The sequence below is a fragment of the Brevundimonas sp. LM2 genome (genome assembly GCF_002002865.1).
Classification (GTDB): Bacteria; Pseudomonadota; Alphaproteobacteria; order Caulobacterales; family Caulobacteraceae; genus Brevundimonas.
In genome coordinates this window covers 664576-717766 of sequence record NZ_CP019508.1, presented here as the reverse complement: position 1 = coordinate 717766, position 53191 = coordinate 664576, and the positions used below count along the sequence as shown (strand labels likewise).

The following is a 53191-nucleotide window of genomic DNA, read 5'->3' as shown; positions in this document are numbered from 1 at the left end:
CGGCAGGCGTGCTGGCCGTCTCGAAGGCGCGCGCCTCCAGCGAAGCCATCTGCTGGGGAGTCAGTTCGGGAACCACTTCGGCCGCGGCGGGTTGATAGACCTTGCCGGCGAGCATCGCGACCGAGACGGCGGCGACGGCTGTGAGCATGTGCGGTGCAAATCGCATCGGCTGGCGGCGTGGATCGAACTGGGCCATCGGTCCCCGACATACGACGACGCCCAACGGCGCCAGGTCCTGGATAAGCAAGGATCGCGCCGAAGAGCCCCCCGGCACGAAGCAAGCTCTATAACTTGCCGATCCCACATTGGGAAGCAGGTTCGTTACAAACGGTTAAGCCCGGTGATGCCTTTGGGTAAAAACCTTGGCGGTAGGTATTCCGACGTAGGTCCTGACAGTCTATCGCCAAGCTATGGATCGCTTTGCTTCAACGATGAACCCGTGTGAGCCCCCCTTCCGTCGCCCCTGCATTCTACGTGACACTGGCGCCACTTCATGTGGCGTTCGCGCAACGCGCATTGCGGTCATCTGGTCTCGGTTCGTGCTGAAGCTGAGCCTTGCGCTTCCCGCCGTGTCGCGGTCGCGGGCGTGACGGACACGCCCGCCCAGCCCCCGCGCGAAACGCCCCGGGGACCGCGTCGTCGCCTGGCGGCGAGGGTCGCCGCCGGGTTACTGATCCTGCTGATGCTCGTCGCCGGCGTCGCCTGGCTGAACCGACGTGCCGCCGCGCGGGAGGTGCTGGTCGGCTGGCTGGACCGCCGCGGGATCGAGGCCGACGTCACCATCCAGCGGCTGGAGCTGACGGGGTTCGTCGGCAGGGTCCGAATCGGTGACGCCTCCAATCCGGACGTCACTGTGGAGAGGGTCGAGGTGGACTATGCGCTGGGCCTGCCCTGGTCGCGACAGGGGCTGGGGGTCACGCCGTCCCGCATCCGCCTGGTGCGGCCGGTCGTCCGCGCCAGCTGGAAGGCCGGCAAACTGTCGCTGGGTTCGCTGGACCCGCTGGTCGAGGAATTCACCGGGCGCCCCGCCCGCCCCGACAGCCGCGGCCCCCTGATGCTGGTCGAGGGCGGGAGGCTTCGGCTCGACACGGAATACGGTCCCCTGTCGCTGCTGGGCGACGCCCGGATCGACGACGGCCAGCTGATGCGGCTGTCGGCCCGCATGCCCGCCGCCGCCCTGAAGAGCGGAGCGACCGAGGCGAGGGGTCTGGGCGGCCGGCTGGAGCTGACCACGACCGGCGATCGTATGGCCGTGAGCACCGACCTCGCGGCCGAGGGTCTGACCCTGGCCGGGGCGGAGGGCCAGGGTCTGTCGCTGAAGGCGACCGGAAACCTGCCCTACCCCGACCTGAAAACGCGCCGCGGCGACGGTCGGGCCGTCCTCGATCTGGCGCTCAAGGGCCGGCGCATGACGGTCGGCGACGTCAGCACCACCAACGCCGACCTCACGCTCAGGCTGAACGGTGCCGTCACCGGCTGGATCGAGACCTTCGGCTTCACGGGATCGTCGGATGCGCGCCTGACCGCCGGTCACTTCGCCAGCCCCGCCCTGTCGGCGCAAAACGCCACCGTCGTCACGACCGCGGCCCGGCTGAACCTGGCGCGGAGCGGTCAAGGCCTGGACGCGCGGTTCGAAGGTCCGGCGACCCTGACCGCCGCCGCAGGCCGCGCCGCCGATTTCGACCTGACCCGCGTGGCGCTCTCCGCGCCCAAACTGACCGTGGCGACGCGAAACGGTCGCACGACCGCCGGCGGCAGCGTTCAGGCATCGCTGGGGCGCTTCGCCTTCGACACCCTGTCGCTCGACGCCGTGTCGGGGCGGATGGCGTTGGACTATGTCTCGGATCGGACCGAGGCCCTGGTGCTGACCGGCGGGGTCTCGGCGCGCGACGGCCGCTGGCCCCTGTTCGGCCCGGTCGGCCCCGAGGATGTGCCGGAACTGGCCGGGATGAAGCGCGCCCTGGGGGCCTTCACTTTGCAGGCGACGTCGGTCCGCGTCGGGTCGGGCGCGGCCGGTCTGGCCATCGCCCTGACCGCGCCCGCCCGCCTTCTCCCGGCCAATGGAGGCGTTTTAACGCTTAATCCCGTCGCTCGGCCGGTCTTCGCGGCCGCCCCGGGCCAGAGGGGCGGCGGAGCCCTGACCCTGACGGCCACGCGCGGCCAGGGCCTGCCGGACGCGACCTTCGCGGTCCCGGACTGGCGGCTGACGGCCGGGGGCTTCCAGGCCACGCTGGACGGGCGGGCCGCGCTCGACTTCGGCCTGGCGCGCGGCCTGACGGTCCGCACCCGCGGCGTCCTGGCCACGAACGCCGGCCGACTGACCTACACCGCCCAGGGCTGCCTGCCCCTGACCCTGGCGCGGCTGGACCTGGAGGAAAACGACGTCATCGATGTCTCCGGCCGCCTGTGCCCCACCGCAGGACCGCTGGTGGTGTCGCAGGACGGCCGCTGGCGCGCGACGGGCCGGATCGAGGGGATCGCCGCCTCGGCGCCCTTCCTCGCCCTCGCGTTCGCCGAGGCAACCGGCAGCGTCGTCGCCACCGGCGCCGCCTCGGGGCTGGGGCTGGAGGCCACGATCGCCTCGGTGAGCATCGACGACACGACCCGTCCGCGCCGCTTCAACACCCTGACCGGATCCGGATCGGCGCGACTGGCCGACGAGCAGTGGGCCGGGAGTTTCGACCTGGCGCGCAGCGGCAACATCCTGGGACGGATGACCCTGGCCCACGACGGCCTGAGCGGCACGGGCGGTGTCGTCATCGACGCGCCGTCGCTGGTCTTCGCCGAGGGCGGCCTGCAGCCCGCCGACCTCAGCCCGCTGGTCCAGGACATCATCCGCCCGCCCGCCACCGGATCGGCCGCCTTCACCGGCCGGATCGACTGGCGCGAGGACCTGCCCGAGGGCTCGAGTTCGGGCCGCCTGGTCGTCCCAGGCCTGGATTTCGTCAGCCCGGCCGGGCCGGTGAAGGGGCTGAGCGGCACCATCGACTTCACCCGGCTGGACCCGCTGACCACCGCGCCCGGTCAGTCCCTGAAGATCGCGACCCTGGAGTCGATCGCCCCCCTGACCGACATGACTCTGGCCTTCCAGCTGGACGAGGCGGCCGTCGCGATCTCCGGCGGGCGCATCAATGCGGCGGGCGGCACCGTCAGCATCGAGCCGTTCTCGCTGCCGTTGGACGGACGCCCCTTCTCGGGCGTCATCGTGCTTGACCGGGTGCAGCTGGGCGACCTGATCGCCGGCTCAGGCTTCGGCGACAAGGTCAAGCTGGACGCCGTGGTCTCCGGCCGCCTGCCCTTCACCCGCGATCCCCAGACGGGCGTGCGGATCGTCGCCGGCAGTCTGTTCGCCGCCCAGCCCGGCCGGCTGTCGATCCAGCGCACCGCCCTGAGCGACCTGGAGGCGGGCGGCGGCGGCGCGGTGCCGCCCAATACGGTCGAGGACCTGGCCTATCAGGCGATGGAGAACCTGGCCTTTGACGTGCTGACCGCCGACGTGAACAGCCTGGACGAGGGCCGGGTCGGGGTCCTGTTCCGCATCCGGGGTCGCCACGATCCGCCCCAGCGGCAGGAGCTGCGCCTGACCCTGGCCGAGCTGATCAGCCGGGAGTTCCTGAACCGGCCCCTGCCCCTGCCGTCCAACACCGGCATCGACCTGACGCTGGACACGACGCTGAACCTGAACCAGCTTGTTTCCGACCTGCTGGCGATCAATCGGGCGCGATCGGGCGGGGACACCCCCTCGGACGCACCGAACGAAACCCAGCCTTGACCGTTCAGACCCCGTTCACCGCCTGCGGCGCACACCGGTGTCAGCTTATCGAAGACGCCGACGGAGATTCCCGGATGACCCTTCCTTCCCGCCTGACCCGGCCCCTGCTGCTGGCGATGGGCACGGCCGTCCTGCTCGGCGGCTGCACCCCGACGATCCGGCTTCAGGTGGATCCGATCCAGATCTATGCCAAGTTGGACGCCGACGTGCGCGTGCGGCTGGATCAGGAACTGCGCGACCTGCTGACCGAAAACCCCAATCTGTTCTAATGGAAAAGACCCACCCCATGTCTCTTCGCAAGATGTTCGTCGTCGGTGCCGCCGTCGTCGCCCTGGGCGTCGCCGCGGGCGCCGCCATGGCCCAGACTTCGGCGCAGAAGGCCACGATCGATGCCGCCAAGGCCCAGGGCGTCGTCGGCGAGCAGGCTGACGGCTTCCTGGGGATCCGCACCTCGGGCGCCGATCCCGCCCTGCAGGCCGCGGTGACCACCACCAACGCCGCCCGGCGCGAAGCCTATGCCGCCAGCGCCCGGCAGGCCGGCACGACCCCTGACGTCGCCGGAGCGCGGATGTTCGAAAGCCAGTTGATGCCCCGCATCGCCACCGGCCAGTGGTATCGCAACAGCGCCGGACAGTGGGTCCAGCGCTGATTGTGACGCAGGCCGGGCGGCCGCGGATGTGCTAAGGACAAGCGCATGGTCGCCCGCCTTGCCCGTCTATCCCTGATCACCGTGCTCGGCCTGGCCATCTCGGCCGGGGCCACCTGGGGTCTGAGCCTGTTCTGGATCGCGATCGGTGGCGGGGCCCTGCCCTTGCACGGATGGATCGCCATGGGGCTGGGCATCCTCGGCACCGTGGGCCTGACCTATGGCCTGATGGCCCTGGCCTTCAAATCACACCGCGAGGGCTGGGACGACCGGGTGGACAACACCCTGGATCCCGGCCGCGACACCTCGGACGACCGCTAGCTACGTGGCCGGCGGCGCGTTCGGCGTCGAGGATTCAGGCGGGGCCGGACGGAACAGCAGCGCCGCGATCAAGCCGTCTTCGTTGAGACCGATCATCCACTGGGTCGCGGCCTCGTCGAAGACGACCAGAAACTGACCCGTGCCGTCCTCGGAGCCCAGGGCCTCGACGCTCTGGACGGCCCCGAATCCGACCAGGATCGGCTGAAGGGTCGCGATCTGACCCTTCAGCCGACCCGCCAGGTCGGCCGTGTACAGGGTGGTGTCGACCTCACCGGCGCGCAGCTGTTCGATCACGGCCCGCAGCGTGGCCTCCGCCACCGCCACCTCGGTCGGGGCCGCCGCAGGCGCGGCGGGTGCCGCCGGAGCGACCGGCGCGGCAACGGGCGCATCGAAACTATTGGGCAAGGTCGCGGCCGCGCCGCTGGAAGGGGCCAGCGATCGGCTCTGGGCCGACGGCAGGGTCTGGGCCATCGCCGGGGCTGCCAGCGCCGAGAGGGCGGCGGTGAACATCAGGACGGCGCGGGGGGACAGGGTCATGCGAGGGCTCCGGGACATCAGCCCATGATCCGGGTCCAAAGCGACAGAACAAGGGCGGCCCCGGCCATGACGGTCGCGGCGGTGACGCCGACGACCATCCAGATCGGCGTATGGGCACGCTCCACGACCACCGTCTGGGCCGCGGGGGGGTCCTGCACCAGCCGCGACAGGGCCCGGGCCCCGGCCCAGACCTCCCGCAACCCGTCGCGCACCTGGGCCTTGGGCCCCAGCTCGCGCGTGATCCAGCGCTCGACCACCGGCTGGGCCGCCGACCACAGGTCGTGGTCCGGGTTCAGCCGCCGCGCCACGCCCTCGACCGAGACCATGGTCTTCTGCAGCAGGATCAGCTCGGGCCGCAGGTGCATGTCGAACAGGGCGGTGATCTCGAACAGCTGGCCCAGCAGCCGGCCCATCGACACCTGGGACGCGGCCCGGCCGATCACCGGCTCGCCCACCGCCCGCAGGGCCTGGGCGAAGGCCTCGACCGAATGGTGCGGCGGCACATAGCCGGCCTCGAAATGCACCCGGGCGATCCGGGCGTAGTCGCGCGTTAGGAAGCCCCACAGGATCTCGGCCAGGTAGCGCCGCTCGCCTTCCCCCAGCCGGCCGATGATGCCGAAATCGACCGCGGTCAGCTCGGCCGGGGCATAGGCGAACAGATTGCCCTCGTGCAGGTCGGCGTGAAAGGTGCCGTAGTCCAGCGCCTGGACCAGGAAGGCGCGCACGACATTGTCGGCCAGGGCGTCGATGTCCAGGCCCGGCTGAAGGATCGTCTCCGGATCGGTCATGGGCATGCCGACGGCCCATTCCAGCGTCAGGACCCGCTTGCCCACCCCGTCCCAGATCACCTTGGGCGCCGACATATGGGCCCCGTCGGCGCGGGCCTTGTCCATGATGTCGTGCAGCTCGGACGCCGCGGCGGCCTCCAGCCGCATGTCCAGTTCCAGATACATCGACCGGGCCACTGTCTCGACGAAGGCCTCGGGCTCCAGCCGGCGCGAGGCGGGGACGAGGCGGTGCACCATCCGCGCGGCCAGGCGCATGGCGTCCAGCCCGGTGGTGACGCGGCGCTCGACGCCGGGCCGCAGCACCTTGACCGCGACCTTGCGCCCGTCGGCGAGCCAGGCCGGGTGGGCCTGGGCCAGGGACGCCGCCCCGATCGGATCGCCGAAATCGGTGAACAGGCTCTCGACCGGGCGGCCGATCGAGCGCTCGACCTCGCGCCGTGCCTGTTCGGTCGGGAACGGCGGCAGCTTGTCCTTCAGCCGACCCAGATCCCGGGCGAACTCGATGCCGAAGATGTCGGCGCGGGTGGCCATGACCTGGCCCAGCTTGATGGCCACGGGCCCCAGGGTCTCGAACGCCCGGCCCAGCCTCTGGCCCGGACGCCCGTCGCGGCTCTCCTGACCGGCGAACAGGTGGATGAAGCCGGCGATCGGCCGGGCCCAGCCGGGCAGCAGGGGCGTCAGCTCGCGCGGCAGCAGGGCGTCGTGTTTGGCCAGGGCCCCGCCCCAGCGCAGCAGACGCCAGGTCGCCCCCAGGGGATCGCGCACGGGCACCGTGGGCGGGGGGGCGGGCGCGACCCGGTATGCGGCGGACAGGCTCAGACCGCCCACCCGAAATGGATCGCGGCGACTCCGCCGGACAGGTTGGTCACGGCGACGCGGCTGAAGCCGGCGTCCTCGATCATGGCCTTGAACGTCGCCTGGTCTGGAAAGCGGCGGATGCTTTCGACCAGATACTGATAGCTGTCGCGATCCTTGGTCACCCAGCCGCCGATGCGGGGAATGGCGTGGAAGGACCAGGCGTCATAGGCCTTGCGCACCGCCTCGGCCGTCGGCCGCGAGAACTCCAGGCAGAGAAAACGCCCGCCCGGCTTCACCACCCGCCGCGCCTCTTTCAGCGCCCCGGCGATGTCCGACACGTTGCGGATGCCGAAACTGATCGAATAGGCGTCGACCGAGGCGTCCGGGATCGGCAGGGCCATGGCGTCGCCGACGGTCCAGACCATCTCCGGCTCCCCGCCCTTCTCGACCCCCGCCAGGATCATCTCGGCATTGTAGTCCAGCACGATCACCGAGGCGTCGTCGCCGCCGCGCCGCTCCTGGGCCGCCCGCGCCATCTTGGAATAGCGCCGGGCCATGTCGCCGGTGCCGCCCGCGACGTCCAGGATGGTCTCGCCGGGCCGGGGATTCAGCTTGGCGGCGGCCGCGTCCTTCCACAGCCGATGCACGCCGCCGCTCATCAGGTCGTTCATCAGGTCGTAGCTGGAGGCCACGCTGTCGAACACGCCCCGCACCATCCGCACCTTTTCGCGCGCATCGACGTCGCGGAATCCGAACGGCGAGGTCTGGGCGGAGGGGGCTTCGGTGTCGCTCATGCTCGGGGTCTAGCGCGACGCAGGGGCCCCGTCACCGGGCTGCGGCGTCGCGGCTTCAATCTTTGGGAGGCTTGGGCAGGGGCAGGCGCAGATCCTTCATGACCCCACGGATGGAATGATAGCAGCCGCAGGCGGCGGACTCGAGCGCAGGCCGATCCAGCACCTCGACCCAGCCGCGTCCGCGCTTGATCAGTTTCCGGTTCTCCAACGCGCTGCCGACCTCCGACACCGTCGCCCGCCGCACCCCCAGCATGCCGGCGATGTCGGCCTGGGTCAGGTCGAACCGGGCGGCATCGGCGCGGTCGTGCAGGGTCAGCAGCCAGCGCGCCAGACGTTCATCCAGCCGGTGCTGGGCGTTGCAGGCGGCGGTCTGCTGCACCTGGGCGAACAGGCCTTCGGTGAATTTGGCCAAGGCGACACGCATCGACTCGCTTTCCGCCAGGGCGTCGGAAAAGACCTCGGCCGGGCAGCAGAAGGCGGACCCTGCGATCTGGGCGATGGCCCGGCTGGCGGCCCGGGCGTTCAGCGGGCCGCAGGTGACCCCCACCAGGCCTTCGCGGCCGATGGCGGCGGTCTCCACCAGCCGGTCCTCGGGCAGCACGGTCATCAGGCTGACGACGCCGGCGACGGGAAACCAGACCTCGTCCACCGCCTGGCCGACGTCATAGATCAGGTCGCCCTGACGGAACTGGGTTTCGTGCAGATGGGGTTCCAGGCGTTTACGGTCGACCGGCTTCAGCGCTGCGATCCACAGATTGTCCATCGAAACACCCTTCCCGCGGAACCGTGACGCTTTGAAACGCCAAGCGTTACCGTGAGTTCCTATGTCGTTCAGGGAACGGATCCGCTTCCCTCGCGTCATCTTGCCCGCGTCCGACAGCGGGGCTAGGCCTTGGCCATGAGCCGCCCCACCGTTTCCCCCGCCGACGCCATCCGGTCGCTGTCCGGATGGAGCATTGCCCCCGGCGACCGTCCCGCCATCGCGCGATCGCTGACGTTCGCCGACTTCAACACCGCCTTCGCCTTCATGACCCGCGTGGCGCTGAAGGCCGAGACGATGGATCACCATCCCGAGTGGTCGAACGTCTACAACCGCGTCGAGGTCGTGCTGACCACCCACGACGCCGGCGGGGTCACCGAGCTCGACCAGACCCTGGCCGGCTTCATCGATGCGGCCGCCCTGTCCCTGGGAGGGAAATGAGATGACGAGACCTGGACGCGTCGCCGGCAAGGCCGCCCTGATCACCGGCGCGGCCGGGGGCCTGGGCCAGGCCATGGGCTGGATGCTGGCCCGCGAGGGCGCGAAGGTCGCCCTGACGGACGTCAATCTGGCCGGCGTCCGGGCCCTGGCCGACGCCATCAACGCCGAGGTGCCGGGCGCGGCCTTCGCCTATGCCCACGACGTCACCGACGAAGCGGTCTGGATCGACGTGATCGCCGCCGGCGTCGCCGACATGGGGTCCCTGTCCATCCTGGTGAACAACGCCGGCATCGGCGGCGATCTGAAGTTCGTCGAGACCGACACGCTGGAGAACTGGCGCCGGGTCCAGGCGATCAATGTTGAGTCGATCATGCTGGGCTGCAAGCACGCGATGACGCATCTGCGCGACGCCGCCCCGGCCTCGATCGTCAACATCTCCTCGGTGGCGGGCCTGGCCGCCGCCCCCGGCATGGGGGCTTACAACGCCACCAAGGCGGCGGTGTGGATGTACACCAAGACCGTCGCGCTGGAGGCCGCCAAGATGGACTGGAACGTGCGCTGCAACTCGGTCCACCCGGTCTTCATTAAGACGCCGATCCTGGACCCCTTCATCGCCATGGCCGGCGGCGACGAGGCCAAGGCCCACGAACGGCTGACGCGGGGCATCCCCCTGAAGCGAATCGGCGAGCCCGACGACGTGGCCTGGTGCGTGCTCTACCTGGCGTCGGACGAGAGCAAGTTCGTCACCGGCTCCGAGTTCAAGATCGACGGCGGCATGCTGGCGCAGTAGCCAAGGGCGCTAGCGCACGCGACACGGTCGCGCGCTGCTTGAGCGCAGGGGCGCAAGGGCACCATCGCTCGCGACGCGGTCGAGCGAGGCGATCTCGCCCACCTTTCGGGATTGAGGCGCGCGCGGACCTGCTGTAAGGCCCTTCGTCCGGCCGCAAGGCCAGGGCGATGCACCCGTAGCTCAGCTGGATAGAGTACTGCCCTCCGAAGGCAGGGGTCAGAGGTTCGAATCCTCTCGGGTGCGCCAGCCTTTTCAACACCTTACGCACTGCTTCGGCCTTCGGCCGCACCCCTGGTCATCACATGGTCACCACGCCCGCAGGCCGTGCTGCGAACTTCACCAAAGCGTCAGTGAGGCGGGCAATCGAAGCCGTCGAGGCTGCGGGGAAGACGATTGCCGCCGTGGACTTCCCGCGAGAGGGCGGGTTTCGCCTTGTGATCGGTGACCCAGCCGCTCTGGCGCCGTCATCCCTGAACGAATGGGATGAGGTGCTGAACACCGAGCTACGGATCCACGAAGAGAAGTATGCGGCCAGAGAGGAACTGGAGCAGGCCAGAGCGCGACGGGCTGCCAGGAAAGCCCAGCAGCCCACCCGCAAGAGGTAGTTCAGCCTCGACACTGAGCCAGGGTCCAGTCGATCTCGCACTGAAGGGGCCGGGCCCCGATGAGGTCGAGGTTGTGCAGAAGATCATCGATCGCCTCTGCCTGAGCCGGAGTCAGGTTGTCGGGGATCATTGCGGCCCCTCCCCGGTCTCTGGGCTGCTGACGTCGTCCTGATCGGGCTCCCGGCCGTCATGCTCGGCACCCTCGTCCTCGCAGGCCTCGCCCTCCCCTTCGCACTCGTCTTCAAGGTCGACCCATTCCAGGCCGAGGGGCTCCGTCCGGATGGCCATGTCCTGATTGGCGGCCATGGCGAACGACAAGGAAGGTTCGAGGTCGCTGTCGCCGTCTAGCCAGTCCAGCGCCATGATCATGCGATCAATGGCAGCCACGAGCTTGTGACGGAGGCGGGCCCGGCCGACGCTGGGATGCTCGGTGACCGGGGCGTTGACGTAATAGAGGGTCATGCCATGCCCTCCAGATGCCCGACGATCTCAGCGGCCAGGCCGCCGGCGAAGACGTCTCGGTCGGTTTCCAGAAGCCGCAGCAGCAGCCGCGATTTGATCAAGAGGCCGCCGGGGCCGACAGCGGCGTGTTCGGCGATGTGGACCTCATACTGGTGCTTCTCACCCATGATGGCCGCGACCTCAGCATCGGCCTCAGCGGCGTCGGCGCGGGCGTCGCAAGCCTGAGCGGCGGCCCACCATTTGGCGAACCGTTCGTCTGTCGCGTGAGGCCTCGGGATTTTGGGCGTGGGTATGCTAGAGGCGTGTTCAGCCATGACCTGATCTCCTAAGGATCGGTTGCGGTTAGGGCCGTCGGGAAATCTCACCTTCCCGGCGGTCCGCTACTCTGATAACAGGGTAACCATGTCTGGTAAAGATACTCTGATAACAAAGAAACGAAGGGGGCCCGCGCCGACCGGTCAGGGTCAGCTTATTGGTGTGCGGCTCCAGCCTGATGCACTGGCCATGTTAGATCGTTGGATCGGCTCTCGCGGCAAAGACGAGAGCCGCCCAGAGGCAATCAGAAAGTTGCTGACGCTGGCGCTGGCGGCTGAAGGGGTCGGCTAGTGGACATCGCAGCTGGGCTTGCCAGTCTGGACATGGCGATCAAGATCGCCGGTTCCCTGAAGAACGTCGAGAAGGCCTACGACCAAGTTGCGCTGAAGGGTCAGGTCATCGATCTCATGGGCGCTCTTTACGACGCCAAAGGACAGCTTCACGAAGCCGCAGCGGCGCTCGCCGAACGGGACCGGGAAATCGCGCGTCTGGTCGAGGCGCAGAAGGAGAAGGCGACCCTAGTCGAAGGCCGGCACGGCTACCTTTGGAAGGACAAAGGCGACGGAGTGAAGATCGGATATCCGGTCTGTCCATCGTGCCTCGACCGCGAAAATCATCAGGTAGAGCTGAAGCGAGACGGCAACGCGAGGGCCGCTCAATGTCCGCGATGCGACAAGAAGTTTGCGCCCGTCGAGTACTACAGCGAACCGAAGCTCGATGGCAGTCAGACGACTGCCTCTGACGAGGCTGAGGCGAAAAGCCGAGCCGACACTGCGCTAATCCATTCCCAATTTCGCCGTTTGGGTAAGGATCTAGCCTAGCCTAGCCCGCCGGCGGCGGAGGAGGCTCCGAGGATTCCAGCTACCAGGCCTGCCGTTGAACTATCCGAGGCACCTAGGCCCGGTCGTCGCCATCCACGCTATTCTGAAAGAGAAGCTCAATGCCGGACGATGAAATAGCCCAGCGCCTGCGAGACTTCCGCGAGCAGCTGGAGGCCGAGGTTTGGCCAGCCGCGACTGAAGCGGCGGCCGAGTACCACGTCGACCAGGTCACGCACCTGGTTCAGTTAAAGGCGCGGATCGATGCCCTGACCTGGGCCATTGATCACCGACCACGCGAAAGGGCGAAGATCGGCTTCTGACGCCCCGCCGCGGGGCTCCAAGTGGCTCCCTCCGTTTTGAGGGCTCCTCGGCTTTTCCTCAAAGCTGAGGGAAAGCCGGCAGCCACAGCTATGCAATGCCCACCCACTCCAGCTTCCAACGTCCTGAGCCATAGATCGAAAGAAACACCGATGTCTAATCCAATGGCTGTAGATGCCCGCATTGCCTCGATCGAGTTTTCGTTCGAGGGCCACGCCACCGTTACCTATCGCATCGAGCCGATCGAGATCGTCCAGCCCTTCCTCATCACCATCCTGGTTGAGAACGAACGGAACCCGGCCACGGCTGCTAAGCGGTCATGGGATTCGCTGACGCGGGTGTTCGACAGCCTTGCGGACAAGAACACCCCAGACTAAACCGCGAAAACGGCCACCATCGGCGGGAGCCGTTTGAGCGCTCCCATCGACAGGGACCGTTGGCAGACACCTATGGCCATGATGGCCACACCTTACGGCTCCCGGTCATCCGACTGGACTCTCGTAAAGCGAGCGCTACCACTGGGTGGGCGGAGGCTAGGAGGAGTGAGTGTACGACTGGCTGGCAGCGATCGGCGCTTACATCCTCTACTTGGTGATTGGTGGCGGCGTGTTAGGCGGTAGCGGCGGCGTCGGTTCATATGTCGCCGCTCGAAGCAGTCGCAACTGGCTTGGCTGGGCGGTCGGTCTGGCAGTGGGCTGTATTCTTTGCGCCCTGTTTTTCCCGAGCCTGATCGCACTGCACGACGTAACGTGCCGACCCTTTCCGAATGCGGACCGGTGTCAATAAGGCCGCGCCTGGACGTAGAACAGCCTCCGCTTCACGACCGAGACCAATTCAGAATGGGACAGCCAGTCATTCGCGACGGCTCAGCACGCGGTCGACCTGATCGGCCGGAATGAGCGTGCGGCCGCCGATTTTCTTGGCTCGCACATCCCCGTCCTTGATCAGTCGCCAGACGGTGGATTTCCCGAGGCTGAGCACCTTGGCGAACTCATCGACCGAATAGGCGATCTTGTTCTGCAAGAGCGGCGGCATCAACGGCAGGGCTGTTTCGGATGCTGCCTTCGCCCTTTCGATCATCTCGCTAACCGCCGCAGCCGATGCCTCAGTCGACGCCTGCAGGGCCCTGGACAGGGAAGCGGACAGCGGGCCAACCATTGCAGCCAGGCGACCATAGTCTGTCCCTGCCGCTGCGATCTCCCGCGTAACCAGGCGATCAAGCTCGTCCTGAAATGTTTCGGCCCGCGGTCCGCGCATCTTTTCTGCCTCTATCAAATCGCCAGGCTTGCCCGGCACCGAGATGCCGCATGGATCACACAAAGGCAGAACGTCCTGCGCAATGCCGGTGAAAGTCTTCTTGCCCAAGCATCATCGGTGCTTAACCTGTCGAATCGCCTTCGAGGACTTCCATGCCCGACCACGACGCTTCCGCAATCTTGGCGATGACGACGGGCATCATAGCCAACTTCGTCGCCAACAATCGGGTGTCTCCCGACGAACTTCCTGGGCTGGTCGCCGCTGTTCGCAAATCGCTGAGCGCTTTAGGAGACGCCTCGAATACCGAGCCCGATATAGCGTCTGCCCCGACCAAACGTCTCACTGCCGCTGCAGTACGCAAACTCATCACCCCAGAGGGCGTCACCTCTCTGATCGACGGACGGAAGTTCAAGTCGCTCAAGCGTCACCTGTCGAAAGCCGGCTACACACCCCAGGCCTATCGAGAAAAGTTCGGCCTTCCGTCAGACTTCCCGATGGTTCATCCCGAACACGCTGCTTTGCGGTCTGCCGTGGCGAAGGCGACGGGATTTGGGAAGGGCGCGAAAAAGCCAAGGAGCGCGCTGAGTCCGGCGGTCAAGCTAGGTCAAGCCGAGGCGTAGGTCATAGAGGCAGCCGCAACGATGCGCCGCCGACGTAGACGACTGTCGCGCGGCGGTGCACGCATTCAGGATGCGTTGGACGTTGTTCTGGAAGCGGAAACCTCCGCGACAGGCCAAGCCGACCATTGATATCGGTGACCGTCCCCGGGTCCGTTGTGCGTTCGAAGCCGCGAGGTCCACTTTCGGCGGCAGATCGAATGACCGCTCACGACCGAGGCCGTGTGAAAACGCCTCCCGATCGAGCGAATTAGCCTATCGTCCTGATGTCAGCAGGAGGTGGGTATGAGCCGCTTCGTTCAGGGTGCCGATCGCCGGCAGCAGACGCTGCTTCCCGAATGTCTCGACGACTATGTGGCCGAGGATAATCCGGTCCGGGTGGTCGACGTCTTCGTCGATGAGTTGGACCTCAAGCGGCGGATCGAACAGGTGGCCGAGCACATCGCCGGCTATCTGCAGGACCTGGACACGGCGGATCGTCACGAGGGCGAGGCCGCCGAGGCGCGGTCCGGACGGCTGGTCGAGAAGATCGATCGGCTCCGCGCCCAGATGGCGATGCTCAAGGCCATGGAGGCCGAGGTGGAGGCCTCGCCGGACGGCCAGGTCTCCCTGACCGATCCCGACGCCAGATCCATGGCCACGTCCGGCCGGGGCAGCGGCATCGTCGGCTACAACGTCCAGTCCGCCGTCGAAGGCGAGCATCACCTGATCGTGGCCCATGAGGTCGTGATGACGGGGAGCGATCGGGAGCAACTGGCCTCCATGGCGGGCAAGGCCAGGAACGCCATGGGCGTCGAGGCGCTCGATGTGCTGGCCGACCGGGGCTACTTCTCCGGCGAGGAGATCCTCGCCTGCGAGACCCTGGGCGTGACGCCCTATGTGCCCAAGCCGCTGACGTCAGGCGCCAAGGCCGCGGGTCGCTTCGGCAAGCAGGACTTCGTCTACCTGCCCGATCGGGACGTCTACCGCTGCCCGGCCGGGGCGCTGCTGCCGCGCCACATGACGACCGTCGAGAAGGGCATGACCCTGCACCGATACTGGGACCGGGCCAGTTGCACCGGCTGCTCGCTCAAGCGCCAGTGCACCCCCAGCATCGAGCGTCGGGTCACCCGCTGGGAGCATGAGGCGGTGATCGATGCGCTGCAGGTCCGGATGGACCTGGCCCCGCGCGCCATGCGCACCCGACGACGGCTGGTCGAACACCCCTTCGGCACGATCAAGGCCTGGATGGGCCACACCCACTTCCTGACCCGACGCCTCCCCAACGTGAAGACCGAGATCAGCCTCCACATCCTGGCCTACAACATGAAGCGGGTGATGGCGGTGCTCGGAACCAAGCCCCTGATGGAAGCGATCAGGGCCTGACGGAGGCGCTCCGCCCGTCGTCGCCACTTCCGCCCCGCTGGAGCCCAGCACGTTTTCACACGGCCTCGACCCGTAGCAGACGCCCAGAAGGTCTGCTGTTGGACTGTTCAATCAAGACATGTCGGGCAGATTGGATAATCGATGCTCGTCGCTTCATGAGCGGGAAACGGTCTGTGGCAGTGGAGACAGGTTTCAGTCGGGCCAATGTGTGGCGAGCTTCGACGTCTGGCGTCCCGGTCGGCCTCAGCCTTTGCGCGTGCAGCGCGGTCAGCCTTCACCTCTTCGTCAGAGAACCCCATGGGGAGACTATCGCGACGGTCGGTGAAATGTCCGTAAACCACCCGTAACGGCCATTCGGCACGTCCGCTTCTCGACATGAAAGGCCTGGCGTGATGCAGTTGCCCGATGTGCAACCTCTACAGCTACCGCAGAGGCCCGGCCGCCATCCTCGATCTGGCAAGGGCGATGAACGGCGGTGTCGGCAATCTGGAGCCGCGCGACATCTACCCCGACTATCCCGCCCCGATCGTCCGCAACGGTGCAGACGGTCAGCGCGAGCTGGTCCTGTCCCGCTGGGGCCTGCCGTCGTCGAAGAAGGCAATGTTCGACGCCGCGACGAAGAGGGCCGACAAACTGCGGGCCAAGGGGAAAGAGGTCGACTTCCCGAAGATCTTGGAGCTGGAGCCCGACAGCGGCACGACGAACGTCCGCAACACCGCGTCGTCGCACTGGAAGCCGTGGCTGTCCCCGGCCAACCGATGCCTGGTGCCCTTCACCGCCTTCAGCGAGCCCGGCCGGGATGCGGAGGGACGCTACAAGCCGATCTGGTTCCGGCTGGCCGGCGAGGATCCGGAGCCCGTAGCCTTCTTCGCCGGCGTCCACGTTCTGGCGCACACCTGCGTTCGCAAGATCAAGACAGGCGTCGAGACCTGCGACCTGTTTGCCTTCCTGACGACAGAGCCGAACGCCGAGGTCGGGGCGGTACACCCCAAGGCCATGCCGGTGATCCTGACGACTGAAGAGGAGCGCGACGTCTGGATGCGCGCGCCTTGGGATGAGGCGAAGGGGCTTCAGCGCGCGCTGCCTGACGGGGCACTGACGACATTTGTTCCCGAACGCTCCTCCTGAAATGCCAATGGCCCCGCCACGGCAGCGGGCCGAAGCCAACCCCGTCAGATAAACCGACACAGCTTCCGTCGGTATTCCGCGCGACTTGGGGCTTGGCGAACGTCGGCAGGCAAGTCAGATTGAAGGACCGGCGTACGCCCCCGTGCGGCGGTCGGCAGCCTGGGCTCGCACGGAACCGCAACTTCCTGCGAGGTCAGGCTGCCGAGGCCGTCGCTGTGGCTCCGCTTGCCCTCGCAAGCCCGCCGGTTCACCTTCAAGCGTTAGTTGAACCGGAGTGCTTATGATGCTCGTCTCAGCCCTGCTGTTTGCAGCTGTCATCCAGGCTGCACCGGTGGAAACGTCACAAGCTCCCGTCCAGGCCCCGGCCGCCCGCGCCGCAGATGAGGCCAATGCCCAAGCTGCGATCGAGGGCATGGTTCGGATCTTCACCACCGTCGGCTCCTGTGAGCGTCATCTGTCTCCCGCGCAGATCCGCGGCGTGCGCCAGGGCTTGGGTCCAGAACAAGGTCAGAGCCCGAACGCACTGCAGGCCCATCTGGAAGCCGCCTACCAAAGAGGTCGCGCCGATCAAAGCCAGTCCGCTGCCTTCTGCCATGAGGTGATGCGCGCGCTTTCGGAAAGCAAAGCGCCGGGCTGACCCAAATGGCGAAGGCCGCGACTGTCGAAGACCTAGAAGCGTTTTGGGACCTGCTGCAGGGGCGGATGGGGATGCTCCTCCGCTTGGCCGGCGCGGTCATGGCTCAGCGTATGGAAGAGCGGAAGGTTGAGTGGTCAGACCTCAGCGATGACCAGGTCATGGACCTCTTCCATTCGGCCTTTATGCAGGTCGCACCGAGCGCCTATCCGGAACTGCCCGCAGAAGAGGTCGACGAGTTGGTGCAGATGACGTTTGCCGACATAGCGATGCAGCTGAGAGCCAACGCTGAGGCGAGCGAGCGTGTGCACTAGGATGGCCGGCTAGGTCTGCCGGACACGGGTGAGCATCTCCAGCCGGCATTCCTCGGCCAAGGCTTTCATGGAGGTGCCGAAGATGGCCAGGCCACCGGCTTCCATGTCGATCTCCTCTGCACCCGCAGGCCATTCCATTTGGAGCCCGAAATGGAAGAGCCGCTCGCCGCAGTTGTGGACCGCTATGCGGACGAGCGCGACGCCATCGGTTGTGGACAGGACCTTGGGGGTCACCTGCCAGTCTGCTGTGGGTGTCGGGCTGGGCATCACAGGATCCTCCGGCTTTGGGCGTCTGCGACAGCCTCGACCACGTTGGCTTTGAAGTTTGCTCGCTCGGCGGCCAGTTCTCGGCGCAGAGCGTCGATCTCGGGCCCGGACCCGTTGACGACGATGTTAGGCGAATAGGTGGCGTTTACGACCGGCGCGGCGTTGGAGGAACCGCTGCCGCCGGTTCCAGGGCCGATGTCGCGAAACATCTGTGCCGTCGCAGCTGCATTGGTCACCTGGCCCTGGCTGCCCAGCAAGAGAAGCTCGGGGCCATGCTCGGCCATGCGGTAGTGAACGCCGTCCTGGACAGGGCCGCCAGAAGCCCGGGAGAAGCTTTTCTTCTGAGCGATGCTCGGGCCTCCGGACTTACCGCCGGTTAGCAGGCTGGCCCCGACGCTAAGCACCGTTCCCCAGAACCCGCTGTCGCCGGATTTTCCGCCGGCCCCGCCGCCGCCGCTCATCATGGTGAACAGCTGATCGAGGGCGCCATCCAGAAGACGGTTTTTGATCTCGTCGCCGATCGTCTCGCCGATCCGGCCGCTTTCGATGGCGTCAACGATATCGCGGCCGTAGCTGCGGAAGTTTTCCCTCAACCGGTTCTGTTCATTGGCGTCGAAGAGCGAGCCCTCTGCGGCTTGTCTCTGCTTCAGGCGATCGAGTTCGTTGCGCTCGTAGTCGGTGACGTTGCCGTCCTCCTTGACCTTGGCGCTGAGGATCTTCCGCTCAAGTTCCTGCTCGGCCAGGAGGATGCGGCGACCGATCTCATAGCGCTCGCGAGCAGTCCCGGCCATTTGCTCTTGGATCGATAGCAAATCGATGGCGGCCTTGTCAGCACCGACCTCATCCGCCAGCCGATCGGCTGCGAGCTTGCGGCGCTCCTCCAGGAGGATGGCAGTGTCCTTCACCTTCCCAAGTTCGTCGTGGCCGGCCTTCAGGGCGTCGACGCGAAGCTGAGCCTCTTCGCTCAAGGTGCCGTTGATCTTCAAACGCTCTTCCAGCGCCAGAATAGCGGCCCAGTTCGCCTCCTGCTCAATCTGGACGGTCGCGAGCGCCAGCGCGGTGGCGTTTTCCTCGAAGCCGCCAGGCCCGTATTTTTCGCGCAAAGCGTCTCGCTGCGCGTCTACCTCCATGCGTTGGAGGTCCGCGAGTGCACGCTCCTGTTCCCGCTGGCGCTGTTCTGCGGATCGGCCGCCGGCCCGTGGGCGAGCGGTCCGGGCACGGTCAGGCGCGTCTCGCAAAGCCCCGTTTGTCGGCTCAACGCTTGCTTCGGCCTCTCTCTGCGCGAGCTGTGCATTGATCCGGTTTAGCTGCCGAATATTGGCGTCCCACCTGTCTCGAACGCTGGGTGCGCTCTGCGCTGCCATCAGCGACATGCCCGGACCGGCAGCGCTTCCGGCGGACCCGACGACTCGCGGTGCCTCACTTGGCCGGTCGGGCAGATTGCCCCCATACTGGTTGAACAGTCGCGTGTTCTCGTCAAGCAACGCATCGCGCTGAGCCTTGAGGCCCCGCGTCGTCCGGTTTTCCAGCCCTCTCCACGAGTCGGCGACGTCGGCTATCGCGGTCGCGAGATCGGCCATCAAGCCGACGAGTTCCAGAATGACGGGCGCTAACGTGACAAACGCCGACTTCATCTGGACATCGATGATCGTCGCCATTTGTTCGAACTTCTGGTTCGCCTCGGCTCCGTTTTTGACCAATTCCGAATCCATGACGTAGCCGAGATCCAGGGCCGCCTGCATCAGCGCCTCGACCCCAGCCTGGCCTTCGCGGGTGAGCGCCGTCATCGATCCGAGGCCGATCTTGCTCGACACAGCCTGGCGCTCGGTTTCCTTATTCAGCCCGGCGAGGCGGTCGATGACGTCGCCCAGCGCGGCCTCTGCGGTGTCGTAGCCTTGCAGCTGTTCCCGGGTGAAGCCGAGGGCCTCAAACCACCTGAGAGCCCGGCCGCCCGCCTGAGCCTCCCCCAGTTTTTCCGTAAACGACTGGATGGCGGTGTCGGCATCCTCGGCCGACCCGCCCACTGAAATCATGGCGTAGCGGTACTGCTGAAGAGCGGTCGTGCCGATGGCCAGCTTGCTCGCCGCATCGTCGATCTCGTCGGCAAACGACATCGCTGCACGGGCTTGGTTGAGCCCGACAACTATCCCCGCCAGGACAACCGTCGCCGCGACCCCAGCCGCGCCAAACGCGCCAAGGGCGACGCCTGCGGAACCGGTCCGACCAGCGAAACCTTCAATGCCAGACTTCGCTTCACCAACGCCAAGAGATAGAGCGCGGATCGCAGGGTTGGCCGACTTCTGGCCGAGCGCAACCTCGGCCCACATTTTGCGACCGGAGTCTCCGATCTGGTCGAAAGTGCGACGGACGACTTCGCCACCGGAAACGAAAAGCCGAATGCCAACGCCGCCGCGCCCTGCTGTTGCGTCGGTCATGCCTGCGCTCCGGCAAACTGCATCGCGGCACGCGGTGCCGGCAGGCGTGGCACGACGGGCACCGGGTCCGGCCACCGCTCAAGAATCGACGAAAACACGCCCGAGCGGATGACCGTCGTCAGCTGGCAGAAGCCGCCCACAATGTCAGTGGAGGCCCGTTGCTCGCGCATCAGTGCCAGAGCATGTTTCTCGACGTTGACAGTCGGGGCCCAGACGTCGGTGCCCGCGCGCTCCAGTCGATCGATCGTGGCCTGATCCATCGGGGACGCGTAGGCCAAGGCGCTGTTGGAGCGCAGAGGCTTAGCCGTGAAGGCCGGCACGCCATCATCGTCGTAGCTCGCGACGGCATAGGCGATGAAGCCTTCTCGCTCCGAAAGGCCAATCAGGAGGGCATCCACCATTGTGGAGTCGCCCGGCACCGGGGTCCCTGCTGCGATGGCCGCAAGCATGGCGGTGTGCGCCTGCTGGACAGCCCTGGGGAACGCTGCGGCAAGGTCGTCGAACTCGCCCTGCACCGTACCAAGGACCACAGCCAGCAAGCCGGCAAACATTTCGGGCCCGCGGGCCGCTGCAACGGCATCCTGATGCGCCAGGATGATTGCCTTCTGCTTAAGCGCGAGGGTCTGGCCGTCGGCGAACATCCCGCCATCGGTGGCCAGATAGGCCGCGTCATCGGTGACATAAGCGATTGTAGAGGTCACGACTGCCCCCCCTTGCCGAAGAGCCGTGCGCGAGAGGCGGAGATGCCTACGTTCACGGCCGTGGTGACGACGAACGTTGCCACGGCCGAGCTGACCCCCGCGCTTACCAGCGCTCCAACAATCGGCGTGATGACCGGGTCGGCATGGGCCAGCGCAGGCATAGCGACGATGGCGGCTGCAGCCGCGAAAGCCGCCTGCCGGACGATCCTCATGGCCCGGATCATTGGCCGCCCTCCTGAGTCAGGCGGCGCATGGCGTCGACCAAGCTATAGCTTTTCCGCTCCGGCGCGGGCGCCTGGGTCTGCCGAGCCATGGCAGCCACGAGCGAATAGCGCAGGGCGGGGGTGGGGGCGGGCTTAGGCGTGGTCATCGTTCTGGATCCTTGAATGAGAGTAGAGGGCGCCGCCTTCGCCTTCCCAGGCTGGGATGGCTTGGAGCTGGTGGCGATAGGCCTGCAGGTGCCGGTCGGAGACGAGGTTGGACTCCCCGCGCCGGCCGACAGGGAATGAGTCGCTGGCCAAGATCGTGCGGGCTGAGCGCTTGCTCACACCCAACCGGGCGGCGATGGCCGCGATGCCCTTAGCTTTCGAGGCCATGGGGCACCTCCCGTTCGTTGGAGGCCACGGCGGACCAGTCGATCTGGGCCAGGCGTTCGTCATCCCAGATCGGAGCATCAGCCCAGGTGAAGCCGTCGGGCGGGGCCGTGCCCATGTCGGTCAGCAATTCGGCCGTCGCATCCATCGCGAGGAACCGGAACAGGCCGTCGATCCGCTGGGCGACATCCAGCTCGGCCCCGCATTCCCAGGCGGTCAGCCCGCCATGCGCCGCGATGCGGTTGACGTAGGCGATCAGGACGCGGGCCTCGTAAGGCAACGATTTGACTTCGCCATCCCAAGCAGCGGGCTCGTCAACGGCAACCGGCGTCGGAGCGGCTCGCGTCTCACGATCGGCGGCCTGACGGCGTGCCCGGTTGGAGAAGCGGCCGAGGCCAGCATGCATCAGCAGACGGTCTGACGCCTCGACGCTGATCTTGCCGTCCACCACGACGACCGCGCCGCGGCTCTCCCATTTCTGAACGGCGGCTTTGCTGACCCCATGCTGCTTGGCGAACGCGGGCCGGGATACGAGGGTCACGCTCATGAGCGGCAACCTCCCGCAACCGGCAACCTCAGCGGCAACCTATCTGCGGCAACCGGCAACCTGAGCAAGGATCGGTCGGCAACCGAGCAAAGCCCGCGCCGCTTGGCCAGAAGGCCGATTGGCCACCGGGATGCGTGGCAACCGGCAACCGGCAACCGACTTTCGGAGGCATAGCTGGGAAACGTACATGCCTCTGCTGCCCGTATAGCGGGGTGGGTGGGTTTCCAGGACCCGGAAGGCTGGCGAGGCTGCACAGGGGCCGATTGCAGACGACCGGTGGGTCCAGGCCCACTGCGCATCGTGGTTACCATCTCACCCGTGCCGCAATGTGGGGAGCACAGTCCCCTATGCCTGTCCTGACCCCCAACCAGATTGACCCCGACATTGAGATCGACCGCGAGTGGCGTGCGCTCTTCGGTGAACCGCTGCCTGTGCTCGGAGCACCTGACATCGCTCGTCGGCTGATCGCTGAACACCGACAGCTGATGGGTCGCGCTGCCTGACTTAGTGCCCATAGACGGCCCCCAGGCTGTCGCTGTCGGCTTCGACGATGCGGCCGGCCCATGCGTAGGACTGGTCAGGCGTCATCCCTTTAGGAGCGGAGGCCAGGACCATGCGGGCGGTGCCGATGCTCAGCGGCTTGTGGATGGCCAGAGCCAGGGCCAGGGCGAACCGGTCGCGGGCGTCATCACACTCGACGATGCCGGACCTGCGCATGGCGACGTGATCGATGGGAAGGCGCTCGGCATCCCGCTCGTTGGCGATCTCGGCAGAGCGACGGTCTGGGCTGATCATGCCGCGGCCTCCCCTGCTTCCGAGACCGGGAGGTGCTGAGTGACAGGCTCGGCATCGACTGGGGCGCTGGGCTTGAGCGGCGGGAGCGGCGTGTCTGCCAGGCGGGCAGCATGCACCGGCGGGCGGGCGGGGATGCTGACGACGACACGCTTGGGGATCTGCCGGCAGCGGTCGGCGTCGACGTACTGGATCGGGCTGCCCTCTCGGCCGCGGTAGATGCCGTCACGCACCCGGCTGGGGTCATTAACCCGGTCACCGCTGGCGTGGTGCCAGACCGGCTCGACACGGTCGGAGACGACGCGCACCGGCTCAGCAGGAATATCCCGGGCGATGGCCTCGACCGTTTCGAGTGGGGCATGCCCGGCCGGCAGGTTGGCGTTTGCCGCGGCGATGGCATCGTCGGCGTCCTGGACGATGGCAACCAGCTCGGCATAGCTTGCGGCCAAGCCGGGATAGTCCCGCGTCAAGCGGGCAGCGGCGGCCTTCCGCTTGGCCTTGGCGGCTTCACAGTTGGCCAACCTCTCGGCCTGGTCCAAGCCGCTCTCTGCCAGGGCCAGACCAGCGCGGGCCGCGGGGATGATCCGGTCATCGAAGGCGGCGATCAGGTCGCGGGCATCACGCACCCGGCGGGTAGCGGCTTCAAGCGCTCCGGCTGCGGCGGCATCGTCACCGGTCGCAGCGTCGGCCTGAGCGGCCTCGGCATTGGCCAGATCCGCGGCAGCCTTGGATCGACGCGCCTCGGCATTCGACAGAGCGCGAGCGGCGGACTCGTGCGCGACGCGGGCCAGACCGGTCGGATTGCGTTTCAGGATGTCGGTGACGGCCATGAAGTCCTCAGGATTGATCTGAGGTGAGGATGGCAGGCTGACCGAGCCCCTCAACCGTGGGGACGTTCTGGGGACAAGATTGCCCTCAATCCAGGCGACCACGTGCCTGAAGCTCCATCCGTACCACCATGATTTCGCCCAGCAGCAGGGAGATCGTCTTCCCTCCATCCCAGCGCCTGAAGGTGCAGATCCCGCGCTCTTCGAACTTCTTGACCCGCTCGACCGCCTGTTGATTGCAACGGCCATAGACGGCCTGAGCTATGGCCCGCGCCCCAATCACCTCGCGATTGAGGTCGTGGCTCCAACCGATCCGCACGATGCCGTCCAGCATCTCGGCTCGGCTCATCGTTTCCGCCCGGCCGGCAAAGTCCAGGATCTCAGACCTCAAGACCACGGCGTCGGGATCGTTGTCGTTCAATGCCGCGGGGGCTGTCACATCCTCGGTAGAGGAGCTTGCCCGCGCAACGCTGCGCTTCGTCATGGCTCCACCCCTTGAGCGCCAACGCTGGCGCACCTGCAGCAGGCCCCGCCGACGAACGAGGTGGGGCATTCGAGGAACAGCAGCGGACGGCGTGATTCCCCACCACCACCACTGCCCCCCTCTAAAGGAGGTGGGGCAGGTGGGGCGGTGGGGCACTGGGCTTTCCCCACCGGGTTATTTGAGAGGTGGGGCAAGGTGGGGCGGTGGGGCGCTTTCATCAGATCTCTGCCCATTTCCCGACCTCAATCATCGGCCGATCTCGACGCCCTTCGTCCTTCATGGTCACCCGAACCAGCGCTCCGGTCTTGATCCATGTTGCTAGGAGGCTCTTGACCTTGGACTTGTCGGCAGGGTCATCCAGGTTGAGGCCCAGCGTGTCGGCCACGGCCCTGCCCGCCCATTCGTTAGCCTGGGCATTCTCGCGCCACTGCCCGCCATCAATGGCCCGCTGCACGGCCAGGAGATCGGTCGCCTTGATCCCGTCGAAGGCGTCGGGCCACTTCCATCTGCGGACCGCACCGACGTTGTCGGACGGATTGAAGGTGTCGCCGTTGTCCAGGTCGACGCTGGCCACCTGAAACCAGTCCGCGCCCTCGGCCGGCGGGGTCAGGTTGGTCTTTCCATTCTCGACCCTGAAGTACGCTTCGCCCGGCTTGACGCCGGCTCGCTCACGCTCCTCCTTAGACATGGCGTTCAGGACGCGGGCGGAGCGGGCGGCGTTCAAGAGCGACACAGCACCCCGGCCGTCCTCGACCGTGGTCTCGGCCCCATTGGTCTTGCGGGTGTGGTGGACCAGCGAGATCGCGGTGTTCGTCTCGTCAGCGATCTTGCCCCAGCGCTTGGCCACCAGATCGATCGCGTTGTTGTCGTTCTCGGTGACCTGGTGGGTCGAGACGAAGGGATCGAGGATCACGACGTCCAGCTGGAGCGAGCGGATGGTGTCTAGGATGGACTCGACGTTCGGGGCCAAGATCGTGGCGCCATCGCGGGTCTGTTCGGCGATGACAACCGCGTCCTCTCGACCACTGCCCAGGTGCAGCCAGCCGTCGAGGTCATCAGGGCCAAGGTCATGCAGCAGACAGGCGGCGAGGGCGCGGCGTTCCGTTTCCTCGAAAGGATCTTCGCCGTTCCAGTAGCCGACCTTCAGACGATGGACCGGACGGATGCCCAGGACCGGCTTGCCGCTGGCCATCGCCATCGCCTCGGCCAGGACCAAGGCAGATTTGCCCACCCCGCCCGGGGCGAAAGTGGCGGACACGAACTTGCGGATCAGCTGCTTGCCGTAGACCCACTGGCGGCGCGGCATGGTGGCAGGGTCTCGCCAGACGAAGGGCCTGACGAAGTGGCTCAGGGGCCTGTCGAGGGCGTCGGGGATGGTGCCGTCCAGATTGACGCCCCATTCGTTCGCAGAGGCGTGCGGCTTAGGCGGCACTCCTGGCTGAAGCCCTCGGGTCTGAGCCTCCCACCATGCGTCGACCTCGGCGTCTGTCTCGCAGTCGTTCAGGTCCTTCGGGTGGTCGTTGGCCACTGGGTAGGGGCTCATTGGGCGACACCGATCAGCAGGCGGGTCAGATCCTCGCGCTCAAGCTCCTCAGCTACTTGGTCGCGGATCAGCTGTTCCTCGTCCAAATGGTCGTTGATCGCGGTCTCGAGAATGTCCGCGATCTGGGCTGGGGTCAGCGCTTCAAGCTGGCACGTTTCGCCGGTCCAGGCCTTCGCCCGACTGTCCGTGGCCTTGGCCAGCGCGGTCGGCAGGCGATAGCGGATGACTTGGTCCTCAGTGAGAGCCACCCGCTGGAACTCGGCCCTCACCAGGTAGTTGGGCCGGTCCTTTCGGACGAAGGCTTCAACGTCCTCGGCAACCGATCGAAAGATGCTTTCGCCGGAGGGGTCATAGTCCCCCAGGTGCAGGATTACGGCAGGCTTGCCGATGTCGCAGATACGATCGGCGATCGCCTTTTTCGCTGTCAGCGAGTCGAAGCCGGACGAAGAGAAGACGGCGACTGAATACTGATGTGCAACGGAGGCCAGCTGGTGGATCATCCCGCTCGCTTCGCACCAAACTTCCAGGTGGAAGGGCTGGCTGGCCATCAGGTTGCGCTTGAACCGAGCGGCGCGGCGGCGCTGATCGACGAGGAAGGCGTCGGCGTCGGCATAGCGGTCCATGCGGATCGTCATCACCCCGTCGTCGCGGATGGCGTGGAAGGGGACGACGCCGCCTCGGCGAGCGTTGACCAGGTGGTGGCAGAGCTTCCGGTAAAATCCTTCGGACTTCTCGTAGTCGTGCGCGCCGATCAGCCGATAAAAGATCTGACGAACCGTCAGCGGCCAGTGCTCCCGATACTCGTCGAGCACGGTCTCCACGGCGTCCAGCAGGCGCTGAGTGTCGGCCTGGGGCTTGTAGTCGGCGATGTAGCCGCGGGCCCGCCCGGGACTTTTACGCCTAGACGTAATCTCGACTGCGGCGGTCACGACGCCACCTCCAGCCCTTGGAAATGGCCGTCGTCGTTGAAGATGGAGCGGAACGTAAGTCTTGCGCGACCCACGTGACGCGAGTAGCTTTCATCCCGTTCTGATTGCCCGTCTAAACCGTGATGGACCCCGGTTGCGCCTGCCCGCGCACCGGGGTTTTTCATGGGTGGGGCCCGATTGAAGCGGCCCATTATGCCGCCTCGCTGGTCGAGCTGACGGCGTTGTCATTGGCCCAGGTCACCAGATCCCCGACCCGGTAGCGGACAGCCCTGCCGAACTTCGAGAAGCGGCAGCCGCCGCCCGAAACGCGGAGGTTTCTCAGATAGGCGCGAGAGAGGCCGAGCATGTCGGCTGCCTCGCGGTCATCGATGTAACGGTCGTGGCTCTGAATCGCCGCGCGGCCCGTCGCGATCGTCTGCGTCTGCATCTGCTTGTTCCCAGAGGCACCGGCTCATTCCGGTGGGTCTCTGAGTGCATCGATGGCGAACGACGATCCTCAGGGGACGTGGCGACCGACGGCTACTACCCCCCTTCCGTCGGTCGCCACGGGGCTAACGTCGGTCGCCCCCGGCTATGGGGCGATACTGACCTTGGGCCTTCATGAAGATGGGAGGTTCGGCGGCCAGGATCGCCTGGCGAATGTCTGGGAGATCGCGGCGACTAAAAGCTTTCAGAGTAGGCTCCAGCTGGATGTGACGGGCAACTTCCCTGGCGCAGGCGCTGAGCGACATGTTCCTGTCTAATGCCGCAATCTGGCGTGCCAGAGTTGTAAGCGGAAGGTTGTCCGCTCGCGCTTTCGCGCGCTTCGCCTCCGTAGCACTGGCGAGGGACTTTTCATTGCCCACGCCGCGCTGGGCAAGATGTTCGACGCCGCGCGCCTTGGCATCGTCTAAAGCGGCCAGATAGCCCAGCTGGTATGCCCAATCTGCCACCTGCTTAACGTCTCGCTCCGGTGCGCCATGCGGCCCGTCTGGTATCTCGGCCAGCATCCGCGCGAGGCCCAACCGGGCTAGAAGCAGAGTGTCGACGGCTCCAAGGCCAGAGGCACGCTGCAAGGCCTCGATATGCCCAAGTAGCCCTACAAGATCAGCTGCACCGGCTTTCTCGAATGCTGCTTGATCAAACCACGCCAGCGAGGACCGGCCCGTATCGTCCGCTCGACGAAAATAGAGCGGATACGGGAAAGGGTCCGGCTCACGTCCTGCTAGGTGGGTCGAGATACCGACGCGGAGATAATGCGTTTCATCGATCACTCCGCCGGAGCGGCCTTCCACGATTTCGTCGACAACGATCTGATGATCGGCCCGGCACCAAAGGCGGGTGCTCTGCCGCCACCCCGCGAGCCGAGGATCATGGGTTTCGTTCAACACGACCTCGACCTCGTTGGAAACGACCGAAAGCGTGGGCTTCGTCATTGCTCCAGGGCCTTTGCAATGTGCGCTGAAATGCTATCCGCTGCCGCTCGCACCGGATCGTCGGCAAGGTGCGCATAGCGGGCGGTCGTCTTGACGTCGGCGTGGCCTAGGAGCTTGCCCAGCACGACCAGCCCCTGTCCGGAGGCGACCCCGCTGCTGGCGAAAGAATGCCGCAGATCATGGATTCGCAAGTCATCAAGATCCGCGGTCTTCCGCACGATGCGCCAGGTCTTCTGAAGCTGGCCGAACGGCTTCAGCAGGTCTGTGGCGGATGGGAAGACATAGGGGCTGCCCTTCACCTTCCTCGCGGCCTCGATCACCTCCAAAGCCACTCGGCCGATCGGGACGATTTTCTGGCCGGTCTTGCTGTCCTCCAGGCGAAGGCAGCCGAAATCGGCGTCGACCTCAGACCATTTCAGCTGCTCGATCTCGCCGCGACGTGCGCCGGTAAGGGCCAGGAGGCGCAGGATCCTGGTGGCCGACTGATTCCCGCCGGCAGCGTCTGACGCGGCCATGGCCTCGCCCAGCGCAGCAAGCTCGGTCGGCGAAAGGAAGCGCTCCATCTTCCTGTCGCGATATCGTTGAAGGCCGCGCACCGGGTTGTCGGGCCGGATCTTCTGTTTGATCGCGAACTCGAAGATGCCGCCCAGGAGCCCGGCCGTCCGCGTGGCCGTGCCCTTGCCGCCCTTCGCCATGGGGTCTTTCAGACGGCGGCGCTCGGCGTCCTTGGGGGCCTGGCCGGCCTTCACCTGAGCCAGCGAGGGTTTCACCTTCGACGCTGTCCGGCCGGTCGCGACGTCCTGCATCCAGCGCTCGACGTCGGCGAGAGTGACGGCATTGACCCGTTTGCTGCCCAGGATGGGTTTGATGTGGCGCTCTATGCGCCCCTTGTCCGTGGCAATGGTCGAGGGCTTTTTCATCGCGACCCCCTGCTTCAAGTACAGGTCGCAGAGATCAGACACAGTGATATCGGCCCGCACCTTGGCGCGGTCGGCCTGGGGGTCTGCCCCCTTCGTCGCCGAAGCCAAAGCTTTCCGGGCTTCGTCGCGGGCCTCGTCGGCGGTGATCACCCCATGCCGGCCGATGACCAGCTGGCGAAGCGTCCCGGTCCGGCCGCCGCCGACGCGGTACCGGGCGACATAGGTCTTCGTGCCCTGCGGCGAGACGCGGAGCCCGAACCCTTTCATCTCACTATCCCAGACGGTGAAGCGGTCGGCCTGGGGCTTCGCAGCATCCACGACCCGCTTGGTAATCCGCGCCGACCGTCCGATCTCGTCTGCCATTCCGCCCTCCTATGCCGACCGTCCGGAGAGCCCGTGGTCATCACATGGTCATCACCGCGAAGGTGACACCCATGAACAAGAGTAGAACACTGGCGCACGAGACGGAAGGCCAAAACGCCGCCACGACTGGGTTACAGCCCGGAAAGCCTGTGACGGCGGGCCCGGCCTAAACGCCCTCCGAAGGCAGGGGTCAGAGGTTCGAATCCTCTCGGGTGCGCCACGTCCCTTCCAGACTCAGCCGGCGCGGACCCTCAGGCCCATCGGATCCGGGCTGCGTCTGCGCCTCGGTTCCCATGGAGGCCGTGTCCCCTCCCCGGCCACGGGCGGCCCAGGATCGACGCAGCGTCACGGGTGGGCGTCAGTCACTCCAGGCCGTCGTCGGTGACGAGATAGTCCTGGCCGTCCGCCACGGCCTTGGCCGCCAGTTCGTCTTGGACCAGATGCCAGCGCCGCAAGCGCTCGAAGTCGATGGTGTGGGCCGGAGACTCGTCCAGCCATTCGTTAAAGCTTTTGGCCTGGGCCGCATAATCGGGCGAGCCCGGGCTCGGAATCGGCGGCACCTGCGGCAGCTTGCTCGCCACAGAGGCGGGGATGGGAAAGGATCCCGATGTCGTGGACAGCATCATGGCTCCTATCCTTACGGCAAGATGCCGGCGGCACAAGCCACCGGCGACGCCGGCGCGGTCAGAACGGCGATGGTCGAGGACCCCGGGGCTTGATAGGGTCCGGAGGTCGGAGTGTTCGATCAGGCGGGTTCAGCGGGAGACGAGGATGACGCATCCCTTCAAGGCGACGATCCTGGCGCTGGCTCTGCTGTGGCCCATGGCCAGCCTGGCGCAGACGACCGATCTCCAGACCCCGGACCCGGTCGCCCGGCTGTTGCCCCCGGCGGCCACGGTCGGCGACGAAGGCGTTGAGCCCCGGGTCGCGAGCGCCGCGCCGGATGCGGCCGAGGCGCGCGTCACCCGCGCCCTGAACGATGAGATCGTCGCGCGCAACCAGCTGGCCGAAAACCAGGATCGTGCGGACCTCGAGGCCTATGAACAGGAACGCGCCCGCTACCAGGTCGTCGTCGACCAGGCCACACGGGACCGGCTGGCCTATGAAGAGGCCGCGCGGGAGTGGGAGGTCGCGAAAGATCGCGCCGAGGAGGCCCGCGGCCGCTATGCCGCCGACCTTCTGGCCTGTCGGGCGGGCGATCGCAGTCGCTGTCCGCGCTGAAGTCGGTCCTGAGGATGTAACGCCGCGGCCGCCGACCGCGTAAGCGGACGCAAGCGGTTTGCCGAATGGCCGGTCCTGTGAGACCGTCGCGCGCGCCGAGGGAGGGGTCGATGACCGAAGGAACGCTGGACGGACATCCCGCCGAGCGCCGCTCTGCGCCGGACCCTGCCGACCGCCCCCTGCCCGGAGGGCGCCTCGACACCTGGCGTCACCCCGCGGTGGTCCGGCTCACCCACTGGGTCAATGTCGCCGCTATCGTGATCCTGCTGATGAGCGGGGCCAACATCCTGCTGGCGCATCCGCATCTGTACTGGGGCGTGCGGTCGACCTTCGCCGATCCGTGGTTGAGCATCGGAACGATCCCGAACTGGCTGCTGATCCCCCAGGGACGCAATCTGGCCGAGGCGCGGCACTGGCATTTCTTCTTCGCCTGGGTCTTCGTCATCAACGGCCTGATCTATCTGGCCTACGGGTTCGCCAGCCGGCGTTTCGGGCGACGGCTGTGGCCGACGGGCGCCGAGCTCCGCGGCACCTGGGACTCGGTGAAGGAACACGCCCGTTTCCACTTCCCCAAGGACGAGAAGGCCCGGACCTACAACGTCATCCAGAAGCTGACCTATGTGGCGATCATCCTGTTCGTCCTGCCGATGATGCTGATCACCGGCCTGTCGATGTCGCCGGGCTTCAACGCGGTGGGCGGAGTCCTGCTGGAACTGATGGGTGGACGGCAGTCGGCGCGGACGCTGCATTTCATCTCGGCCGGTCTGATCGTGGGCTTCATCCTCATCCACGTCTTCCTGGTGGTCTGGACGGGGCTGTTCAACAACATGCGAGCGATGATCACCGGCTGGTTCGTCCTGGAGCCGTCCACCCCGCATGAGGGAGAGCCGAAATGAGCGTCTCTGGACTGAACCGGCGGACCTGGCTGGGGCGGGCCCTGGCCGGCGTCGGCGTGCTGGCCCTGGCCGCCTGCGAGCGCGGCGTCTCGTTCAGCGAGCGGCTGAAGGTCTCGGCCGAGGCCCTGACGCGGCGCACCCAGCGGCTGCTGATCCCCCGCGAGGCCCTGGCCCCGGAATATTCGGTCAGCGAGATCAGCCCCGACTTCAAGCCCAACGGCTCCATCTCCCCGGCGGCGGCCGCCTATGTCGCTCTGCGCGACGGCGGCTTCGCCGACTATCGGCTGGAGATCGGTGGCCTGGTCGAGCGGCCGCTGAGCCTGTCGCTGGCCGAGCTGCGGGAACGCCCCAGTCGGACCCAGATCACCAAGCACGACTGCGTCGAGGGCTGGACCGCCATCGGCCAGTGGACCGGGGTGCGGCTGGAGAGCCTGTTGGACGAGGCCGGCCTCAAGCCCGAGGCCAGATACATCGTCTTCCACTGTTTCGACGCCCTGACCCAGACCGAGGACGGGCCACGCTATTACGAGAGCATCGACCTGATCGATGCCCGCCACCCCCAGACCATCCTGGCCTACGCCATGAACGGCGAGACCCTGCCGGTGCCGCACGGGGCCCCGCTGCGGCTCAGGGTCGAGCGGCAGTTGGGCTACAAACACGCCAAATACATCCGCCGGATCGAGGCGGTGGAAAGCTTCGACGCCATCCAGGGCGGCAAGGGCGGCTACTGGGAAGACCGCGGCTATGAATGGTACGCAGGGATCTGATGCCGATCGGTGAACGATCCGACACCCGGGGGGTTGACGTCACTCATGACGACCGGAGACAGCCGATGACCGACAGCCCCAACATCGCGGCGACCAAGCGCTTTGGCGAGATCGTCAACACCGGTGATCTCGACGCCTTCCCCGAGGTCGTGGCCGAGGGTTGTGTCGACAACGACCCGGCACCCGATCAGGGGCGGGGCCCGGAGGGGTTCAAGACCTTCTTCACCGGGATGCGTACGGCCTTCCCCGATCTGAAGGTCGAGCCCCAGACCCTGGTGGCCGACGGCGATCAAGTCGCCTTCGCCTATGAGATCACCGGGACCCACGACGGCGATTTCAACGGGCTGGCCGCGACCGGCAAGCCGATCAAGGTGCGCGGCATGCAGATCGGCCGGTTCGAGGACGGCAAGATGGTCGAACGCTGGGGCAGCTCCGACGAGCTCGGTATCCTGAAACAGCTGGGTGTCGCCCCGGCCTGACCCCTCGTCAGAGCAGGAATTCGCGGCGCTGGGCCGCGCTGGCCAAACCCGCCTCGATCACCTCCATCACGGTCAGGGCCTGTTCGGGCGGGACCGGATTGGGCCCCTCGCCGCGCAGGGCCGCCGCGATGCCGGCATAGAAGGCTGGATAGTCGCCGGCCGGGCCGTCGAGGGCGATGCGGGCTCCGGTGTCGCCCTCGACCCGGATCAAGGGCGAGGGATCGACGCCCCAGCCGGGCGCGCCGACCGGCATCCCGGCCTTCAGCTGGTCCTCCTGCGGGTCGAGGCCCGAAGACATCAGGCTGGCTCGGGTCCCGTGGACCGCGAACCGGACGTCGGAGGCCGCGACCGTCATGGCCGCGTTGAGGACCACGCGGACGTCCTCATAGCGCAGCACGGCATGGGCCCAGTCGGGGCTGCGGCCGCCGTCGCGCTGAATGGCCAGATCAAGGGTGACGCCCAGCGGCCGGCCGAACAGGATCAGGGCCTGGTCGATCAAATGCGGCCCCAGGTCGAACCAGACCCCGGCCCCCTCGGCCTCGCGCCAGCGGTCGCGGACCTGGGGGCGGAAACGGTCGAACCGGCTTTCGAACGTCACGACCCGACCCAGCCGCCCCGAGGCGATCTCGGCCTGGACGGCGAGGAAGTCTGCGTCCCAGCGGCGGTTGTGGAACACCGACAGCAGCAGGCCCTTGTCCGTCGCCAGATCGACGACGCGACGGGCGTCGGCCAGGGTCAGGGCGAAGGGCTTGTCGACCACCACCGCCTTGCCCGCGTTCAGCGCCTGTTCGGCCTGGGCGGCGTGGAGGGGATCGGGGGTGGCGAGGACGACGAGATCAATCGCCGGATCGGCGAGCGCGGTCTCGAGGTCGGGCACGGCCCGGGCCTCGGGCCAGGCGTCGGCGAGCCGCTGAGGCTGCGAGGTCACCACCGTGTGCAGCCTCAGATCGGCGCAGGCCGCGATCAGCGGCGCATGGAAGGTCTGGCCGGCGAAGCCGAAGCCGACGAGGGCGACGTTGGTCATGTCAGGGAGTCCCCTGGAACAAACTCGGAACAAATGTTAAGCTTCTCCTCCCCGTTCCGAAGGAATGGGGAGGTGGCGCGGCCCTCCTTCAGGGCCGTGACGGAGGGGGCGACCGGGTGGCGGACGGGAAAAGCTACGAACGCGCGCGCAGTTTCAGGCGCAGGCTCACCCCGCCCGAGGCCAGGCTGTGGATCCGCCTCAAGGGCAACAGACTGGGGGGCCTGGGCTTTCGCAAACAGCATCCGATCGGACCCTATATCCTCGACTTCTACTGCGCGGCGGCGAAGCTGGCCGTGGAGGTGGACGGGGCGTCGCACGCGACCGACGAGCGGGCCGCCCACGACGAAAGACGAACGGTCTGGCTGGGCGGCAGGGCGATCCGCGTCATTCGAATTACCGCCCGGGCGGTGAAGGACGAGTTGGATGGGGTGCTGGAGTTCATATGGCGGGAGGCGGAGGCGAGGTTGCGGGGGTGATGAGGGGCCTGCTTCCGACACCCGGTCGCCCCCTCCGTCACGGCGCAAGCGCGCCGCGCCACCTCCCCATCGCTACGCGACGGGGAGGAGAGGCTCAAACTCAGCCCGCGACCATGCTCATGTCGCGGCGGGCCATCATCTTGTCGAACTCGCCCCAGACGCCGTCCGGGCCCTGCCAGGCGCCGGTGGTGGCGGCCTTGGAGTATTCGGTGGCGCGGGCCTCGAAGAAGTTGGCGTGTTCGACGCCCGACAGCAGCGACTGCAGCCACGGCAGGGGGTTTTCCCTGATGCCGTACAGTTCGGGCAGCTTCAGCTGGCGCAGACGCCAGTCGGCGATGAAGCGGATGTATTGCTTGATGTCCTCGGGCGTCATGCCGTTCACCTCGCCGGCCTCGAAGGCCAGGTCGATGAACTTGTCTTCCAGACCCACCACGGTGCGGCAGCATTCGACGATGTCATCAGCCACCGACGGCGTGACGCAGCCCGTCTCCTTGTTGAAGGCATGGTACAGTTTGATGATGCCGTCGCAGTGCAGGCTCTCGTCGCGCACCGACCAGCTGACGATCTGGCCCATACCCTTCATCTTGTTCTGGCGCGGGAAATTCATCAGCATCGCGAAACTTGCGAACAGCTGCAGCCCCTCGGTGAAGCCACCGAACATGGCCAGGGTCCGGGCGATGTCGGCGTCGGTGTCCACCCCGAACTGGCCCATGTAGTTGTGCTTGTCCCGCATGGCCTCGTATTCCATGAAGGCCCCGAACTCGCTCTCGGGCATGCCGATGGTTTCCAGCAGCAGGGCATAGGCCGCGATGTGGATGGTCTCCATGTTGGCGAAGGATGAGAGCATCATCTTCACCTCGGTCGGTTTGAACACCCGGCCGTATTTTTCCATGTAGTTGTCGGCGACCTCGATGTCCGACTGGGTGAAGAAACGGAAGATCTGCGTCAGCAGGTTGCGCTCCTTGTCGTTCAGGTTCGCCGCCCAGTCCTTGCAGTCCTCGCCCAGCGGCACCTCTTCCGGCATCCAGTGGACCTGCTGCTGGGTCTTCCACATGTCGAACGCCCACGGATAGCGGAACGGCTTGTAGGCCGCCGAGGGGGTCAGCAGGCCGGGCCGTTGCAGGCCGGGGGCGGGCTTGATCGTGACGTGGGCGTTCATGGCGATGACCGGACTGGAGGCGACGGGGAGGACTCAGGCTGTTCGACCGGCATCCAACCCCAAAACCGATGAGAAAGCTACCGGTAGATGATTAATGATCCCCAGCCTCAACATCTTGTGTCCAACAGGGGAGCGTTTCGTGCAGCCCTCCGTATTCAGCGATGCCCGCCCGGATTTACGTCGCCGCGAACTCGCTCAGGGCGTCGATGACGGCGCGGTTCTGGTCCTCGGTGCCGACGGTGATGCGCAGGCCGTCGGGGATGCCGTAGCCGCCCACGGCGCGGACGATGATTCCCTTGGAATTCAGATAGTCATTGGCGGCGGCCGCGGTGCGTTTGGGGTCCTTGAACAGCACCAGGATGAAGTTGCCGGCCGAAGGCAGGACCTCGAACCCGAAGCCACGGATGGCCTGGGTCAGGCGCGGCCGCCAGGTCTGGACCAGCTCGCGCGAAGCGGTCTGGTGGCCCGTGTCGGCGATGGCGGCCGTGGCGGCCTCCAGGCCCGGGACCGAGACGTTGAACGGCAGGCGGATGCGGTCAATCGCCTCAGCCACCGACAAGGGCGCATAGCCGAAGCCGACGCGCAGGCCGCCCAGCCCGTGGATCTTGGAGAAGGTGCGCGTGACGACGACGTTCGACGCCTCGCGGGCCAGCGGCATCGCCGTCTCCCAGTCGGACTCGACCACGAACTCGGCATAGGCCTCGTCGACGACCAGGATGATGCGGGCCGGCAGGGCCTCGTGCAGGCGGCGGATTTCCTCACCCGTGTTGTAGCTGCCGGTCGGGTTGGAGGGGTTGGAGACGTAGACGATCTTCGTCCGGTCATCGACCTGGGCCAGCAGGGCGTCGACCTCGGCCTTATAGCCCGGCTCGGGGGCCAGCTTCACCTGGGCCTCGCAGCCCAGGGCGCTGATCCGGTAGGCCAGGAAGCCGTATTCGCCGGTGACGATATTATCGCCGGGCGAAAGATAGGTCTGGTTCAGCAGGGCGAAGACCTCGTCCGAGCCGTTGCCGAAGATCAGCCGCTCGGGCTCCAGCCCGTGGTGATCCGCGACGGCGGTGCGCAGCTTGCCGGCGCGACCGTCCGGGTACAGATGAATAGACTTGAGCGCCGCCTCATAGGCCGCCCGCGCCATCGGACCGGCCCCCAGGGCATTCTCGTTCGACGACAGTTTCATCGGCTCGGCGATGCCGGCCAGGACCGACTTGCCGCCGACATAGGGGGCGATGTCGAGGATGCCGGGCTTGGGAGCGGGGCCGGTCGAGGCGGGCGCGGTCGTGACGTCGGTCATGCGGGCATCTCAGAACAGGGGGGCGGCGCCGATCACGCCCTTCAGGGCGCCGGGGGCTGCCGAGAGCCGCCCGTCTTCGGCCTGCACATAGCCCGCCAGCATGAACAGCTTCAAGCCGCCCGCCGAGGCGAGCGGCCGGGCGACGAAGCCGCAGGCCGCCAGGGCTTCGACGATCCGCGTGTCGGCCAGCCGCGCATCGGTGACCCAGAAGGTGCGGTCGTCACCCGTCGGGCCCGTCGGAGCGGCGGCGATCCTGAGCGCGGCGGGGATCCCGTGCCGGTCGTCCGGCAGGGCGGCGATGACCCGCAGTTCGGGCCGGGCCAGCAGCCGGCCCCACCAGGGACGGGCCGTCGCCACGTCGATCAGGGCGTGGGCCCCGGCGGCGGCCTGGGCCAGGGCGGCGTCCGCATCGGCGACGGCGCGGGCCGACAGGCCGAAACGGTCGGCGGCCAGCAGCTGGGCCGCCGGGCCCGCGACCACAAGCGATACGCCGGTGTGGCCCTCGATCCGTCCCCATAGGGCGCGCAGCATGGCGGCCTGATGGACGTCGTCGGCCTCGGCCAGCAGGGCGCGCAGGGCCAGGGTCGAGGCGTCGGGCGAGGCCTCCGACCCCGCCGCCAGCCGGGCGGTCAGGGCCTCGATCAGGGCCTGGTCCAGCTTCAGCCGGTCGGTGTCGACCCGGGGCTCCTCCAGCAGGGCGCCGTGCTTTCTGGCCATCAGAACAGCTTGGGGGCCGGGGCCAGGGCGAAGGGGCCCAGGAAGGTGCGGCCGTCGCGGAAGACCAGCGACAGGGTCACGTCGTCATCACCCTGGACGGCGGCGGCGGCGCTGGCCCCCGCGGCGCCCGCCCGGTTGACCGCGCCCGAGCCCGAGCCGGCCAGGCCGGCGATGGCCGCCATCGGTCGCACCGCCTGCAGCGCCACCGTGCCCTGCAGCCGGCCGTCGGGCGTGGCGGACAGGACGTCGCTGGACAGGGTCGCGCGGCTGTCTCCGGCCGACAGTTCGCCCCGGACGGCGGTGAAGCGGCCGCCCGCGCGGGTCCAGGCCGAGAAGATCCCGGCGGCGTCAGCCCCCTGCAGACGGTCGGCGCCCTCGACCACGGTCTCGATCTGGGCCGTCAGCTTGCCGTTCCGCGCCATGCCCTCGACCGGGCCGCCGGGGCGGCCCTCGCCGTCGATCAGGCGGAACAGGACGTCGACGCTGTTCTCGGCCCCGGGCGTGGTCGAGGGGGCCAGATGGGGGCGAAGATACAGTTCGATGCGTTCGGCCCGGGAGATCGGGAAGGGCTCGGCCCCCCGGTGCACGGTGAAGACCGGCTGGGCCAGTTCGACCGCGACATTGGGCCAGCGCTGGGTCAGGCCGTGGACGCTGGCGCGGATGGCCGGTCCGCCGATGGCCACCTTGCCCTTGCCCGCCCGGGTCAGGACCAGGCCGTCATCGGCGACGATGACCCATTTGTCCGGGTTCCAGGCATTGGCCTCCGCCGCCAGATCCGGCGCGGCCAGAGCATGGCCCGACGGGGCGGTCACAGCGACGTTCTCGGCCCCCAGCCGGACCCGGAACGGCCAGCCCGAAGTGCCCAGGCCGCTGTAGGCCACGGTCCAGCCCGCGCCCCGCATGGCCTGGACCTGCAGCTCCAGCCGATCCCGCACCTGGCCGGCCAGATAGAACCACCAGACGGACCAGGCGATCAGCACGATCAGGAACAGGCCGATCGGCGCGAACAGGCCGGAACGTTTGTGGCGGGGAGCGTCGGTCATGCGGGCCTTTGCAACGGCTGGTCAGGAACGCGGGGCGGTCAGGCGACTGGAAAACACCGTCCGACCCGTCCGACCCGTTCGGATCGTTCGTCCCGGATGCGCGCGAAGGCGGGCAGATATGGGGCCGCGCGGGCGTGACGGCAACCGCCGGATGGCGACAGCCGCCCCCCTGAGCGATCCCTACAGGTTCACCACCTCGAAGCCCTCTTCGGCGACCAGCCGCTCGGCCAGGACGGCGCGGTGACAGCCGGCGTGGTCGGCCTCGAAACACAGCATGGCGATACGCTTTTCTCCGGCGAGGGCTTTCAGCTGGGCCAGCTGCAGCTGCGACGCGGGTTCGGCCAGGTGGTCGGCGAAGATGGCGCGCATCTCGCGGACATAGCCCTTCTTGGCCGCCTCCCGCCCGGCCTTGGGCGTGCCCAGCGCGCGCAGGTGCAGGTAGTCGATGCCCTCGGCCCTCAGGCTCTCGCCCAGCAGGGTCTTGGAAAAGCCGGCCCGGCGCGACGCCGCCACGGCCCGGACGTCGACCAGGGTCTCGACCCCCGCCGCCTTCAGCCGGGCGATGACCTCCGGCTGGGTCGCGCCCTCATATCCGATGGTGAACAGTTTCATGGCACCGATATGGGACCGGACAGCCCGGAAACCAGCGCCGCCTTGACGCGCCCGGCGGCGCCCGGTCCAACTCCATGTCCGATTTCAGCCAATCCGGGGTGCCGTATGTTCCGATCGTTCCTGACCGCCGCCGCGCTCGCGGCCCTCGCCCTGCCGGCCCAGGCCCAGGATCTGCTGATCCGCGGCGGCACCATCCACACGGGCGTCGAGGCCATGCCGACGGTCGAGGTGGTCATCGCCCGCGACGGGCGCATCGCCTATGCCGGCACCGCCGCGGGCGCGCCCTCGACCGAGGGGCTGAGGGTCATCGAGCTGGACGGGGCCACCCTGTTTCCCGGCTTCACCGACGGCCATGCCCATCTGGACGGCGTCGGCTGGCGCGAACTGACGCTGAACCTGGAGGGCTCGACCTCGGTGGTCGACGCCATGGCGCGGCTGACGGCCTGGGCCGAGGCGCATCCGGAGGGCGTGATCGTCGGCCGGGGCTGGATCGAGACCCGCTGGCCCGAAAGCGCCGACGGGGCCCGGTTCCTGACCGCCGCCGACCTGGACGCGGCCGCCCCCGGTCGGATCGTCCTGCTGGGCCGTTCCGACGGCCACGCCATGGTCGCCTCGACCCCCGCCATGACCCGGCTGGGCATCACCGCCGCGACCGAGGCCCCGTTCGGCGGCGAGATCCTGAAGGGCGCGGACGGCCGGCCGACCGGCCTGTTCGTCGATGCCGCCGAACAGCTTCTGGCCCCGCTGATGCCCCAGGCCGATCCCGAACAGACGCGCGAGGCCTATCGCGCCGGCTTCCGGGTCGAGGCCCGCTATGGCTGGACCGGCGTGCATTTCATGAGCGCGCCGTGGAAGGACATCCCCCTGCTGGAGGCCATGGACGCGGCCGGAGAGGCCCCCTTGCGGATCTACAACAGCGTCACCCCCGACGGGGCCCAGGCCCTGTTCGCCTCCGGCCCGCGCGAAAGCGTGAACGGCCGGATCGTCACGCGGGCGGTGAAATTCTATGCCGACGGGGCCCTGGGGTCGCGCGGGGCGGCCCTGTTCGAGCCCTATGCGGACGCGCCCGCGACGACCGGCCTGATGCAGATCACGCCTGAGCAGATCGGGCCGCTGTACCAGCAGGCGCTGCGGTCGGGCATCCAGATCGCCACCCATGCCATCGGCGATCGCGGCAACGCCTCGGTGGCGGAATGGTATGCGAGCGCCCTGGACGCCGTGCCGGCCTCCGAGCGCCCGAACGGCGCGGACGTCCGTCTGCGCATCGAGCATGCCCAGATCCTGCGGCCGTCGGACTACCACTGGTTCCAGGATCTGCCGATCATCGCCTCGATGCAGCCCAGCCACGCGATCGGCGACTTCCACTTCGCCCCGGCCCGGCTCGGCGACGCGCGGCTGGACGGGGCCTATGCCTGGCACAGTCTGGTCGACCTCGGCGTCGTCGTGGTCGGGGGATCGGACGCCCCGGTCGAGCGCGGCGATCCGCTGATCGAATTCTACGCCGCCGTCGCCCGCCGCGACCTGGAGGGGGTTCAGGGGCCGGACTGGCGGCCGCAGGAGGCCGTCGACCGTGCCACGGCGCTGAAGATGTTCACCCTGTGGCCCGCCTATGCCGCGTTCCGGGAGGACGACCTGGGCACGATCGCGGTCGGCAAGCGCGCCGACTTCACCGCCTTCGACATCGATCTGATGACCGTGCCGGAGGCCGAGATCCCGAAGGGTCGGGCCGTCCTGACCGTCGTCGACGGCCGGGTCGTCCATCCGGCCGACTGAAACGAAAAAGGGCCGCCCCGTTGCCGGAGCGGCCCTCGTCGTCGTCGGAACCCGATGCCCTAGAAGCGGGCGGTCAGGCTGACCGAGGCGCTGGAGCCCAGGTCGTAGTTGTTGATGCGGATCTTGCTGTCGCCGAACTCCTGATACTCGTCGAAGTCGGTGCCCAGCAGGTTGCGCAGTTCCAGGGCGAAGCCGAGGTCGCGTTCGGCCACCGTGAAGTCCTTGCGGTAGACGAAGTCGAGGAAGACGCCCGGCTCCTGGATGAAATCGGGCTCGCGGTTGCCGGCGGCGCCGGCGCCGCGGGCGGTGATCCGCTCGGACACGTAGTTGACGATGATCGTGGCCTGCGACCGCGCCGTGTCGTCTTCCCAACCCAGTTGCAGGTTGGCGACGTGCTCGGACTGGCCCTGCAGACGGCTGCCGTCTTCGATGAAGAAGTCGGCCGGCTGCGGCACGGTATCGCCGGGGCTGACCACGGTGTCGCCCGACTCCACCTTAACCTCGGAGCTGGAGTAGGTGTAGTTGGCCTGGACCAGCCAGCGCTTGTTGGCGATGAAGGACGTTCCGCTGTCGGGCCATTCGAAATATTTCTTGGCCTCGACTTCGGCGCCGTAGATCACCGCCTGTGGGGCGTTCAGGAAGGACTGCTGCTTGTCGGTGTTGGTGATGGCCACGATCGTGGACTCCACCGGCTTGTCCAGGTCCTTGTAGAAGACGCCGAAGGTGAAGAACTGCTGGCGGTCGAAATACCACTCGTAACGGGCGTCCAGGTTCAGGATCTCGGTGTCGACCAGGAACGGGTTGCCGTTGAAGGTCCGGTCGCTTTCGGGATCGGTATAGGGCTGGGCGGCCAGTTCGCGGAACTGGGGGCGGCCGATGGTCTGCGACGCGCCGAGACGCAGTTGCATGTCTTCGGCGAAGTTCCAGGTCGCGGTGAAGGCCGGCAGGAAATATTCTTCCTCCAGACGCGTGGCCAGCAGCGGTGCCGTGTTCCCGAACAGATCCCGCGTCGTCACCGACTGCTCGGCTTCCTCGTAGCGGACGCCGACCGTCGTCGTGACCAGGGGGATGATCTCCGCCTCGACCGACACATAGGCGGCGTTGACCTGCAGCTCGCCGTCATAGGCGGCGGCCCCGTTCTGACCGGTGATCTCCTGCAGCACCAGGCCGTTCGGTCCGATGTTGAAGTCCGACGTGTAGTAGTCGACGCGGGATTCCAGCTGGTCCTGGGTCAGGTTGTTGCCACCCGTGAAGGTCAGGTCGCGACGCTCGGAGTCGCGGCTGTTGTCCAGGAAGGCCACGCCACCGGCGAAGGTGACGTCGCGCAGCTCGGACAGGGGCAGGGTGTAGCGAACGTCCGCGCCCGCCGAATAGACGTCGTCGTCGAGCTCGCTGAAGGAGATCAGGTTGCCGCCGCCGCCCGTCCGGTGGACGAAGGCACCCGTGGCGTTCTGGGCGTAGCTGAAGCGGGTCTCGTACGGTGCGTCGCGCGAGGTGGTCGCATAGGCCGCGCGCCAGTCCAGTTCCAGCGCGCCGTCCATGAAGTCATGCTCGCCGGCCAGCTGGGTGGAGAACAGCTCCCGCACGAACCATTCCGTGAAATCGTCACGCAGGATGTTGCCGCCGGCATCGAACACCGGTCCGACCCGCGAGCGGGCCTCCTTGGTGGTGTTGCGGACGTAGAAATTGGTCCACTTCAGCTCATGGTCGGCGCCCGACAGCGACAGGCCCCCCAGCAGGTTCAGCTGGACGTCGTTCTGGTTCGAGGCGAACTGGAAGCTGTCCAGGGGGATCAGCGTGCCGGCGTCGAAGCCACCGGCTTCCTGGAAGCCCTGGCGGATGCGCCAGCTGTTGTCGTAGCCCGCCACCGCGATGACGCCGAGCGTCCCGAGCGGCGTTTCGTTGGAGAAGCCGCCGGAAACCTCGAGGCCCACGTCGACCGGGTTTTCTTCGCGCTGAAGCAGCCGCAGCGGGGCGTTGTTCAGCGACCGGCCGATCTGTTGCAGCTGGCGATCGGTGAAGGCGCCCGTGCCCTGCTGGATCTGGTTGCCGGACTGGAAGGCCAGGGCGAGCTCACCCGGGATGTCGCGGGTGTCGTCGTCGAAGCCGAGGAAGTCGGTGCGCGAGCCGAAATAGGTCAGACCCTCCTGGCCCGTCGCTTCCGTATTGCCGCCGATTTCGACCTGCATCGTGAAGAAGGGATCGTTGGGCGCGTCGATGGTCTGAAGGTCGATCACGCCGCCGCCGAACTCGCCGGGGAAGTTGGCGGAGTAGGTCTTCTGGACGGTGACGCTGTCCAGAACGTTGGCCGGGAACAGGTCCAGGGGCACGACCCGCTGCAGCGGTTCGGGGCTGGGCAGGGGCGAGCCGTTCAGCAGGGCCGAGGAATAGCGCTCGCCCAGGCCGCGGACGTAGATGAAGCGACCCTCGACGACCGACAGGCCGGTGACGCGGGTCAGGGCGGCGGCGGCGTTCGAATCGCCGGTGCGCTGCAGGTCTTCGGCGGTCACGAAGGCGGCGACCTCGGAGCTTTCGCGGTTGGGCTCGGGAATATAGCGGCCCAGGACGACGATCTCGTCGAGCGTGGACTCCTGCTCCGCGTCCGACTCCTGCACGGTCGGCTCAGCCTGCTGCGCCGGGGTCTGCTGGACGGGGGCGGTCTGAGCGTATGCCAGCCCAGGCGCGATCAGCGCGCTGGTGGCCAGCAGGACCCCGCTAAGGGTCAAAGATAGCGTCTTCATGATCTGCGCGCCTTGGGTAGGTTTCAACGGAAATGGCGAAAGCCGGCGGCGACCCCGAAGGGCCGCCGCGCTTCCGTCGTCAGCAGGTCAGGCCGGCGGTGATGCCGCAGGTCCAGCCCAGGTACCAGGTGTCGGCCGCGTTGCGGACGGCGCCGATGTAGGGCGTCGCCACGAAGAACGAGTAGACCGTGCTGGCGTTGACCGGGGTCACGGCCGTTTCGTTGGCACCGTTGATGAAGGCCAGCGACTGGTTGGCGATCGTCGTGCCCGTCGTCGGGGCCGTCAGGGTCGACGTTCCGGCGGCGGTGTTGTTGGTTCCGCTGGTGAAGGCGGCGGCGGTGCCGGCCACGGCGGCCGTCGCATACGGCGTCGAGCAGGCGAAGAACACCGAGGTGAAGGTCGGCGTGCTGGTCAGGGTGTCGGCGCTGTTGATGTCCAGGCAGGCCGAGACCGAGGTCGTCGGGTTGGTGAACACCGAGTTCAGGATCGTCGCGTCGGTGCCCGAGTCCAGACGGATGAGCGAGTCGGCGGCGACCGCGGCGTTGCGGCCGACGATGGTGAAGTTCGAGACCTTCGGTTGCGACAGGTAGCGCGTGGCGTAGGGCGTCGTGGTCGGCGCGGCCGACCATTCGAAGCCGCGGCTTCCGCCCGTGCCGGTGGTCGCACGCTGGGTGACGATGCCGAACTGAGCCCCACCGCGCCAGCCGGTGTCGGTGTCCAGGCCGTCGTCGTCGGCGCCGTTGATGACCAGATAGGTCAGGTTGGCGGTGCCGCCGAAGATCTCGATGCCGTCATCCGAGCTGTTGTAGACCTGGATGTGGCTGAGGGTCGTGCCCGAACCGGTGCCGGCCAGGGTCAGGCCCTGCAGTTCGTTGCCCGGCGAGACTTCGAAGCCCGAGTATTTGATCTGGACGTAGCGCAGACGGCCCGAGGTGTCGCCGGCCGTGTTGCCGCCGTAGGAGACCGACAGGCCGCCTTCGACGGTGCCCGTGCAGGTCACGGGGGCGGTCAGCTGGCAGTTCGCCTGGGGCGCGCGGCCGGCCAGGATGATGCCGCCCCACTGGCCTTGCGAGGTGTCCGTCGTGGTGCCCTCAACATTCTGGCGGCTGGTGAAGATGATCGGGTTGGTCGAGGTGCCCTCGGCGAACAGCTGCGAGCCGCGGTTGACGACCAGCGCGTCGCCGCCGCCCGAGGCGAACACGCGCACGCCCGGATCGATCGTCAGGATGCCCTGGGCGCCGCCGGCGCCGTCGATGCCGCGGTCGACGCCGACCTGGGTGGCGCCGGCGATGGCGTAGATGGTGCCGGCGCGGACCGACAGGCCGAGGTTACCGGTGATGACGGGGGGCAGCTGGCAGGCGCGCAGGGTGCCGCCGGCGACCAGGCCGATGTTGCTCAGGCCGCTCGGGCAATCCGCGGCGGGCGTGCCGTTGCCGGGGGTCGGGGTGGTCGGGGTGGTCGGGGTGGTCGGGGTGGTGGGCTGGCCGAAGTCGCCTTCGCCGGGGGACGCCACTTCGGCGGATCCACAGGCGGCCAGCGCCATCACGGCCGTACCGGCCATCAGTACCTTGGTCAGACGAAGCATCGGGCAGTCCCTCGCGTTGAAATGTCTGGTTGCCACGCGTCCGGACGACACAATTCCAGCAACCCCGACGGCGGCTTTAAGGCGCGTTTGCGATGTGTCGGTGACAGAAAATCGACGCATTATTACAGTTGCTCCGAATACGGAGTGAGTATCGCCCGTGTGTCGCGCGAGTGTTTCGCCGCTGTCATAGACGTGGGACCCCGCGCCCCGAAAGGCGCGGAGGCCCGGGCGGTGTGCTCTGAGCGCCTCAGATCGCGTCAAACGCCGGACTGTCGCCCCGTCACCACGACGTCCACCCGACCGGCGCCGCGCGTGCGGGTCAGGCGGCTGGTCACCACCTGGTCCACGGCCCCGACCGTGACGGAGGTGGTGGTGCGGAAATGGTCGGAGGTGAAGCCGGTGGCCGCGGGCGGGGCGCCCGCCGCCGCCAGATCGGCCTGGGTCAGGTATCCCACCTGCGCCCGGCGGGCGATCAGGGCGCGGGCGGACTCGGGATCGTTCAGCACCAGGGCCAGCAGCGACTCGCCCACCGTGTTGAGGTTCAGCCGCGCCGCCGACGGCAGGATCACCACGAAGGGGGACAGCCGCGCCAGTTCGTCCGGCGTGATCCCGGCGGCGAGCAGGAGCCGGTCGTCCGACAGCGGCCCGGCCACCCGCACCACCGTGGCGATCCGGATCAGGCTTTCGGGAGCGACGCCGGCGGCCGCGCCGATCCGCTGGAACAGATCGATGGGGCCCGCCTCCCCGCCCACCATGGCATTCAGATTGAACCGGGCCTGTTCGTCCTCGATGGCCAGGGCGAAGCGGCCGCTCGGGACGGCGACCGAGGTCTGGGACAGGGCCGCCCAGGGCTCGGTCAGGTTGTCGGTCCCCGCCGCCACGATACCGTCCCGACGCAGGCTGGTGATGGCCGACAGTTCGCCGGCGCGGGCATAGGCCCCGGCCTGGGCCACGTCGCGCAGACGGGTGCTGCGCTGGATCTCGAGGTCCTGGCCCGCGACCATGATCAGCACGGTCACACTGGCCATGGCCACGACCAGCAGCACGTTCAGCAGGATCATGCCTTCGCGGTCGGACCGGCGCGCCATCGGGATCGTCTCCTGCGAGGCGGACTAGCCCCGACGCCCATCGGCGGCAAGCCCGTCTTTCGGCTTGAGCCCACGGCGCAATCCGCTAGTTTGCCCCGGCTTCCGCGGGCGTGATGTAGTGGTAGCCTGAAAGCTTCCCAAGCTTTTCGTGCGGGTTCGATTCCCGCCGCCCGCTCCATCTTCCCAGCTTCGGTGCCCGGGGGCGCTCTCCGCAGACGGCCGCAGGCGGGCCCTTCGCCCCCGGATGACGAAGTCGTGCATTGTGCGTCCGGGCCGGCCGGGTCTCCATGAGGGGGACAGCGCACGCCTGCCGACGGGACGCACGAGGACGACATGCTGCGAATGATCCTACCGTTCTGCGTTCTGATCGCCGTCGCGGGGTGCGCGCCGGCCCCCGCGCCGACGCCGGGGCAGGCTGCGATGCCGACCGACAGCCGGAGATGTTTCGCCGGCGACAGCGCCTTCGTGATCTCGCGCGCGGGCACCGCCCCTGTCTATCTGCGCGTTCGGACGGGCCAGACGCTGGAAGTCGCCGCCGACGACGCCTGTGTCCAGGGCGGACCGGATACCGAGATCAGGGTCCGCGCCCTCGGGCCCGAGGGTGGCAGTCTCTGCGTCGGCGACAGGGTCACCCTGGAGGTCGCCAGCGCATCGGTCATCGCGCGGACGTGTCGAGCGACGATCACACGCATGGTGCCCGAAGACGCGGTCGCCGGCCTGCCCAATCGCGTCCGCCCCTGAGGCGCGGGTCCCCCCGGGGACCCGGCCGGATCGGGCCTACTCGCGCGAGACCGACACCCCGCGCCGCTCGAGCAGGGCCTGGACGCTGTCCTCGCCCGCCAGGTGGGCGCTGCCGACCGCGATGAAGACTGTGCCCGAGCCCGCCAGCAGGGTCTCGATCTGCTGGGCCCAGTCGACGTTCCGGCGGACTAGCAAAGCCTGATAGATCTCTTCGGACTCCGTGCGCATCTCGTCGACGCCCAGGCGTTCGATACTGGCGACGTCGCCGCTCGCCCAGGCCTCGACCAAGGCGTCGAGCTCGGCCGTGGCATCCTCGACCTCCTCCAACGTCGCGCGCAGGAAGTCGAGCTGGGTCTCCTCGGACAGGCCGGCGAGGATGGAGACCTGTCTGTCGATCGTCTCGAAGCCCGTGACCGGCTTGCCCGCCGCCTCGGCCCGCGCCTTCAAAATCAGCTCGACGCCCGACTTGGGATCGTAGCCGGCCTTCAACAGGGGGGCGACGGACAGCGACAGGGCCACCAGCCAGGGCCGGAGCGGGTCCAGCTGGGCCGCGCGCGCGCCGATCGTCTGGGCCGCCGCGTCGAGGCGCGTCAGCTCCTCGGGGGTCAGCAGGCTGGACAGGGGCCGATCGGGGGAGAGGCCGTATTGCTGAATCAGGGGCTGGATCGCGGCCTGGTCGTCCGGGTTCAAAATCTCGAGCACGACGCGCTCGGCGCCGTCGAAGGCCGCGTCGACCTTGGCCGACCCCCAAGCCGTCTCCGGGCGCAGCGCATGGACGGTGCCGAACAGATAGAGGGTGGAGTCGGCGTCGCGCACGACCCACAGGGCCGGGCCCTGGCCCTGGGCCGGGACGACGGCGCGCGGCGCGGTCACGGGGGCCGGGGCGGCGGGGGCCGCGGCCGCCTGGGCGAAGGCCATGTCGGGCGAGATCAGCAGGCTGGCGGCGAGGCCGAGGCCGAGCGCCGTGCCGGCCGTCCGCTGGGCGATCCGCGCGGTGGAGGATTTGAGGCGAGACAGGAAGGTCATGGCGATTTCCTTTCGAAGCGAGGGAAGAGTGGGGAGGGCGATCGAAGGCGTCAGTGGATGCCGCGCCGCGCCGAGGCCGCGATCGAGGCGACCAGGTAGACCGCCATCAGGATGCCGATCAGACCCCAGCCGCTGATCGTGGCCACCAGGCCCAGGCGTTCGGCGGCGGCATAGAGGAACAGGGCGGTCTGCAGGACCCAGAAGGCGATGACGCTGGTATCGGCCATCACCCGACGCAGCATCTCGTCGGCCGCGCGCCACAGCATCAGATTGGCGACGGTCTGGATCCCCAGGATCACGACGATGCCGGCGAAGACGACGTCCGGCGAAACAGAGGCCGGGGCATACATCGGGGCCAGAAACAGCAGTCCGGCCAGCATCAGGACCACGACCTGAAGCAGGCCGCATCCGCGCGGGACGGTCGAGGGCCGGAGCACCAGGGTGATGGCGCTGAGGACGCCGACGGCGATCAGGGCCACGGCCATGACCACGGCCAGGCTGTCGCTCCACGACCGGCCCTCGAGCACGTCCACCAGGCTGTAGCCGGTGACGGCGCCGACCGCCGCGAGCGCCAGCCCACCCAGAAGCTTGACCGCGATGGACGGGAGGGAAGGATCAGACCGGGACGTCATGCGGAGGCTCCTTCGTCGGAAAAGATGGACTCGATGGGTTGTTCGAAAACGCGAGCGATCTTGAAGGCGAGCGGCAGGGACGGATCGTAGCGACCGGTCTCCAGGGCGTTGACGGTCTGGCGCGAGACGCCGAGGGCCGCGGCGAGGTCCGCCTGGCTCCAGCTCCGCTCGGCGCGCAGCACCTTGAGACGATTGTTCATGACCCTACCGCCGCCTTAGCCACCACGCCGCCCAAACGATGGTGTAGCCGAGCATCATCAGCAGCAGCATCCCGAAGGCGCCGGTGATGGCATAGGCGGCGGGGTCGGTCCGGTCGGGAAGCACCGAGACCACCGGCACGGCGATGCCGGGCGTGGCCGCCACGATCAACCCGACCCCACCGACCGCCATTCCGGCGGTCCCGCCCCAGTACCAGGCGGCCTTGTGCGCCTCGCGCGCGGCCTCGTCGATGTGGCGGAACCAGACGAGGCCGATCCCGAAGGCACCGATCATGATCACGACGGCGAACGGCACGACCACTGCCAGCACCGCCTGATCGCGCGAGATCGCTCCCCGGGACGCGAAATAACCAGCCGCGAATGCGCCGATGACCACCGCCGCAGCGACCGCGGTCAGCCCGATCGCCGACCAGCGAAGCAGGCCCAGAAGCTTGCGATCCACGACAATTTCCTCCGCTCGAAGACAAGGAGGCTTTACTAGGCTGGCGGGCTGGATGTCAAGCGACCTTGTCCACCTCCGTCAGGAGGAGCCGCGCCGGTCCGTCAGGACCGCCGCGCCCGGATCGGCGGCCAGGTCGGCGCGGGTGATGGTCCGCAGCGCCGGCTCCACGGGCGAGATCAGCGGGAGATCCTTGCCCTCGTGATCAACATGCAGGTCTTCGAATCGCCGGGCCGAGACCATGACCTGGCTCTCCAGCGAGCCGACGAACTGGTTGTAGCGCCCGACCGCCGCCCCGAGCGATTCACCCAGCTTCACGGCATGGCCGCCCATTACCGACAGCCGCTTGTAGAGCTCCTTGCCCAGCTCGGCGACCTTTCGGGCGTTCTGCGTCTGCTCTTCGGCCCGCCAGCCATAGGCGACCGCCTTGCACATGGCGAACAGGGTCGAGGGGGTGACAAGGACCACGCCGGACATCATCGCCTGGCTCATTAGATCAGGATCGTGGTCCAGGGCGGACGACAAAAAGGCGTCGCTGGGCACGAACATGGCGACGAAGTCCGGACTGGGCTGGAATTGCTCCTGGTAGGCCTTGGCCGACAGCTGGCGGATATGGGTCCGCATGCTGGCGAGGGTGCGCAGGGCGGCGGCCTTGCGCTGGGCCTCGTCATCGCCGTCGGCCTCGTCGGGGAAGGCCAGCGGCACCTTGGCGTCGATCACGAACATCCCCCCGCCGGGCATCTTGACGATGAAGTCCGGCCGCATCTGGCGGCCCTCGTCATTGGCGCTGGACGACTGTTCGTCGAAGTCGAACCGGCCCGCCATGCCGGCCGCCTCCAGCACGTTGCGGCAGGTCTGCTCGCCCCAGCGTCCGCGCCGGCCGGTGTTGCCGCGCAGCACCTCGGTCAGGCGCTTGGCCTCGTCGCGGGTGGCGGTGGAGGCGATCATCAGGGCCGACAGCTGCTCCTTCAGACTGCCCGTCTCCTCGGCCCGGGCCTTCTCGAGCGCCGCGACCTGGGCCTCGAACTTGACCAGGGTGTCGGCGACCGGCTTCAGCTGCGCCTCCATGCGCAGCCGGGCGGCGCGGTCCTGGGCCTGGAAGGTCTCGGTGGCGCGCGACACCATCTGGTCGGCGACGACCTGGGCCGACTGGGCGGCCTGAACCTTCAGGAATTCGCCCATGGTGACGCGGCTGTCCTCGATCAGGGCCATCTTGTCGTGCGCCAGGGCCACCAGCCCCTTGGCCGCCTGCCAGCCGAGAAAGGCCCATACGAAGCCCCCCGCGAGGACGGCGACGATCACCAGAAGGACGATGGACAGCGTGTTCATGCTCCGTTCCTAGCCGGAGTCGCGGGCCTCGGAAAGCCTGCCCGGCGAGTCGATGCGTCGTGCGGAGGCCGGTCGAAAGGGGGCGAGAAATTCACCGGTCCTGAACGGTTGACGGCTAAGCTTCGCCGCCATGAACACCGCCACACTGCCTGTCGCCTCGCCTCAAGATCCGGATAGCACGGCCATCGCCATGGCCGCTCTGCACAGCTCCGGGGCGGGCTGGTGGCGCGTGCGGGACACCGAGACGGCCTGGTGGTCGCCGCGGATGTACGATCTGTTCGGCCGGCCGCGCGAGGCCGGGGTGCCGACGATCGCCGAGCTGTATCGCCTCTATCACCCGGACGACGCCAATCTGGCGGCGCGGGGCTTCATGACCCTGTTCGCGTCGGACGCCCCGGTGACGCTGCGCTACCGCGCGGTGCATCCCTCGGGTGAGGTTCGCCACCACCTGACCTGGGGTCGGCGCCAGCGCCCCGACGCCAAGGGCGAGATCTGGCTGGTCGGCATGGTCCTGGATGTGACCGATCATCTGGAGGACAGCGTGCTGTTCGAGACGGAGCGGGCCTTCAGCTTCGTCGCGGGCCACACCTCCGACATGGTGGTCCGACACCAGACCGGCGTGGGCCTGACCTATGTGTCGCCGGCGTCCCGGACCGTCCTCGGCTATGCGCCCCGGGAGATGATCGGCCGCATGCCCGGCGAGTTCGTCGTGCCAGAGGACCTGGAGCGGATCCGCGGCCTGCTGCACGAGCGGATCGCGCGCGGCGAGGCCGTCTCCGCGACCGGCTACGAATATCGCGGCATTCACAAGGACGGCCACGAGGTCTGGCTCGAAGCCAATCCCAGACTGGTCTTCAACGGTGCCGGAGAACTGGCGGAAGTGGTCGACGTCGTGCGCGACATCACGGCGCGCAAGACGGTGGAGGCCGAGCTGCACGCCGCCCGTTTCGCGGCGGAGGCGGCCGCCCGGGCCAAAAGCGAATTCCTCGCCAACATGAGCCATGAGCTGCGGACGCCTCTGACGAGCATCGTCGGCTTCGCCGCGCTGGTCGGCCAGAACGGGACGCTGCCGGACAAGGATCGCGCCTATCTGGATCTGATCCGCAGCGCTGGCGAGACCCTGCTGACCGTGGTCAACGACATCCTGGACTTCTCCAAGCTGGAAGCCGGGGCCATGGCCCTGGACCTCGCCCCCTTCTCGACCGAGGGTCTGGCGAGCGGCGTGATCGCGTTGTTGCGGGATCAGGCGACGGAAAAGGGTCTGCGCCTGACGCTGGAGGCCACCGAAGACGTCCGGCTGATGGGCGATGCGTCGCGGCTGCGCCAGGTGCTGCTGAACCTCGTTTCGAATGGCATCAAGTTCACCGACAGCGGCTCCGTGGTGGTCGCGCTGCGCACCGAGGTCTGTCCGGCCGGCCGTACGGTGCTGGTGGGCCAGGTATCGGACACGGGCGTCGGCCTGGCCGCCGATCAGATCGAGCGGGTGTTCGAGCGCTTCACCCAGGCCGACGGCTCGGTGTCGCGCCGCCATGGCGGCACCGGGCTGGGTCTGGCGATCTCACGCCGCCTGCTGGAGATGATGGGCGGCGAGATCTCCGCCCGGAGCGAGCTGGGGTGCGGATCGACGTTCAGCTTCCGCGTTCCCCTGGACCCGGCCGGTCCGCTGGCCGAGACGGCCAGGGCGCCGGACCTTGAGATGCCGCAAGGCCATTTCCGCCTGCTGCTGGCCGAGGACAATCCGGCCAATCGCGCCCTGATCCAGGCCCTGCTGTCCCCCTTCGACATCGCGCTGCATATGGTGACGGACGGGTCGGAAGCGGTGGAGGCCGTGTCGACGGGCGACTACGACCTGGTGTTGATGGACATGCAGATGCCGGTCATGGACGGGCCCGCGGCGGCGCGCGCCATCCGGGCCCTCGACGCCCCGCGCTGCCACACGCCGATCGTCGCCCTCAGCGCCAATGTCCTGCCGGACCAGGTCCATCAGTGCCGCGCCGCGGGCATGCAGGCCCACGTCGGCAAGCCCATCGATCCCCGGGAACTGGTGGCCGCGATCTCGGCCCATGTCCGACCGGAAGCGGCGACCGCCGCGGCCTGACGGCCGCGACGGCGCGCGTTGGGATCAGCCGACGGGGAAGCCCCGGACCTTCAGCAGGGCCGTCACATCGACGTCGCGGCCCCGGAAACGGCGATAGGACTCGCCCCTGTCCGTCGTATTGCCGGGGGCCAGGATGATCGACTTGAAGCGCGCGGCGATGTCCGGATCGAACACGTCGCCCGACTCCTCGAAATAGGCCCAGGTGTCGGCGTCCATCGTCTCGGACCACAGGTAGCTGTAGTAGCCGGCCGAATAGGCATCGGACGTGAACAGGTGGTTGAACTGCGGCAGACGGTGCCGCATCACGATCTCCCGAGGCATGCCGATGCGGTCCAGCGAGGCCTTCTCGAAGGCGTCGATGTCGGTCGGCGGCGTGGCCTGGGTGTGCAGGTCCATGTCGACGATGGCCGAGGACAGATAGCTGACCGTGACATAGCCCTGGTTGAAGGTCGCCGCCGCCTGGATCTTGTCGACCAGGGCCTGGGGCATGGCTTCGCCCGTCTCGTAATGCTTCAGATAGCCGTCCAGGATCGGGCG

Annotated in this window: 63 protein-coding genes and 2 tRNA genes (2 of these 65 running past the window's edge); 26 read left to right on the top strand and 39 right to left on the bottom strand. The window is 67.7% G+C overall.

Annotated features, from left to right (window positions below; genetic code table 11):
• A protein-coding gene (locus BZG35_RS03635; protein ID WP_253189256.1) for a M23 family metallopeptidase crosses the window boundary here: on the bottom strand, positions 1–148 show its 5' portion. 1172 nt of this gene lie to the left of the window's left edge; only the first 148 of its 1320 coding nucleotides appear in the window; it begins with the start codon at positions 146–148; the stop codon falls past the left edge of the window.
• Between the two features lie 438 nt (positions 149–586).
• On the opposite strand from BZG35_RS03635, the gene BZG35_RS03630 reads away from it, so the two are divergent.
• From BZG35_RS03630 to BZG35_RS03615, 4 genes are all read left to right on the top strand, one after another.
• Positions 587–3772 (top strand): YdbH domain-containing protein, encoded by a 3186-nt coding sequence (locus BZG35_RS03630; RefSeq protein WP_253189255.1) that lies wholly within the window; start codon positions 587–589, stop codon positions 3770–3772.
• A gap of 74 nt (positions 3773–3846) precedes the next feature.
• Positions 3847–4041, top strand: a complete 195-nt coding sequence (locus tag BZG35_RS03625) for a YnbE family lipoprotein (RefSeq protein WP_077357790.1) — start codon at positions 3847–3849, stop codon at positions 4039–4041.
• Between the two features lie 17 nt (positions 4042–4058).
• The gene (locus tag BZG35_RS03620) at positions 4059–4421 is read left to right on the top strand and encodes a YdbL family protein (RefSeq protein WP_171981866.1); all 363 of its coding nucleotides are present in this window, start codon (positions 4059–4061) and stop codon (positions 4419–4421) included.
• 45 nt (positions 4422–4466) lie between these two features.
• A complete protein-coding gene (locus BZG35_RS03615; RefSeq protein WP_077354405.1) occupies positions 4467–4739 on the top strand; it encodes a hypothetical protein in 273 nt (90 codons plus the stop codon).
• Here the strand turns inward: BZG35_RS03615 and BZG35_RS17835 are convergent, their stop codons facing one another.
• From BZG35_RS17835 to BZG35_RS03595, 4 genes are read right to left on the bottom strand one after another with little or no spacing between them, the layout of a single operon-like run.
• Positions 4740–5276, bottom strand: a complete 537-nt coding sequence (locus BZG35_RS17835; protein WP_077354404.1) for a hypothetical protein — start codon at positions 5274–5276, stop codon at positions 4740–4742.
• Between the two features lie 17 nt (positions 5277–5293).
• Positions 5294–6892, bottom strand: a complete 1599-nt coding sequence (gene ubiB / locus BZG35_RS03605) for a 2-polyprenylphenol 6-hydroxylase (protein ID WP_150125918.1) — start codon at positions 6890–6892, stop codon at positions 5294–5296.
• A complete protein-coding gene (locus BZG35_RS03600) occupies positions 6880–7656 on the bottom strand; it encodes a class I SAM-dependent methyltransferase (protein ID WP_077354403.1) in 777 nt (258 codons plus the stop codon). Before BZG35_RS03600 ends, ubiB begins: the two co-directional genes overlap by 13 nt.
• A 55-nt stretch (positions 7657–7711) precedes the next feature.
• Positions 7712–8419, bottom strand: a complete 708-nt coding sequence (locus tag BZG35_RS03595) for a Crp/Fnr family transcriptional regulator (RefSeq protein ID WP_077354402.1) — start codon at positions 8417–8419, stop codon at positions 7712–7714.
• Positions 8420–8554: 135 nt separating this feature from the next.
• Between BZG35_RS03595 and BZG35_RS03590 the strand changes: the two genes are divergently transcribed.
• The 4 genes from BZG35_RS03590 (at position 8555) to BZG35_RS03575 (ending at position 10252) form a co-directional block, all read left to right on the top strand.
• Complete coding sequence (locus tag BZG35_RS03590; protein WP_077354401.1) at positions 8555–8857, top strand: 4a-hydroxytetrahydrobiopterin dehydratase; 303 nt, start codon at positions 8555–8557, stop codon at positions 8855–8857.
• Between the two features lies 1 nt (position 8858).
• Entirely contained in the window at positions 8859–9647 is a 789-nt protein-coding gene (locus BZG35_RS03585; protein ID WP_077354400.1) for an SDR family oxidoreductase, read from the top strand.
• Between the two features lie 169 nt (positions 9648–9816).
• Positions 9817–9893, top strand: a tRNA-Arg gene (locus tag BZG35_RS03580).
• A 56-nt stretch (positions 9894–9949) separates the two neighbouring features.
• Positions 9950–10252, top strand: a complete 303-nt coding sequence (locus tag BZG35_RS03575) for a hypothetical protein (protein WP_150125917.1) — start codon at positions 9950–9952, stop codon at positions 10250–10252.
• Between the two features lies 1 nt (position 10253).
• Here the strand turns inward: BZG35_RS03575 and BZG35_RS18295 are convergent, their stop codons facing one another.
• The 3 genes from BZG35_RS18295 to BZG35_RS03565 are packed head-to-tail and all read right to left on the bottom strand — an operon-like array spanning position 10254 to position 11028.
• Entirely contained in the window at positions 10254–10382 is a 129-nt protein-coding gene (locus BZG35_RS18295; protein ID WP_256364136.1) for a hypothetical protein, read from the bottom strand.
• Positions 10379–10714 carry a hypothetical protein gene (locus BZG35_RS03570; protein ID WP_077354398.1) on the bottom strand — a complete coding sequence of 112 codons (336 nt, stop codon included), beginning with the start codon at positions 10712–10714 and terminating at the stop codon, positions 10379–10381. Before BZG35_RS03570 ends, BZG35_RS18295 begins: the two co-directional genes overlap by 4 nt.
• On the bottom strand, positions 10711–11028 hold the full coding sequence (locus BZG35_RS03565) for a hypothetical protein (protein WP_077354397.1): 318 nt from the start codon (positions 11026–11028) through the stop codon (positions 10711–10713). Before BZG35_RS03565 ends, BZG35_RS03570 begins: the two co-directional genes overlap by 4 nt.
• A 291-nt stretch (positions 11029–11319) precedes the next feature.
• Here BZG35_RS03565 and BZG35_RS03555 point away from each other — a divergent pair, with 291 nt between their 5' ends.
• The 4 genes from BZG35_RS03555 (at position 11320) to BZG35_RS17515 (ending at position 12954) form a co-directional block, all read left to right on the top strand.
• On the top strand, positions 11320–11850 hold the full coding sequence (locus BZG35_RS03555; RefSeq protein WP_077354395.1) for a hypothetical protein: 531 nt from the start codon (positions 11320–11322) through the stop codon (positions 11848–11850).
• A gap of 119 nt (positions 11851–11969) precedes the next feature.
• The gene (locus BZG35_RS03550; RefSeq protein ID WP_077354394.1) at positions 11970–12170 is read left to right on the top strand and encodes a hypothetical protein; all 201 of its coding nucleotides are present in this window, start codon (positions 11970–11972) and stop codon (positions 12168–12170) included.
• Between the two features lie 150 nt (positions 12171–12320).
• Positions 12321–12545, top strand: coding sequence for a hypothetical protein (locus BZG35_RS03545; RefSeq protein WP_150125915.1), 225 nt, complete (start codon positions 12321–12323; stop codon positions 12543–12545).
• 169 nt (positions 12546–12714) lie between these two features.
• Positions 12715–12954 (top strand): hypothetical protein, encoded by a 240-nt coding sequence (locus BZG35_RS17515; protein WP_150125914.1) that lies wholly within the window; start codon positions 12715–12717, stop codon positions 12952–12954.
• 66 nt (positions 12955–13020) lie between these two features.
• On the opposite strand, the gene BZG35_RS03540 is transcribed toward BZG35_RS17515, so the two are convergent.
• Positions 13021–13533, bottom strand: coding sequence for a helix-turn-helix domain-containing protein (locus tag BZG35_RS03540; RefSeq protein ID WP_077354392.1), 513 nt, complete (start codon positions 13531–13533; stop codon positions 13021–13023).
• 44 nt (positions 13534–13577) lie between these two features.
• On the opposite strand from BZG35_RS03540, the gene BZG35_RS03535 reads away from it, so the two are divergent.
• The 5 genes from BZG35_RS03535 (at position 13578) to BZG35_RS03515 (ending at position 17483) form a co-directional block, all read left to right on the top strand.
• Complete coding sequence (locus BZG35_RS03535; RefSeq protein ID WP_077354391.1) at positions 13578–14045, top strand: MucR family transcriptional regulator; 468 nt, start codon at positions 13578–13580, stop codon at positions 14043–14045.
• A gap of 282 nt (positions 14046–14327) precedes the next feature.
• Complete coding sequence (locus tag BZG35_RS03530) at positions 14328–15407, top strand: transposase (RefSeq protein WP_253189254.1); 1080 nt, start codon at positions 14328–14330, stop codon at positions 15405–15407.
• Between the two features lie 405 nt (positions 15408–15812).
• The gene (locus BZG35_RS03525) at positions 15813–16535 is read left to right on the top strand and encodes an SOS response-associated peptidase (protein WP_077354389.1); all 723 of its coding nucleotides are present in this window, start codon (positions 15813–15815) and stop codon (positions 16533–16535) included.
• A gap of 280 nt (positions 16536–16815) precedes the next feature.
• Positions 16816–17172: a hypothetical protein gene (locus tag BZG35_RS17510; RefSeq protein ID WP_150125913.1), complete on the top strand. Its 357-nt coding sequence runs from the start codon at positions 16816–16818 to the stop codon at positions 17170–17172.
• A 5-nt stretch (positions 17173–17177) separates the two neighbouring features.
• Positions 17178–17483 carry a hypothetical protein gene (locus BZG35_RS03515; protein ID WP_077354387.1) on the top strand — a complete coding sequence of 102 codons (306 nt, stop codon included), beginning with the start codon at positions 17178–17180 and terminating at the stop codon, positions 17481–17483.
• 9 nt (positions 17484–17492) lie between these two features.
• Here the strand turns inward: BZG35_RS03515 and BZG35_RS03510 are convergent, their stop codons facing one another.
• The 15 genes from BZG35_RS03510 to BZG35_RS03440 form a co-directional block, all read right to left on the bottom strand.
• Positions 17493–17750: a hypothetical protein gene (locus tag BZG35_RS03510; RefSeq protein ID WP_077354386.1), complete on the bottom strand. Its 258-nt coding sequence runs from the start codon at positions 17748–17750 to the stop codon at positions 17493–17495.
• Complete coding sequence (locus BZG35_RS03505) at positions 17750–20185, bottom strand: hypothetical protein (RefSeq protein WP_150125912.1); 2436 nt, start codon at positions 20183–20185, stop codon at positions 17750–17752. The genes BZG35_RS03510 and BZG35_RS03505 overlap by 1 nt, the downstream gene beginning before the upstream one ends.
• Positions 20182–20886, bottom strand: a complete 705-nt coding sequence (locus tag BZG35_RS03500; RefSeq protein ID WP_077354384.1) for a hypothetical protein — start codon at positions 20884–20886, stop codon at positions 20182–20184. Before BZG35_RS03500 ends, BZG35_RS03505 begins: the two co-directional genes overlap by 4 nt.
• Positions 20883–21110, bottom strand: coding sequence for a hypothetical protein (locus tag BZG35_RS03495; RefSeq protein WP_077354383.1), 228 nt, complete (start codon positions 21108–21110; stop codon positions 20883–20885). Before BZG35_RS03495 ends, BZG35_RS03500 begins: the two co-directional genes overlap by 4 nt.
• On the bottom strand, positions 21107–21256 hold the full coding sequence (locus tag BZG35_RS17830) for a hypothetical protein (RefSeq protein ID WP_171981865.1): 150 nt from the start codon (positions 21254–21256) through the stop codon (positions 21107–21109). The genes BZG35_RS03495 and BZG35_RS17830 overlap by 4 nt, the downstream gene beginning before the upstream one ends.
• 209 nt (positions 21257–21465) lie before the next feature.
• Positions 21466–22026: a hypothetical protein gene (locus BZG35_RS03485; RefSeq protein ID WP_150125911.1), complete on the bottom strand. Its 561-nt coding sequence runs from the start codon at positions 22024–22026 to the stop codon at positions 21466–21468.
• 504 nt (positions 22027–22530) lie between these two features.
• Complete coding sequence (locus BZG35_RS03480) at positions 22531–22821, bottom strand: hypothetical protein (RefSeq protein ID WP_077354380.1); 291 nt, start codon at positions 22819–22821, stop codon at positions 22531–22533.
• Complete coding sequence (locus BZG35_RS03475; protein ID WP_077354379.1) at positions 22818–23648, bottom strand: hypothetical protein; 831 nt, start codon at positions 23646–23648, stop codon at positions 22818–22820. The genes BZG35_RS03480 and BZG35_RS03475 overlap by 4 nt, the downstream gene beginning before the upstream one ends.
• 85 nt (positions 23649–23733) lie before the next feature.
• Positions 23734–24129, bottom strand: a complete 396-nt coding sequence (locus BZG35_RS03470; RefSeq protein WP_077354378.1) for a hypothetical protein — start codon at positions 24127–24129, stop codon at positions 23734–23736.
• A gap of 217 nt (positions 24130–24346) precedes the next feature.
• Positions 24347–25672, bottom strand: coding sequence for an AAA family ATPase (locus BZG35_RS03465; protein ID WP_216351879.1), 1326 nt, complete (start codon positions 25670–25672; stop codon positions 24347–24349).
• A complete protein-coding gene (locus BZG35_RS03460) occupies positions 25669–26601 on the bottom strand; it encodes a hypothetical protein (protein WP_216351878.1) in 933 nt (310 codons plus the stop codon). The genes BZG35_RS03465 and BZG35_RS03460 overlap by 4 nt, the downstream gene beginning before the upstream one ends.
• A gap of 190 nt (positions 26602–26791) precedes the next feature.
• Positions 26792–27028 carry an AlpA family transcriptional regulator gene (locus BZG35_RS03455; protein WP_077354377.1) on the bottom strand — a complete coding sequence of 79 codons (237 nt, stop codon included), beginning with the start codon at positions 27026–27028 and terminating at the stop codon, positions 26792–26794.
• A 124-nt stretch (positions 27029–27152) separates the two neighbouring features.
• Complete coding sequence (locus BZG35_RS03450) at positions 27153–28016, bottom strand: hypothetical protein (protein WP_077354376.1); 864 nt, start codon at positions 28014–28016, stop codon at positions 27153–27155.
• Complete coding sequence (locus BZG35_RS03445; protein ID WP_077354375.1) at positions 28013–29299, bottom strand: site-specific integrase; 1287 nt, start codon at positions 29297–29299, stop codon at positions 28013–28015. Before BZG35_RS03445 ends, BZG35_RS03450 begins: the two co-directional genes overlap by 4 nt.
• A gap of 362 nt (positions 29300–29661) precedes the next feature.
• Positions 29662–29925, bottom strand: coding sequence for a hypothetical protein (locus BZG35_RS03440; RefSeq protein WP_077354374.1), 264 nt, complete (start codon positions 29923–29925; stop codon positions 29662–29664).
• Between the two features lie 145 nt (positions 29926–30070).
• Between BZG35_RS03440 and BZG35_RS03435 the strand changes: the two genes are divergently transcribed.
• The 4 genes from BZG35_RS03435 to BZG35_RS03420 all read left to right on the top strand — a co-directional run bounded on the left by BZG35_RS03435 (position 30071) and on the right by BZG35_RS03420 (position 32662).
• Positions 30071–30520, top strand: coding sequence for a hypothetical protein (locus BZG35_RS03435; RefSeq protein WP_077354373.1), 450 nt, complete (start codon positions 30071–30073; stop codon positions 30518–30520).
• A 110-nt stretch (positions 30521–30630) separates the two neighbouring features.
• A complete protein-coding gene (locus BZG35_RS03430) occupies positions 30631–31416 on the top strand; it encodes a cytochrome b/b6 domain-containing protein (RefSeq protein ID WP_077354372.1) in 786 nt (261 codons plus the stop codon).
• A complete protein-coding gene (locus BZG35_RS03425) occupies positions 31413–32183 on the top strand; it encodes a molybdopterin-binding protein (protein WP_077354371.1) in 771 nt (256 codons plus the stop codon). Before BZG35_RS03430 ends, BZG35_RS03425 begins: the two co-directional genes overlap by 4 nt.
• A 65-nt stretch (positions 32184–32248) precedes the next feature.
• On the top strand, positions 32249–32662 hold the full coding sequence (locus BZG35_RS03420) for an ester cyclase (RefSeq protein WP_077354370.1): 414 nt from the start codon (positions 32249–32251) through the stop codon (positions 32660–32662).
• Positions 32663–32669: 7 nt separating this feature from the next.
• Here BZG35_RS03420 and BZG35_RS03415 read toward each other — a convergent pair whose 3' ends face one another.
• The gene (locus tag BZG35_RS03415) at positions 32670–33686 is read right to left on the bottom strand and encodes an oxidoreductase (RefSeq protein WP_077354369.1); all 1017 of its coding nucleotides are present in this window, start codon (positions 33684–33686) and stop codon (positions 32670–32672) included.
• A gap of 116 nt (positions 33687–33802) precedes the next feature.
• Between BZG35_RS03415 and BZG35_RS03410 the strand changes: the two genes are divergently transcribed.
• The gene (locus BZG35_RS03410; protein WP_077354368.1) at positions 33803–34162 is read left to right on the top strand and encodes an endonuclease domain-containing protein; all 360 of its coding nucleotides are present in this window, start codon (positions 33803–33805) and stop codon (positions 34160–34162) included.
• A 100-nt stretch (positions 34163–34262) separates the two neighbouring features.
• Here BZG35_RS03410 and BZG35_RS03405 read toward each other — a convergent pair whose 3' ends face one another.
• From BZG35_RS03405 to BZG35_RS03385, 5 genes are all read right to left on the bottom strand, one after another.
• Positions 34263–35321: a ribonucleotide-diphosphate reductase subunit beta gene (locus tag BZG35_RS03405; protein ID WP_077354367.1), complete on the bottom strand. Its 1059-nt coding sequence runs from the start codon at positions 35319–35321 to the stop codon at positions 34263–34265.
• Between the two features lie 175 nt (positions 35322–35496).
• On the bottom strand, positions 35497–36612 hold the full coding sequence (gene hisC, locus BZG35_RS03400; RefSeq protein WP_077354366.1) for a histidinol-phosphate transaminase: 1116 nt from the start codon (positions 36610–36612) through the stop codon (positions 35497–35499).
• Between the two features lie 9 nt (positions 36613–36621).
• A complete protein-coding gene (locus BZG35_RS03395; RefSeq protein ID WP_077354365.1) occupies positions 36622–37329 on the bottom strand; it encodes a hypothetical protein in 708 nt (235 codons plus the stop codon).
• A complete protein-coding gene (locus BZG35_RS03390; protein ID WP_077354364.1) occupies positions 37329–38372 on the bottom strand; it encodes a DUF2125 domain-containing protein in 1044 nt (347 codons plus the stop codon). Before BZG35_RS03390 ends, BZG35_RS03395 begins: the two co-directional genes overlap by 1 nt.
• 180 nt (positions 38373–38552) lie before the next feature.
• Positions 38553–38984: a DUF488 family protein gene (locus BZG35_RS03385; RefSeq protein WP_077354363.1), complete on the bottom strand. Its 432-nt coding sequence runs from the start codon at positions 38982–38984 to the stop codon at positions 38553–38555.
• 105 nt (positions 38985–39089) lie between these two features.
• On the opposite strand from BZG35_RS03385, the gene BZG35_RS03380 reads away from it, so the two are divergent.
• Positions 39090–40757 carry an amidohydrolase gene (locus BZG35_RS03380; RefSeq protein ID WP_077354362.1) on the top strand — a complete coding sequence of 556 codons (1668 nt, stop codon included), beginning with the start codon at positions 39090–39092 and terminating at the stop codon, positions 40755–40757.
• A gap of 59 nt (positions 40758–40816) precedes the next feature.
• Here the strand turns inward: BZG35_RS03380 and BZG35_RS03375 are convergent, their stop codons facing one another.
• From BZG35_RS03375 to BZG35_RS03365, 3 genes are all read right to left on the bottom strand, one after another.
• Complete coding sequence (locus BZG35_RS03375; protein ID WP_077354361.1) at positions 40817–43498, bottom strand: TonB-dependent receptor domain-containing protein; 2682 nt, start codon at positions 43496–43498, stop codon at positions 40817–40819.
• A 79-nt stretch (positions 43499–43577) separates the two neighbouring features.
• Entirely contained in the window at positions 43578–45083 is a 1506-nt protein-coding gene (locus BZG35_RS03370) for a hypothetical protein (protein WP_077354360.1), read from the bottom strand.
• A gap of 257 nt (positions 45084–45340) precedes the next feature.
• Positions 45341–46171, bottom strand: a complete 831-nt coding sequence (locus BZG35_RS03365; protein ID WP_077354359.1) for a general secretion pathway protein GspK — start codon at positions 46169–46171, stop codon at positions 45341–45343.
• A 104-nt stretch (positions 46172–46275) separates the two neighbouring features.
• On the opposite strand from BZG35_RS03365, the gene BZG35_RS03360 reads away from it, so the two are divergent.
• Positions 46276–46349 (top strand) — tRNA-Gly (locus BZG35_RS03360).
• A gap of 155 nt (positions 46350–46504) precedes the next feature.
• Positions 46505–46912 (top strand): hypothetical protein, encoded by a 408-nt coding sequence (locus tag BZG35_RS17505; RefSeq protein WP_150125910.1) that lies wholly within the window; start codon positions 46505–46507, stop codon positions 46910–46912.
• Positions 46913–46948: 36 nt separating this feature from the next.
• Here the strand turns inward: BZG35_RS17505 and BZG35_RS03350 are convergent, their stop codons facing one another.
• The 5 genes from BZG35_RS03350 to BZG35_RS03330 form a co-directional block, all read right to left on the bottom strand.
• Positions 46949–47938 (bottom strand): TraB/GumN family protein, encoded by a 990-nt coding sequence (locus BZG35_RS03350; protein ID WP_077354357.1) that lies wholly within the window; start codon positions 47936–47938, stop codon positions 46949–46951.
• 50 nt (positions 47939–47988) lie between these two features.
• Complete coding sequence (locus tag BZG35_RS03345) at positions 47989–48570, bottom strand: hypothetical protein (protein WP_077354356.1); 582 nt, start codon at positions 48568–48570, stop codon at positions 47989–47991.
• Entirely contained in the window at positions 48567–48770 is a 204-nt protein-coding gene (locus BZG35_RS03340) for a helix-turn-helix transcriptional regulator (protein WP_077354355.1), read from the bottom strand. Before BZG35_RS03340 ends, BZG35_RS03345 begins: the two co-directional genes overlap by 4 nt.
• Before the next feature lie 4 nt (positions 48771–48774).
• The gene (locus BZG35_RS03335) at positions 48775–49230 is read right to left on the bottom strand and encodes a hypothetical protein (protein WP_077354354.1); all 456 of its coding nucleotides are present in this window, start codon (positions 49228–49230) and stop codon (positions 48775–48777) included.
• Between the two features lie 78 nt (positions 49231–49308).
• Complete coding sequence (locus BZG35_RS03330) at positions 49309–50556, bottom strand: DNA recombination protein RmuC (protein ID WP_077354353.1); 1248 nt, start codon at positions 50554–50556, stop codon at positions 49309–49311.
• Between the two features lie 130 nt (positions 50557–50686).
• Between BZG35_RS03330 and BZG35_RS03325 the strand changes: the two genes are divergently transcribed.
• Positions 50687–52654, top strand: a complete 1968-nt coding sequence (locus tag BZG35_RS03325; RefSeq protein WP_077354352.1) for an ATP-binding protein — start codon at positions 50687–50689, stop codon at positions 52652–52654.
• 24 nt (positions 52655–52678) lie between these two features.
• Here the strand turns inward: BZG35_RS03325 and BZG35_RS03320 are convergent, their stop codons facing one another.
• Positions 52679–53191, bottom strand: partial view of a M3 family metallopeptidase gene (locus BZG35_RS03320; protein WP_077354351.1) — the 3' end only. It continues 1644 nt past the right edge of the window; only the last 513 of its 2157 coding nucleotides appear in the window; its start codon lies off the right edge, out of view; the stop codon is at positions 52679–52681.

What these genes read in the sequence shown, in the direction of transcription:
- BZG35_RS03625 (WP_077357790.1), top strand. Translation starts at nt 3,847, where the DNA reads ATGACCCTTCCTTCCCGCCTGACCCGGCCCCTGCTGCTGGCGATGGGC.
- BZG35_RS03620 (WP_171981866.1), top strand. Translation starts at nt 4,059, where the DNA reads ATGTCTCTTCGCAAGATGTTCGTCGTCGGTGCCGCCGTCGTCGCCCTG.
- BZG35_RS03615 (WP_077354405.1), top strand. Translation starts at nt 4,467, where the DNA reads ATGGTCGCCCGCCTTGCCCGTCTATCCCTGATCACCGTGCTCGGCCTG.
- BZG35_RS17835 (WP_077354404.1), bottom strand. Translation starts at nt 5,276, where the DNA reads ATGACCCTGTCCCCCCGCGCCGTCCTGATGTTCACCGCCGCCCTCTCG.
- BZG35_RS03600 (WP_077354403.1), bottom strand. Translation starts at nt 7,656, where the DNA reads ATGAGCGACACCGAAGCCCCCTCCGCCCAGACCTCGCCGTTCGGATTC.
- BZG35_RS03595 (WP_077354402.1), bottom strand. Translation starts at nt 8,419, where the DNA reads ATGGACAATCTGTGGATCGCAGCGCTGAAGCCGGTCGACCGTAAACGC.
- BZG35_RS03590 (WP_077354401.1), top strand. Translation starts at nt 8,555, where the DNA reads ATGAGCCGCCCCACCGTTTCCCCCGCCGACGCCATCCGGTCGCTGTCC.
- BZG35_RS03585 (WP_077354400.1), top strand. Translation starts at nt 8,859, where the DNA reads ATGACGAGACCTGGACGCGTCGCCGGCAAGGCCGCCCTGATCACCGGC.
- BZG35_RS03575 (WP_150125917.1), top strand. Translation starts at nt 9,950, where the DNA reads ATGGTCACCACGCCCGCAGGCCGTGCTGCGAACTTCACCAAAGCGTCA.
- BZG35_RS18295 (WP_256364136.1), bottom strand. Translation starts at nt 10,382, where the DNA reads ATGATCCCCGACAACCTGACTCCGGCTCAGGCAGAGGCGATCGATGAT.
- BZG35_RS03570 (WP_077354398.1), bottom strand. Translation starts at nt 10,714, where the DNA reads ATGACCCTCTATTACGTCAACGCCCCGGTCACCGAGCATCCCAGCGTC.
- BZG35_RS03565 (WP_077354397.1), bottom strand. Translation starts at nt 11,028, where the DNA reads ATGGCTGAACACGCCTCTAGCATACCCACGCCCAAAATCCCGAGGCCT.
- BZG35_RS03550 (WP_077354394.1), top strand. Translation starts at nt 11,970, where the DNA reads ATGCCGGACGATGAAATAGCCCAGCGCCTGCGAGACTTCCGCGAGCAG.
- BZG35_RS03545 (WP_150125915.1), top strand. Translation starts at nt 12,321, where the DNA reads ATGTCTAATCCAATGGCTGTAGATGCCCGCATTGCCTCGATCGAGTTT.
- BZG35_RS03535 (WP_077354391.1), top strand. Translation starts at nt 13,578, where the DNA reads ATGCCCGACCACGACGCTTCCGCAATCTTGGCGATGACGACGGGCATC.
- BZG35_RS03530 (WP_253189254.1), top strand. Translation starts at nt 14,328, where the DNA reads ATGAGCCGCTTCGTTCAGGGTGCCGATCGCCGGCAGCAGACGCTGCTT.
- BZG35_RS03525 (WP_077354389.1), top strand. Translation starts at nt 15,813, where the DNA reads ATGTGCAACCTCTACAGCTACCGCAGAGGCCCGGCCGCCATCCTCGAT.
- BZG35_RS17510 (WP_150125913.1), top strand. Translation starts at nt 16,816, where the DNA reads ATGATGCTCGTCTCAGCCCTGCTGTTTGCAGCTGTCATCCAGGCTGCA.
- BZG35_RS03515 (WP_077354387.1), top strand. Translation starts at nt 17,178, where the DNA reads ATGGCGAAGGCCGCGACTGTCGAAGACCTAGAAGCGTTTTGGGACCTG.
- BZG35_RS03510 (WP_077354386.1), bottom strand. Translation starts at nt 17,750, where the DNA reads ATGCCCAGCCCGACACCCACAGCAGACTGGCAGGTGACCCCCAAGGTC.
- BZG35_RS03505 (WP_150125912.1), bottom strand. Translation starts at nt 20,185, where the DNA reads ATGACCGACGCAACAGCAGGGCGCGGCGGCGTTGGCATTCGGCTTTTC.
- BZG35_RS03495 (WP_077354383.1), bottom strand. Translation starts at nt 21,110, where the DNA reads ATGATCCGGGCCATGAGGATCGTCCGGCAGGCGGCTTTCGCGGCTGCA.
- BZG35_RS17830 (WP_171981865.1), bottom strand. Translation starts at nt 21,256, where the DNA reads ATGACCACGCCTAAGCCCGCCCCCACCCCCGCCCTGCGCTATTCGCTC.
- BZG35_RS03485 (WP_150125911.1), bottom strand. Translation starts at nt 22,026, where the DNA reads ATGAGCGTGACCCTCGTATCCCGGCCCGCGTTCGCCAAGCAGCATGGG.
- BZG35_RS03480 (WP_077354380.1), bottom strand. Translation starts at nt 22,821, where the DNA reads ATGATCAGCCCAGACCGTCGCTCTGCCGAGATCGCCAACGAGCGGGAT.
- BZG35_RS03475 (WP_077354379.1), bottom strand. Translation starts at nt 23,648, where the DNA reads ATGGCCGTCACCGACATCCTGAAACGCAATCCGACCGGTCTGGCCCGC.
- BZG35_RS03470 (WP_077354378.1), bottom strand. Translation starts at nt 24,129, where the DNA reads ATGACGAAGCGCAGCGTTGCGCGGGCAAGCTCCTCTACCGAGGATGTG.
- BZG35_RS03465 (WP_216351879.1), bottom strand. Translation starts at nt 25,672, where the DNA reads ATGAGCCCCTACCCAGTGGCCAACGACCACCCGAAGGACCTGAACGAC.
- BZG35_RS03455 (WP_077354377.1), bottom strand. Translation starts at nt 27,028, where the DNA reads ATGCAGACGCAGACGATCGCGACGGGCCGCGCGGCGATTCAGAGCCAC.
- BZG35_RS03450 (WP_077354376.1), bottom strand. Translation starts at nt 28,016, where the DNA reads ATGACGAAGCCCACGCTTTCGGTCGTTTCCAACGAGGTCGAGGTCGTG.
- BZG35_RS03445 (WP_077354375.1), bottom strand. Translation starts at nt 29,299, where the DNA reads ATGGCAGACGAGATCGGACGGTCGGCGCGGATTACCAAGCGGGTCGTG.
- BZG35_RS03440 (WP_077354374.1), bottom strand. Translation starts at nt 29,925, where the DNA reads ATGATGCTGTCCACGACATCGGGATCCTTTCCCATCCCCGCCTCTGTG.
- BZG35_RS03435 (WP_077354373.1), top strand. Translation starts at nt 30,071, where the DNA reads ATGACGCATCCCTTCAAGGCGACGATCCTGGCGCTGGCTCTGCTGTGG.
- BZG35_RS03430 (WP_077354372.1), top strand. Translation starts at nt 30,631, where the DNA reads ATGACCGAAGGAACGCTGGACGGACATCCCGCCGAGCGCCGCTCTGCG.
- BZG35_RS03425 (WP_077354371.1), top strand. Translation starts at nt 31,413, where the DNA reads ATGAGCGTCTCTGGACTGAACCGGCGGACCTGGCTGGGGCGGGCCCTG.
- BZG35_RS03420 (WP_077354370.1), top strand. Translation starts at nt 32,249, where the DNA reads ATGACCGACAGCCCCAACATCGCGGCGACCAAGCGCTTTGGCGAGATC.
- BZG35_RS03415 (WP_077354369.1), bottom strand. Translation starts at nt 33,686, where the DNA reads ATGACCAACGTCGCCCTCGTCGGCTTCGGCTTCGCCGGCCAGACCTTC.
- BZG35_RS03405 (WP_077354367.1), bottom strand. Translation starts at nt 35,321, where the DNA reads ATGAACGCCCACGTCACGATCAAGCCCGCCCCCGGCCTGCAACGGCCC.
- hisC (WP_077354366.1), bottom strand. Translation starts at nt 36,612, where the DNA reads ATGACCGACGTCACGACCGCGCCCGCCTCGACCGGCCCCGCTCCCAAG.
- BZG35_RS03395 (WP_077354365.1), bottom strand. Translation starts at nt 37,329, where the DNA reads ATGGCCAGAAAGCACGGCGCCCTGCTGGAGGAGCCCCGGGTCGACACC.
- BZG35_RS03390 (WP_077354364.1), bottom strand. Translation starts at nt 38,372, where the DNA reads ATGACCGACGCTCCCCGCCACAAACGTTCCGGCCTGTTCGCGCCGATC.
- BZG35_RS03385 (WP_077354363.1), bottom strand. Translation starts at nt 38,984, where the DNA reads ATGAAACTGTTCACCATCGGATATGAGGGCGCGACCCAGCCGGAGGTC.
- BZG35_RS03380 (WP_077354362.1), top strand. Translation starts at nt 39,090, where the DNA reads ATGTTCCGATCGTTCCTGACCGCCGCCGCGCTCGCGGCCCTCGCCCTG.
- BZG35_RS03375 (WP_077354361.1), bottom strand. Translation starts at nt 43,498, where the DNA reads ATGAAGACGCTATCTTTGACCCTTAGCGGGGTCCTGCTGGCCACCAGC.
- BZG35_RS03370 (WP_077354360.1), bottom strand. Translation starts at nt 45,083, where the DNA reads ATGCTTCGTCTGACCAAGGTACTGATGGCCGGTACGGCCGTGATGGCG.
- BZG35_RS03365 (WP_077354359.1), bottom strand. Translation starts at nt 46,171, where the DNA reads ATGGCGCGCCGGTCCGACCGCGAAGGCATGATCCTGCTGAACGTGCTG.
- BZG35_RS17505 (WP_150125910.1), top strand. Translation starts at nt 46,505, where the DNA reads ATGCTGCGAATGATCCTACCGTTCTGCGTTCTGATCGCCGTCGCGGGG.
- BZG35_RS03350 (WP_077354357.1), bottom strand. Translation starts at nt 47,938, where the DNA reads ATGACCTTCCTGTCTCGCCTCAAATCCTCCACCGCGCGGATCGCCCAG.
- BZG35_RS03345 (WP_077354356.1), bottom strand. Translation starts at nt 48,570, where the DNA reads ATGACGTCCCGGTCTGATCCTTCCCTCCCGTCCATCGCGGTCAAGCTT.
- BZG35_RS03340 (WP_077354355.1), bottom strand. Translation starts at nt 48,770, where the DNA reads ATGAACAATCGTCTCAAGGTGCTGCGCGCCGAGCGGAGCTGGAGCCAG.
- BZG35_RS03330 (WP_077354353.1), bottom strand. Translation starts at nt 50,556, where the DNA reads ATGAACACGCTGTCCATCGTCCTTCTGGTGATCGTCGCCGTCCTCGCG.
- BZG35_RS03325 (WP_077354352.1), top strand. Translation starts at nt 50,687, where the DNA reads ATGAACACCGCCACACTGCCTGTCGCCTCGCCTCAAGATCCGGATAGC.